A 56,183-nucleotide genomic window follows, 5' to 3' on the forward strand; every position below is an offset into this window, starting at 1 on the left:
GCGGGCGACGATGCCCATGCCGCCGAAGGCGCCGTTGCCGCTGCCGATCAGCGCGATCACCGGCACACCCGCTGCACGCGCGTCCAGGGTGGCGCGCATGATCTCGGAAATGGCGATGAGCCCTGCATTGGCTTCGTGCAGGCGCACACCACCGGTGTCCAGCAGCAGAAGCACGCCTTCGGGATGTGTTTCGACTGCGCGGCGCAGCAGCCCGGTCAGTTTGGCACCGTGCACTTCGCCCACCCCGCCGCCCATGAATTCACCCTGCTGCGCGGCCAGCAGCACGCGTCGGCCACGCAGCGTGGCTTCGCCGACAACGATGCCGTCGTCGAACGCCGCGGGCTGGTCGAGCTGTGCCAGGTGCGGGCTTATCATCCGCCGCGCCGGGCCGAGGAATTCCCTGAAGGAACCGGCATCGACCAGGCTGGCGATACGCTCGCGCGCATCGGCTTCGTAGTAGCTGTAGCGCTGCGTCCGGTTCATCGTGGATCTCCAGCACGCAGGGTTTCCACGGCCTGGTCCAGGCGTAGGCTGACTACCGCCGGGGTCGCACCGGCATCGTTGATCGAGATGCGTACATCGCGCAGCGGATGACGCTGTGCGAAGTCGCTGATCACCGCTTGCCACACGCTGCCGAAGCCCTTCGCGGCGGTGATGATGCGCACCGTCATCGCGCCGTCCAGTGCGGCCGGCTCCAGCAGGATTTCCAGGTTGCCCGAGGCCAGCACGCCGACCAGCACCGCATCGCGCGGAAACTGCACCGCAGTGTGCCCTTCGAATCGATAGTCGAGGGTTTCCATGCTCAGCCCCTTACCAGTTGCGGAAGCGCTTGGGCGGGTCGTACAGGCCGCCGGACCAGCGCACCAGGTCCTTCACCGAACGCGCCGCCAGCAGTTCACGGCTGGCATCGCGCACGGAGATGCCGAGGTCATCGGGACGGCGGATCACGCCGCGGTCGCGCAGGTTCTCCACCATCGCGCGGTCGCGCCCCATGCCCACGGCGGTATAGCCGGCCACGCCACGGATCGCCTGTTCGCGCTCCTCAGGGGTGCGGCACAGCAGCAGGTTGGCAATGCCTTCCTCGGTCAGCACATGGCTGACGTCGTCGCCGTAGATCATCACCGGCGGCAGCGGCATGTTCGCGCGTTCGGCCAGGTCCCAGGCATCGAGGCGCTCGACGAAGGCCGGCGCCATGTGCTCGCGGAAGGTTTCCACCATCTGCACCACCAGCTTGCGCCCACGCGGCATCTCACCCGGGCGCGCGGCCTGCTGGCCGGCCTTGATCCAGGCCTCGCTGGCATGGCGCCGGCCGCGTGCGTCCGAGCCCATGTTCGGTGCGCCACCGAAGCCGGCAATGCGGTCGCGGGTGGCGGTGGAGCTGTTGCCCTGCAGGTCGATCTGCAATGTGGAACCGATGAACATGTCGCAGGCATACAGGCCGGCGGTCTGCGAGAAGGCGCGGTTGGAACGCATCGAGCCATCGGCGCCGGTGAAGAACACATCGCCTCGCGCGGCGATGTACTTCTCCATGCCTAGTTCCGAACCGAACGAATGCACCGATCTGACGAAGCCCGATTCGATTGCCGGAATCAGTGCCGGGTGGGGGTTCAACGCCCAGTGCTGGCAGATCTTTCCCTTCAGGCCGAGCGATTCGGCGTAGGTGGGGAGCAGCAGTTCGATGGCCGCCGTGTCGAAGCCGATGCCATGGTTGAGGCGGTTCACGCCGTACTCGGCGTAGATGCCCTTGATCGCCATCATCGCCATCAACACCTGGATCTCGGAGATCTGCGCCGGGTCGCGGGTGAACAGCGGTTCGATATGGTTCGGCCTCGGCGCCTGCACCACGAAGTTGACCCAGTCAGCGGGAATGTCGACGCGGGGGAGGGTGTCGACGATCTCGTTGACCTGGGCGATGACGATGCCGCCACCGAAGGCGGTGGCTTCGACGATCACCGGCGTGTCTTCGGTGTTCGGCCCGGTGTACAGGTTGCCGTGCCGGTCTGCGGCCTGCGCGGCGACCAGGGCCACGCGCGGGGTCAGGTCGATGAAGTAGCGGCCGAACAGTTCCAGGTAGGTGTGGATGGCACCGATCTGGATGCGCCCTTCAGCCACCAGGTTGGCCAACCGCACTGACTGCGGGCCGGAGAACGAGAAGTCCAGCTTCGACGCGATGCCACGCTCGAATACATCCAGGTGCGACGGCAGCGACAGCACCGACTGCACCATGTGCAGGTCGTGCACGCGGGCCGGGTCAAGATCGGCCAGGGCCTGGGCGAGGAAATCGGCCTGCTTCTGGTTGTTGCCCTCCAGGCAGACCTTGTCGCCTGGCTCCAGCAGTGCATGCAGCAGCTCGCCTACGTCGCCGGCGGCGACCTCGCGTCCCCGGGCCCACGGCGCGGCACGTTCCAGGCGGGCCTGGCGGCTGCGTTCCAACGTATCCCAGCTCGGGTTCATCGACCGGCTTCCGATTGGTGTCGATGTAATTACGACATAATTACGAAGGGCGCCGCAACCTGCAGTGCAGCAAAAGGAAGGGCCCGCGCGGAGGCGGGCCCATTCAGGTATGCCGCGACGGTGGGTCGTGGCGGAGGGCGTGCCGATCAACGGTCGGCACCCACCAGGCACCCACCGGTTCGCGGGTTGCTCAGAACGTCCAGCGCAGGCTGGCCGACACGAAGCGCGGTTCGCCGTAGTTGTTGTAGTCCAGATTCGCCCAGTAGGTCTTGTCCAGTGCGTTGCGCACGCTCAGCGTTGCGGTCCAGCTGTCGCTGATGCGGTAGTTGGCATTGAACTGCACCAGCATGTAGGCCGGCTGGTTCACCGTCACCGTGCCGCCCAGCGGGTAGGCGATGTTGTAGCCCTGCACCTTGCTCTGCCATTGCACGCCACCGCCAACGCTCAGGCGTTCCAGCGCACCGCGCAGCTGCAGCTGGGTGTTGAGCTGCAACAGATCCTTTGGCGGGTTGGCGTACAGCAGGTCGGTAGCCGCGCGGGTGACCTTGACGTGGGTGTAGCCGGCATTGACCGTCCAGCCCGGCAGGATCTCGCCGTTGACGTCCACTTCCCAGCCGCGTGCCTTGGTGCCGTTGACGCCGATGTAGGCGGAGGTGCCATCGCTCAGCGAACCTTCCGGCACGCCCATGTCGCGCACGGCGTAGTTGTCCTGCTTGGCCTCGAACACGGCGGCGTTGGCGGTCAGGCGGCCGTCCAGCCACTGGGTCTTGATGCCCGCTTCCAGGTTCGAACCCTGCACCGGTGCCAGCAGGTTCTCGTTGCGGTCCTTGAAGTTCTGCGGGTTGAAGATCTCGGTGTAGCTGGCATAGGCCGACACGTTCGGGGTGATGTCGTAGACCAGGCCCACGTAGGGAGTGACTTCATCGCTCACCTTGTACGCGCCGCTGGTGCCGGTGTAGGTGCCAGCGGCGTTGTAGGAGCGGGTGAGGGTTTCCCAGCGGCTCAGGCGTGCGCCGGCAATCAGCGACAGCGGATCGGCCAGGCGCAGGCGGGTGGCCAGGTAGACGCCACTCTGCGTGGTCTTGGCCACGCGGCGCGCGCCGGTGCGGCGGTAGGTCACCTCGGAGATGTCGCCGTTCCAGTTGTACACGTTGGGAATGTAGTAGCAGCGCTCGCCGCCGCAGCGCGCCCAGTCGCTCGGGAAGTTCAGTGCCAGGGTATTCGTCGTGCCTTCCAGGTCCGACCACTGTGCACCGAGGGTCACATCGTGGTCACGGCCGAACAGATCGAAACTGCCGGTCAGGTAGGCATCGACATTGCGGCGGGTGTCCTTCGAATCACCGGCGGCCGCGCGCAGGTAGATGCCCGCGCCGGTCACCGGGTCCGGGTTGCCGGTGCCGTACAGGCGCACGTTCTGCACGTTGCCACGGGTATAGGCGGTGTTGATCTTCAACAGCCAGTTGTCGCCGAAACGCTGTTCCAGGTTGGCGAAGGCGGTGTTGCTCTCGCGCTTCCAGTAGCTCCACTTCGGCGACAGGTTGGTCGAGCGCGGCAGGTGCGCGAAATGGCCCTGGTTGTCGAAGAACGGCACGGTGCCCCAGGTCGAGCCGGTGGGGTTGTTGTCCTGGCTCTGGTAACCGAGGGTGATCGTGGTGCTGTCGGTGACGTCGCCTTCCAGCACCGCCATGCCGGCCATCTTGTTCTCGTCGTAGCGGTCGTAATACAGGCCACGATCGGTGTAGGCGGCGACCACGCGGCTGCGGAAGCGGCCGTCGGCGGTCAGCGGCGCGGTCACGTCGGCCTCCATGCGACGGTAGTCCCAACTGCCGGCGCTGACCGCGAACGACGCATCGAATTCCTTGCCCGGGCGCTTGCGCAGCAGGTTGACCGTGGCCGACGGGACGCCGGCGCCGCTGAGCAGGCCGTTGGCGCCGCGGATCACTTCGATACGGTCGTAGAAGGCGGTGTCGTACTCCTGGTTGGTGGAGCCGCTGTAGGTGGGAATGCCATCGACCTGGAAGTCGGTGATGGCGAAGCCGCGCGCGTAGTACAGCGGGCGCTGCGTGTCATAGAAGGACACGCTGACGCCGGTCACGTTGCGCATCACATCGTTGATGCTGAACAGCGATTCGTCCTGCAGGCGCTGCAGGCTGATCGCGGTGGCCGACTGCGGGGTTTCCTGCAGGGTGATCGGCAGGCGCGTGGTACTGGCCGGCGGCGCCGACTGTTCGGCACGCACGCTCACCCGGTCCAGGGTCTTGGCGTCGGCTGCGCCATCAGTGGCGGCGAACGCGCTGGGCGTGGCCAGCAGGGTCAACGACGAAAGCAGGGCGGCCGGCAGCAGCGCGCGGCGGGGCAGGCGGTTATCGAAGGTCAGGCACATGGTGGGCTCGAAGCGTGGAGGCGGGGAGGGGCGGCAACAGTCGTCCAGCACCCGGGGCGGCGGCTTCGGGCACGGTCAGGTCCGTCTGGGGCGAGGCGCGGTCACTGCGCAGGACGCAAATGTAAATAATTCTTAACAACATTACAATTAGCGTCATTGTGCGCAGGGTTCCCGGCACGGGGCATCGCTTTCTGTAGAGCCGAGCGATGCTCGGCTGCTTTTTGCCGGAGCCGAGCACGGGCTCGGCTCTACAGGCGTAGCCTGCACAAACGCAAACGGCCACCCGAAGGTGGCCGTCCGTCTGCATCGAAAGCAAACTGCGGGCTTACAGCGCCTGCAGTTCCTCGTTGGCGTTGCGCTTTTCCTTGGCCGGCGCCGGAACCGCCGCCGGAGCGGGCGATGCCGCGTTCGCGTCCACCGGCACCTCCAGGTAGGGCAGCTGCAGGGTCTGGCTGGTCAGTGTGCGGATCTCGTTGACCAGCGCGGCGCTGTCGTTGAGCTTGCGCCCGTACGACGGCACGATCTCGCGCAGGCGGGTTTCCCAGCCGGCCTTCATCTGCTCCGGGAAGGCCTTGGCCATCAGGTCAAGCATGATCGGCGGCGAGGTCGACGCGCCCGGCGACGCGCCGAGCAGGGCGGCGAGGGTGTGGTCCTTGTCGGTCACGATCTCGGTACCGAACTGCAGCACCGGGCCCTTCAGCGGATCGCGCTTGATGATCTGCACGCGCTGGCCGGCGGTGACCAGCTTCCAGTCACCCGGCTTGGCATTGGGGAAGTACTTGACCAGTTCGGCCTGGCGGTCGGCATCGTTCAGGCGCGCCTGTCCCATCAGGTACTGCACCAGGTCCAGGTTGTCCTTGCCCACTTCCAGCATCGGGCCAACGTTGTTGTGGGTGACCGAGGAATACAGGTCCCACCACGAGCCGTGCTTGAGGAACTTGGTGCTGTACAGCGCGAACGGCCCGAACAGGACCACCGGCTTGCCGTCCAGCTTGCGCGCATCCAGGTGCGGCACCGACATCGGCGGCGAGCCGGTCTCGGCCATGCCGTAAGCCTTCACCCCATGGCGCGAGGTCACGTCCTGGCCCTGGAAGGCGAGGAACTGGCCGCCGACCGGGAAGCCGGCGTAGTCCTTCGATTCCGGAATGCCGGACATCTGCAGCAGCTTCAGTGCAGCGCCACCGGCACCGATGAACACGAAGCGGGCGTGGGTGGTGGACTCGGTACCGGCCTTGAGGTCCTTCACCGTCACGTTCCAGCTCTTGTCGGCGTTCTGCCGCAGCGCGCTCACTTCGTGGTTGAGGTGCAGGCTGAAGTTCGGGCTGCGCTGCAGGCCGGCGGTCAGCTGGCGGGTGATCACGCCGAAGTTGACGTCGGTGCCCAGCGGCATCCAGGTCGCGGCAACCTTCTGCTTCGGGTCACGGCCTTCCATCAGCAGCGGGGCCCACTGCTTGATCTGGGCCGGATCCTCGGAGTACTGCATGCCGTAGAACAGCGGATTCTTCACCAGGGCCTGCTGGCGCTTGTGCAGGTAGGCGATGTTGTCATCGCCCCAGACGAAGCTCATGTGCGGGGTCGGGTTGATGAAGTCGCTGGGCTGGCCCAGCCGGCCTTCCTTCACCTGGTGCGACCAGAACTGGCGCGAGACCTCGAACGATTCGGCGATGCCGACCGCGCGCTTGGTCTCGATGCTGCCGTCGGGCAGTTCCGGGGTGTAGTTCAGTTCGGCGAAGGCCGAGTGGCCGGTGCCGGCGTTGTTCCAGCCGTCGGAGCTTTCACCGGCGACGCCGTCGAGGCGTTCGTAGACCTGGATGTTCCAGTCCGGCTGCAGTTCCTGCAGGTAGGTGGCCAGGGTGATGCTCATGATGCCGGCGCCGACCAGCACCACATCGACGGGCTTGTCGTTGCTGGCGGCGGGCACCGAGCGCTGGGTCAGCGGCCAGTACAGGAACAGCGCGGCGGCCAGCAACAGCAGCACGAGCAGGGCGAGAAGAGCCTTGCCAAATTTCTTCATGGGGGCGGGATCGTTGGCGGAGGGGAAGGGGTCAGGATGCGCGTGGGGCAGGGAAAGGGCGTGAAGAAACAACGCCTTGCAACATCCTGGCGCGATTCTAACTGTTTCCGGTCCTTTTTTGATGCAACGCAGCATCCGGCCTTTCGCGGCACCGTCACCCATAGCGCCAGGTCATGCCTGGCGACGCCTTCAATCAGACCAGCTCCAGAATCTCGTCTCCGGCGTCGTCGATCTCGCCGGTCGGGCGCCAGCCCAGGCGGCGGTAGAAGCCGTGCGAGCGCGATCGCGGGTCGGCCGAGCAGGCCAGGAACAGCCGCCGGTGGCCGGCATCGCGGGTCAGGCTCACCACGTCCTGCAGCAGTTGGCGGCCGATGCCGCGGCCTTCGTAGTCCGGCAGCAGGGCCAGCACCAGTACTTCGCCGCTGTCGCGGTCGGCGAAGCAGTAACCGGCCATGCGCTCGCCGTCCCAGGCGACGCGGCCGATCGAATCGCCCTGGGCGATGCCGGCTGCCCAGCTGCCCTCGGTGATGCCCAGCTCTGCCAACTGCGCGGCGCTGAAGGCGTTTTCGCGGGTGCGCCCCCGCAGGTCGATGCAGGCGGCGGCATCTTCGGGGCGCGCATCGCGGACGAATACAGGCATGCAGGGCCTCCTTGCATTGATCGGCCGACCAGTATCCGCATCACGCATGGACCCGGCGTGGAGGGTTGATGGAGATTGGATGGAGCAAAAAGGGGACGGAGGGGATTAAGTCGTCTTTGCCCGATGTGTCGCTTGGGCCTTATACGACTTAATCCCCTCCGTCCCCTTTTCAGCGCTTGCGCCGGATCAGTGCCGAGGAGGCCTCCAGCACCGCGCGGGTCAGCAAGGCCATGGTCTGCACGTCGCCCTTCCAATGCTGCCAGTACAGCGGCACGTCTTCCCATGCGCGCTGCCGTACGTAGACCAGGCGGCCCGCGTCCAGGTGCCGCTTGACCAGCGGCAACGGATTCATCGTCCAGCCCATGCCGCCGAGGTTGGCCTGCACGAAGGCGCGCGTGGACGGAATCCACCAGGTCGGCGCGGTGCTGGGCAGGTCGTCGCCGGCCATGCGCCGGGCGAAGCGCGACTGCATGTCGTCCTTGCGGTTGAACACCAGCACCGGGGCCTGCGCCAGCGCCTGCGCGGTCACGCCCTTGGCGAAATGACGCTCGCGGAACTCGGGGGTACAGGTGGCGGCGTAGCGGATGCTGCCCAGCGCATGGATCTGGCAGCCCTGCACCGGCTCGTCCAGGGTGGTCACCGCGCCCAGCACCGTGCCCTGGCGCAGCAGCTCCACGGTGTGGTCCTGGTCTTCCACGCGCAGGTCCAGCGTGGTGCCGGTGGTCTGCGCGAACTGGTAGGCCGCCTGCGGGAACCAGGTTTCCAGGCTGTCGTGGTTCACCGCCACCGGGATGCTGGCCTGTGGCAGATCCTCGTCGGCCAGGCCCATGCGGTGCAGCGCATCGTGTTCAAGCAGGGCCGTCTGCTCGGCCAGCTGCACCAGCAGCTGCCCCTCGGCGGTGGCGGTGGCCGGGGTGCCGCGCTTGACCAGCAGCCGGCCGATCCGGTCCTCCAGCGCTTTGACCCGCTGCGAGATGGCCGAGGGCGTGACATTCAGCGACTGCGCGGCGCGGTCGAAGCTGCCTTCGCGGATCACCGCGGCCAGGGCGCGCAGCTGGGCATGATCGATGCGCATCGAATTAAGCTCCGCTAATGTTGGTTTAGGAAGTTTAGCTCGTCTTTTCCATGTTGCGGCGCGACAATGGCGCTCGTTCCGGTGCTGTCCGCCTTCGCGAGGCACCGTCCCCCAAAGCAAGTAAAGGCAGTGAATCCCATGTTCTCGGTCATCTCCGCCAGCACCGGCCTCGGTGCCTGGTTCTCTGGTGCAGCTACCGGCATCGGCCTGTTCGCCGTGGTCGGCGCCCAGAGCGCCTTCATCCTGCGCCAGGGCATCCTGCGCAAGCACATCGTGCCGGTGGTCGCCACCTGTGCGGCCATCGATGCGATCTTCATCTTTGCCAGCGTGGCCGGCCTGCGCACGCTCACTTCGGCGCTGCCGTGGCTGACCACCGCCGTGCTGTGGACCGGTGTGGCGTTCCTGGCCTGGTACGCGATGAAGTCGGCACGCCGTGCGATCGCCGGTGGCGGCGGCATGGGCGAGGCCGACAGCGATGACGGCAGCCGCCGCGCGGTGCTGATGGCCGCGGTCGGTTTCTCGCTGATCAACCCGCACTTCTGGCTGGACATGATGGTGATCGGTTCGATCGCCGAGAACTTCGGCAACGCCCGCATGGCCTTCGCTGCCGGCGTGGTCACCGCCAGCTGCCTGTGGCTGACCGCGCAGGGCCTCGGCGCGCGCCTGTTGGCGCCGCTGTTCACCAAGCCCAGCACCTGGCGCGTGCTCGACGGCACCATCGCGGTGATCCTCAGCATCCTGGCCCTCACGTTGGCGGTGCGCGGGGTCCACTGACCCGGCGCTCGCCCCCCGAACCCACGTCCTGACTCTCTCTCCAAGGTAGTGGTAACGACGGCACCGGCAACGGTGCCGTCGTTTTTTGTGGGCCACTGGCGGGCCGGGCACTGGCCTGCCTAGAATCGGCCAGCCGGGACAAGGGGTCCAGGCAGGGGAGAGATGGATGCACAAGCGCTGGCTGGCCGCCCTCATCGTGGCGGGACTATGGGGTGGAACCGCTGCTGCGGTCGATCTGGGCGCCTATGTGCGAGCGGACAAGTTCGGCGATGTCATGCTTTCTCCCGGAGGCGACTATCTCGCCGCGACCGTGCCTGCGGACGGCTTCACCGCTGTGATCATCCTCCGTACGGACGACAACACGCCGGTGGGCAATCTGCGCCCACCCCTCAATTCGCATGTCTTCAACATGCACTGGGTCAACAACGATCAGGTGATGTTCGGTCTGGCGCAGAAGTTCGGCACCCGCGATGCGCCCTGGGCCACCGGCGAGCTGCTGACACTGGATGCGCGCACCGGGCGACCGGAACTACTGGTGGGCTACCGCGATCTTGGCCTGCGCGTGCGGCCCAAGTACCGGACGTCGGCTGCTGCGTTCCTCAGTGACGCGCTGCCCGGCGATGATGCCCACGTGGTCATCGCGGTAGGCGGATCGCGGCTGGATGCCAACGGCTATGCGGCCCAGCTGGAACTGGCAAGCGGCAAGCAGCGGCTGCTGGCCCGCGCGCCCATGCCGGGTGCCTCCTATGTGGTGGATGCCCGAGGCGACGTGCGTTTTGTACAGGGCGCCGGAACCGACAATGTCCATCGGCTCTACCACCGCAACGGTGGTGATTGGGTGCTGGTCAATGATGAGAAACGCAGTGGCCGCAGCGAGGCGTCGCTGGGCTTTTCCGCCGACGGCCAGCTGGCCTACCTGCTCAGCGAGCAGGCCAGCGGCCCCGATGCCATCGTCAGCTGGAACCCGGCCACGCAGGAGCGCAAGGTCGTGCTGCGCGACGAGGTCGTCGATCCGGCGCGACTGATCCACCGCCCGGGCAGCACTGTGCCGGTCGGCGCGCTGTTCCTGGGAAACACGCCGCATACCCGGTTCTTCGACGAAAGCTCGGACGAGGCACGGTTGTACCGCAGCCTGGAGGCGGCCTTCCCCGGGCATGCAGTATTCATCACCTCCAGTACCCGCGACGGTCGCCGGCTGCTGGTGGAAACCGGGTCCGGTTCCAATCCGGGCGAGTTCTACCTCTACGACCGCGACCGCAACCAGGCGCGCTTCCTGATGGCGCGCAGCGAATGGATTGATCCGGAGACCACTGCGTCGGTGCGGCCGGTCCTGCTGAAGGCGCGTGACGGGCTGGAGCTCCATGGATTCCTGACAGTCCCGCATGGCAGCACTGGCCGTGACCTGCCGATGGTGGTGGTGCCGCATGGTGGGCCGATCGGGATATTCGACAACGGCAGTTTCGACCACGAGAACCAGTTGCTGGCCGCTGCCGGCTACGCCGTGCTGCAGATCAATTTCCGCGGCTCGGGCAACTACGGCCGTGCGCACAGCCGGGCAGCACTCAAACAGTGGGGGCGCGCGATGCAGGACGACGTGACCGACGCCACGCGCTGGGCGATCAGCGAAGGCATCGCCGATGCCCGGCGCATCTGCATCTACGGTGCCAGCTACGGCGCCTACTCGGCGATGATGGGCGCCGCGCGCGAACCGGGGCTGTACCAGTGCGCGGCCGGCTATGTGGGCGTCTACGACCTGCCGCTGATGTTTACTGGCGGCGATATCCAGGACCGCGATTCCGGAATGAGCTACCTGCGCGAGTGGCTGGGTGATCCGGCCACGCTGGGCGCGGTCTCGCCGGTCAACCTGGCCGAGCGGATCAAGGTGCCTGTGTTCCTGGCGGCCGGGGGTCAGGACAAGCGCGCCCCGATCCAGCACACCGAACGCATGGAAGCGGCGCTCAAGCGTGCCGGTACGCCGGTGGAAAGCCTGTACTACAAGACCGAAGGGCACGGCTTCTATACCCAGGCCCATCGCAGCGAGTACTACGGCAAGCTGCTGGCGTTCCTGTCGCGCAGCCTGGGTGGCAAGACCGCCACGACTGCGGCTGCGGACGGCAAGGGCAGGGCGCCGTAACGCAAAGGGCGGCGGATGATTCATCCGCCGCCCCGGTTCCTGCCTGTGCGTGGGGTTACTTCACCCCGTGCATCATCTTCTTCAACAGTGGTGCGGCAATGAAAGCGGCCAGCGCACAGCCCAGGCCGATCCACATCAGCAGCCAGAACAGGTGCGCATAGGCACCGGCGGCGGCCACCATGTCCAGCGATTCGCCTTCCGGCACCTCGATCGCGGCCAGCTTGCCGAACAGCGCGGCCAGCGTTTCCGAGAACGCGGTGGCCAGGAACCAGGTGCCCATCATCAGGCTCATCACCCGCGGCACGGCCAGCTGGGTCACTGCGGAAAGGCCGACCGGCGACAGGCACATCTCGCCACTGGCCAGCAGGAAGTAGGCCAGCACCAGCCACCACACGCTGGCCATCTCGCCGGTAGCGCCCACCTGCTGCGCGGCCAGTGCCAGCGGCACGAACGACAGTGCGCCGATCACCAGGCCCCAGGCTGATTTGACCGGCTTGCCCGGTTCCCAGCCGCGGCGGTCCATCCACGTCCACAGTGCGGCGAAGGCCGGTGCCAGCAGCACCAGGAACAGGCCGCCGAGATAGGTCAGCGAGCCGGCGGTCTGCGGAATCACCAGGCAGTCGCGCACCAGCAGCACCAGCATCAGCACGACGATGGCGGCGAAGAACGTGCGCGGCGCAGCCGAACCCGGACGACGCTCGGACAACCGCGCGCTGACCACGAAGCCCAGCGGTGCCAGCAGCAGTGAGAGGATCGACCACGGCAGCGGCGTACCGCCGGTGATCACCAGCGAGGGCACGATGTCCTTGGTCAGCAGCCGGTCGGTGAAGGTCACCCACGAGCCGTAGGACTGCTCGTACATGGTGAAGAACACCAGCGCCATGAAGATCAGCACCATCAGCGCGATCATCTGCTGGCGCTGTACCGGCGTGCACTTGCTGCCGGTGAACCAGGCGAACCAGACCAGCACGCCGCCCAGCACCACCACCATCAACATCAGTGCCAGGCTGATTTCACCGCCCAGCGCGAACGCGCCGTTGCCGGCCGCCCACATCAGCCACGCCACCGGCAACACACCGAGCACTGCGCACAGATAGATGAGCCATTCGCGCGGCAGGCCCAGCACCTTCTGCTTCAACGCCGCCGGTTGCGGCGGCTCGGCGTGGCCCTGCAGGTACTTCTGGCCCCACAGGAACATGGCCAGGCCGGCCAGCATGCCGATGCCGGCCGCACCGAAACCGTACTTCCAGCCGTAGGCCTCGCCGAGGAAGCCGCACACCAGCGATGAGAACAGCGCGCCCAGGTTGATGCCGGCGTAGAACAGCGAGAAACCCGAATCGCGGCGCGGATCGTCCTTGGCGTACAGCTTGCCGACAATGGTGGAGATGTTCGGTTTCAGGAAACCGACGCCCATGATGATCAGCGCCAGCGACAGGTAGGTCACCGCCAGTGCCGAGGTGTCGCGCACCACTTCGCCGTTCACCCGGTACGCAGCGTGGCCTTCGAAGGCCATGCCGAGGTGGCCGAGTACCAGCAGGATGCCGCCGAACAGCACGGCCCGGCGCATGCCCAGCCAGCGGTCGGCCAGCATGCCGCCGAATACAGGGATGCAGTACACCAGGCCACCGTAGGCGCCGAGCAGGTCCAGGCCGGCCTTGTCGCCGAACAGGTGGTACTTGGTCAGGTACAGCAGCAACAGCGCCTTCATGCCGTAGAAGGAGAAGCGCTCCCACATTTCGGTGAAGAAGCAGACATAGACGCCTTTGGGGTGGCCCAGGAAGTCGTCGGAAGCGATAGCGGTGGAATTCATCGCGGAATTATAGGCCTGTGGCCCGATCCGCTTTCAGTAGATCCACGCCATGCGTGGATTGCCGGACTGGCCTGGGCGATCACAGGTACCGCAACCACGGCAGGTCACGCCTTCGCGCCTTGAACCGCGCGAATGCCCGGGTCGGCGGGTACAGCACCACCGCCAGCGCACAGGCCACCAGCAGCAGGCCGCTGACCGAATCCAGGGCATACAACTCGCCATGGGTCGGCCCCCAGGCCGCCAGCGCGCCCAGGTACAGCGCCTTCAACACATACAGGTGCAGCAGGTAGAAGAACATCGGCGCGGCGCCGATATCGGCCAGCGGGCGCAGCGCACGCGCCAGTGGCGGCCATTCGTAGAGGCGCAGCAGCAACAACCCCACGCCCAGGGTCAGCAGCAGGAACTGCAATGACGGCGGGTACTTGGTGATGTTGAGGATGCTCAGCCAGGTGCGCAGTGCTGTGGTCTGGTACTGCCAAGGAGCATCCCCGTACTCGTTGGCGAACCGCAGTAAGGCGAACAGGGCCAGCGCGCCGACGCCTGCCCACAGCAGCCAGTGATGGCGCTGCGCCGGCGCGCGCTCGCGGGCGAACCAGGGCCCCATCAGATAACCCAGGGCGATCACCCCGATCCACGGCAGCACCGGATAGGAGGTGCGCAGGCGCAGTGCGCCGGCCTCGATCCAGTCGCGCTGGTGCAGCACTTTCCACAGCACCGCCAGCAGGCCATCGCCTTGCACCCGCAAGCCGTCGAACAGGTTGTGCCCGGCCACCACCGCGATTGCCAGCACCAGCAGGGCCGGGCGTGGCAGCCAAAGCAGCCCGGCCAGCGCGATCATGCTCAGCCCGATGGCCCAGATCACCTGCAGGTACAGGGTTTCCGGCGGCAGCTGGAAGGTCCAGGCGAAATTCACCAGGGTCAGTTCCAGCACGACCAGGAACAGCCCGCGCTTGAGCAGGAACGCGGCCGTGGCCCGGCGCGGATCCGCCTGGCGCTGGCCGTACAGCCAGGCCGACAGGCCGGTCAACAGGACGAACACGGGTGCGCACAGGTGGGCCAGCAGACGGCAGGCGAACAGCGCGGGGGAGACCGTCGCCGCGTCCATCGGGTCGCTCACCTGGTGCTGCAGGAAGAAGGTCTCGCGCACGTGGTCGAGCAACATCAACAGCATCACGGTGCCGCGCAGCTGGTCGATGGAGGCCAGGCGGGTAGTGGGGGAAGGGGCCACGTGCGAGGTTCGGTCGGCGTGACAGGATATAACATTACAATTGCGTCTTTCCAGCGCGTGCTGGGCGGTTCCGACGAGCGCGCGCGTCGGCTCAGGGCAGGCAAACCGAGGGGCTCCAGCCCAGCGCCTCGTCGTAGTGGACCTGGATCGCTCGCAGGCTCCCGTCGGGGTTGGCCTTCAAGCAGAATCGGGCGCTGTGGTGTTGCGTGGCGCCGGTCCTGGAGGCCGACAGCGAAACGTCGTACAGGCGTCCGGGCTGCAGCGGCATCGCCGTCTGCCTTGAAATGGCGTTGGCTGGCAGTTCTCCGTAGACCACGCAGGCTCCGGGCGGAAGTGGGATTGATGCGGGATGGGCAAAGTAGAACGACCATTGCCGCCGCAGCGGTGGAGTAATTGCGTCATGCACCTCCACACCAAACACCTCCGGAGTTTTACCGATACGCTTGCGCTCCTTCCTGGGTAGTCCGAAACAAGGTTTGCCGGCGTTGTCGGTGATCTCGACTGCGCCAATGCGGCTCCAGGCAGATGCGTAATCGCAAAGCGGCATCAGGCAGGTCAGGGCCACGACAGCCACGACCGGTGATTTGATCGGGCGGATCCGCAGTGGGTTGTTCATCGGGCGGCTCAGCGTCATCGGTTCAGATCATGAACACGATGCACGGGGCGTTGAGGCACTTCAAACGATGATGGCTGGAATGCTGCAGTACTGGCTCGCCTGGCCCCTGCAGGACATGAGACCGCGAGGCCCGGCAGCCCTCGGGCATGTGCCCCATGCGCTTGATGCGTTGGCCGAGTTTGGCCAGAAGCGACTATCTCACTGCCGACCTGGCCGCAACCCTCCCGAACCGCACTGGACTTGCTGCCTCCTGAACGCTAGCGTGCAAGGGATTTTTTGCCAGCAGGGGCTTCCATGAACCACGACGCTGCGCCCAAGCAGCTCACCTTCCGCGCTGTGGCCCTGGCCATCGTGCTGGCGGTGGTGCTGTCGGCCGCAAACGCCTACCTCGGTCTGTTCGCAGGCCTGACCATCGCCACCGCCATTCCCGCCGCGGTGATTTCCATGGGCGTGCTGCGCCTGCTGGGCGGTGGCTCCATCCTTGAAAACAACATCGTGCAGACCGGCGCTTCGGCCGGTTCGTCGATCGCCGCCGGTGTGATCTTCACCATCCCGGCGCTGGTGATCATGGGCTACTGGCCGGACTTCAAGTACTGGTGGGTGCTCGGCATCGCCGGCCTCGGCGGCCTGCTGGGCGTGTTGTTCTCGGTGCCGCTGCGTCGTTCGATGATCGTCGAAGACCCGCTTCCGTTCCCGGAAGGCAAGGCTGCGGCCGAAGTGCTCAAGGCCGGTGAGAATCCGGGCCCGGGCCTGAAGATCCTCGGCCTGTCGGCGGTGATCGGTGCCTTCGTCAAGCTGGCCGCGGAAAGCGGCATGCGCCTGATCCCGGATGCCTGGGCCACTTCGGCCTACGTCGGCAGCTCCAAGGTCACCGCCTTCATCGGTACCAACCTGTCGCCGGCACTGCTGGGCGTGGGCTACATCGTCGGCCTCAACGTCGGCATCGTGGTGGTGTCCGGTTCGATCCTGACCTGGCACATCGCCATTCCGATCTACCAGGCGTTCTTCATGAACACCGATCCGGCACTGGCCGCGTCGGTTGCCGCGGCTTCGTCCACCGAGGCGGCGTTCGCCATCTGGGGCGCGAAGATGCGCTACCTGGGTGTCGGCGCGATGCTGATCGGTGGCATCTGGACCCTGATCTCGCTGCGCAAGTCGCTGCTCAACGGCGTCAAGAGCGGCTTTGCCGCCGCCCGCAAGAGCGGTGGCCCGGTGCTGGCGCACACCGAGCGCGACCTGCCGATGAAGTGGATGCTGGTGGCCTTGGTGGTCTTCGTGCTGCCGCTGCTGGCCCTGTACCAGGCCATCGTCGGCCAGTGGCACGTGTCGATCCCGATGACCCTCATCATGATCGTCGCCGGCTTCCTGTTCGTTTCGGTCTCGGCCTACCTGGCCGGCCTGATCGGTTCGTCCAACAACCCGGTGTCGGGCATCACCATCTCCACCATCCTGTTCGCCTCGGCCGTGCTGGTCGTGCTGCTGGGCGCCGACGGCCTGAAGCCGGTCGGTGCCGGCGGCGCGCCGCTGGGCGCCGTGGCCGCCATCATGATCGGCGCGGTGGTGTGCTGCGCCGCTGCGGTTGGTGGTGACAACCTGCAGGACCTCAAGGCCGGCTACATCGTCGGCGCCACCCCGTGGAAGCAGCAGCTGATGCTGGGCATCGGTGCCTTCTCGTGTGCGCTGATCATGGCCCCGGTGCTGAACCTGCTGGCCACCGCCTACGGCATCGGCGTGAAGTCCGAGCTGCACCCGAACGCGCTGGCCGCACCGCAGGCCAACCTGATGGCCTCGGTGGCCAAGGGCCTGTTCGGTGGTGAACTGCCGTGGACCTTCATCGGCATCGGTGCCGTGGTCGGTGCCGCCATCATCGCCTTCGACAGCTGGCTGAAGGCGCGCAACGCCCGCTTCCGCGTGCCGGTGCTGGCCGCCGCCATCGGCATCTACCTTCCGCTGGAACTGATGGTGCCGATCTTCCTCGGCGGCCTGATCGCCCACCTGGTCGAGCGCTTCCACAAGGTGCGCGCCGATGACGAAGAAGGCCGCGACCGCGTGCACAAGCCGGGCGTGCTGTTCGCCGCCGGCCTGATCACCGGCGAAGCGCTGATGGGCATCGCCATCGCGATTCCGATCGTGGTCAGCAGCCGCGCCGACGTGCTGGCCGTGCCGTTCCACCTGCCGGGCGCGCAGTGGATCGGCCTGGCCGTGCTGTTCCTGGTCGGCTGGCTGATCTACCGCACCGGCAAGTACGCCAAGGCGTAAGGGGGCTCTGCCCCTGGGTTCAACGGGTAGTGCCGGCCGCTGGCCGGCAATCCCGGAATCCCGTGATACCCCTGGTTGCCGGCCAGCGGCCGGCACTACCGCAGACCCCGCTTCGGCGGGGTTTGCTGTTTCTGGCGATTGTCCGTCTGCAGCCATGACCGATGGCCTTGGCAGCCCCGGCCGCACGGGCCTACCATCGGTTTTTTGCCGTCCTGCGGAGACCCCGATGAAACTGCGTCATGCCCTGCTGCCACTGAGCCTGCTGGCCGCCCTGCCCAGCGTCGCCGCTGCCCGTGGCCTGGAAGTCCGCGACATGGTGGCCATGGACCGCGTCTCCGCGCCGGTGCTGACCGCTGACGGTGGCACCGTGGTGTTCGCCAAGCGCAGCGTCGATGCCAACCTGAAGGCCTCCACCGCGCTGTTCGCGCGCAGCCTGCGCACCCGCGATGCAGCGCCGCCGAAGCAGATCACCCCGGCCGGCTGGAACGTCAATTCCGCTTCGCTGTCGGCCGATGGCCAGACCGTGTATTTCCTCAGTGCCAGGAACGGCAGCCAGCAGCTGTACGCGCAGCCGATCAGCGGCGGTGCTCCGCGCCAGCTGACCGATTTCCCGGTCGACGTGGACAGCTACCACGTGTCGCCGCAGGACGACCGCGTGCTGTTCAGCGCCGGCGTGTTCCAGGACTGTGCCTCGGACCTGGCCTGCACCGAGAAGAAACTGAAGGAAAAGAAGGACGCCAAGGCCAGCGGCCAGGTGTGGGATTCGCTGTTCGTGCGCCACTGGGACACCTGGAACGACGGTCGCCGCAACACCCTGTTCGTCGCTCCGCTGCCGACGGCCAAGGCCGGTGCGGTCAAGGGCGCGTCGGCGCTGAGCGCGACCATCGATGGTGATGCGCCGTCCAAGCCGTTCGGCGGCAATGATGACTTCGCGTGGTCGCCGGACGGCGCCAGCGTGGTGGCCAGCATCCGCGTGGCCGGCAAGCAGGAGCCGTGGTCGACCAACTTCGACCTGTACCGCTTCGACGCCGCCGGCAAGCAGGCACCGGTCAACCTGACCGCCTCCAACCCGGCCTGGGATGCCGGCCCTGTGTTCAGTGCGGACGGCAAGACCCTGTTCTACCGTGCGATGAAGCGCCCGGGCTTCGAGGCCGACCGCTTCGGCCTGATGGCGATGGACCTGGCCAGCGGCAAGACCCGCGAAATTGCGCCGCAGTGGGATCGCTCGGCGGGCGGCATCACCCTGTCCGCCGATGGTGCCAGCATCTACACCACGGCCGATGACCTTGGCGAACACCCGCTGTTCCAGATCGACGTGGCCAGCGGCAAGGCCACCAAGCTGATCGGCGACGGCAGCGTGACCTCGGTGGATGTGGCCGGCAACAGCGTGGCGATCACCCGCAACAGCCTGAAGAGCAACGACCAGGTGCTGGTCGGCCTGCTGCCGGCTGCGGGCGAGGCCATCGGCGAACTGCGCGCGCTGACCCCGGCCGCTGGTGAGGTGCTGAAGGAGGTCAGCTTCGGCGACTACGAGCAGTTCGAGTTCAAGGGCTGGAACAACGACACCGTGCATGGCTATGTGGTCAAGCCGCACAACTACCAGGAAGGCAAGTCCTACCCGGTCGCGTTCCTGATCCACGGTGGCCCGCAGGGCAGCTTCGGCAATGGCTGGAGCTACCGTTGGAATCCGCAGACCTACGCGGGCCAGGGCTACGCCGTGGTGATGATCGACTTCCACGGTTCCACAGGCTACGGACAGGCCTTCACCGATGCGATCAGCCAGCACTGGGGCGACCGCCCGCTGGAAGACCTGCAGAAGGGCTGGGACGCGGCGCTGAAGAAGTACTCCTTCCTCAACGGTGACAAGGCCTGTGCGCTGGGCGCCAGCTACGGCGGCTTCATGGTCAACTGGATCGCCGGCAACTGGAACAGCCCGTTCAAGTGCCTGGTCAACCACGACGGCGTGTTCGACCAGCGCATGATGGGCTACGCCACCGAAGAGCTGTGGTTCACCGAGTGGGAGCAGGGCGGCACGCCGTACCAGAAGGCCGCGAACTACGAAAAGTTCAACCCGGTCAACCACGTGGCGGACTGGAAGAAGCCGATCCTGGTCATCCACGGCCAGCAGGACTTCCGCATTCCGGTCGAGCAGGGCCTGGCCGCGTTCACCGCTGCCCAGCGTCAGGGCATCGAATCGAAGTTCCTGTACTTCCCGGATGAAAACCACTGGGTGCTGAAGCCGAACAACAGCATCCTGTGGCATGACACCGTCAATGCCTGGCTGAAGCAGCACATCGGCAACTGATGACTGCAGCGCCGCCCTTCGGGGCGGCGCTTTTGTTTCGCCATCTGCTTTACCGGTGGGGGCCGACCGTTGGTCGGCACACCCTCATGATCCGCCGCCAACAGCAGCCGGCCAGCGGCCGGCTCTACCCAGAGCACCTGCATGATCCAGAACGACATCGTCGTCTTCGGTTTGATCGCCGCCACCCTTGGCGCCGTGTTCTGGACCGCCTCGCGCGAGCAGGGCCTGTGGAAGCGCTTCTACACGTTCGTGCCGGCGCTGCTGCTGTGCTACCTGATTCCCGGCATCTACAACACCGTCGGCCTGATCGATGGGCAGAACACCAAGCTCTACAACCCGATCGCACGCGACATGCTGCTGCCGGCAGCGCTGATCCTGCTGACCCTGGCGGTGGACATCAAGGGCATCCTGCGGCTCGGCCCGAAGCTGGTGCTGATGTACCTGGGCGCCTCGGCCAGCATCATGCTCGGTGCGGTGGTGGCGTTCCTGGCGATGCGCGCGCTGCATCCGGAAACCGTGGCCGGTGACACCTGGGCCGGCATGGCCGCATTGGCAGGCAGCTGGATCGGTGGCGGTGCCAACATGCTGGCAATGCGCGAAGTATTCGACGTCAATGCGACCACGTTCGGCCAGTTCGCGGTGGTCGATGTCGGTGTCGGCTACGTGTGGATGGCGGCACTGATCTTCCTGGCGGGGCGGGCAGCGAAGATCGACGCGCGCAGTGGCGCCGATACTTCGGCCATCGATGAACTGAAGGAGCGCATCGCGCGCTTCCAGGCCGAACACGAGCGCATTCCCAGCCTCACCGACCTGATGCTGATCGTGGCGGTGGCCTTCGGCGGCGTGGGCCTCTCGCACGCCATCGGCGCGCCGCTGGCAGCATGGTTCAAGGCCAACGTCAGCTGGGCCTCGCAGTTCAGCCTGGACGCGCCGTTCGTGTGGGTGGTGGTGCTGTCGACCACGCTGGGCCTGAGCCTGAGCTTCACCCGTGCGCGCACGCTGGAAGGCGCGGGCGCATCGCGCCTGGGCTCGCTGCTGCTGTACTTCCTGATCGCCTGCATCGGCATGCAGATGGATCTGCTGGCGCTGCTGGACCGCCCGTGGCTGTTCCTGCTCGGCCTGATCTGGATTGCCGTGCACATCGTGCTGCTGTGGTGCCTGGGCAAGCTGCTGAAGGTGCCGTTCTTCTATTTCGCCATCGGTTCGCAGTCGAACATCGGTGGACCGGCCTCGGCGCCGGTGGTGGCCGCGGCGTTCCATCCGGCACTGGCGCCGGTGGGCGTGCTGCTGGGCACGATGGGCTACGCCACCGGCACGTACCTGGCTTACATCGTCGGCATCACCCTGCGCGCGCTGGCAGGGCAGGGATGATGGGGTAGTGCCGGCCGCTGGCCGGCAACCAGGTAATGCTTCACGGGTTCATGAGGTTGCCGGCCAGCGGCCGGCACTACCGATGCGTTACGCCACCGGCAACCCACGTTCGATCAACCACGCCTTCGCGTCTTCGGCGTCCTGCTCGAACCGCGCCGAGTGAAAAGAGGGGCGCCGCAAGGTCCGGCGCGTCGCCACGCGCCCGCGGCCTTACGCCACCGGCAACCCGCGTTCGACCAGCCACGCCTTCGCGTCTTCGGCGTCCTGCTCGAACCACGCCTGTGTCGACCCCAGCCGATACGTGTACCCCCAGGCATCCATGTCGGCCATCAACCGCGCACTGCCGACACCAGGCAAACGCCCGGCCAGCACGATCTGCAGGTAGCAGGTGGCATCTTCCTCGGCCACCGAATCGGTGGCGTCGGTGTGCACCTGCGCGCGCCGCTCCGGCGGCAGTACGATCAGGTGGCAGGCTTCATGCAGCATCGAATGCACCGGGGTGTCATCGCGCACATAGACATTGCTGGCGATGATGCCCGCCTCGGGCTCGCCCCAGTAGCTGCCGGGAATCGGTTCGCCTGCGGCCACGTGGTGCAGGCGAAGGCCATGCGCGGCGAGCAGGCACTGCGCGTCGGCGAAGGCGATGTCGCCCACGCAGGTGATGTCCACGGCGGTTGTCGTATCGGTCATGCAGGTCACGCGGCCCCGCCCATGCAGGCACGGGCGGGGCGGGGCATCAGGGTTTGTCCGGGCCTTCAGGCAGCGCCACGGAGATGTCCAGCACATCGTGCTGGCCATCCTTCACCAGGTCGACCTTGACCGCATCGACGTCGATGTTCACGTACTTCTTGATCACTTCCAGCAGCTCGCGCTGCAGCAGCGGCAGGTAGTCCGGGCCACCGCGGTGGCTGCGTTCCTGCGCAATGATGATCTGCAGGCGGTTCTTTGCGGTTTCGGCGGTGGTCTTCTTCGCTTTGAGGAAATCGAACAGGCCCATGCTTACCCTCCGAACAGCTTGCTGAAGAAGCCCTTCTTCTCGACGCTGGTGAAGCGCATCGGGCGATCTTCGCCGAGGATGCGCGCGACGGCGTCGTCATACGCCTGGCCGGCAGCGGATTCGACATCCAGGATCACCGGTTCGCCCTTGTTGGAGGCATTGAGCACGTCGCCCGATTCGGGGATCACGCCGATGGCCTTCAGCCCCAGCACTTCCTCGACGTCGGCGATGCTGAGCATCTCGCCGGTTTCCACGCGCAGCGGGGTGTAGCGGGTCAGCAGCAGGAAGGCAGGCACGTTCTGGCCGGATTCGGCCTTGTGGGTCTTCGAGTCCAGCAGCCCGATGATGCGGTCGGAGTCGCGCACCGAGGACACTTCCGGGTTCACCACCACCACGGCGCGGTCGGCGAAGTACATCGCCAGGAATGCTCCCTTCTCGATGCCGGCCGGCGAGTCGCAGATGATGTAATCGAAGCCATCGGCGGCCAGGTCCTTCAGGACCTTGCCCACGCCTTCCTGGGTCAGTGCGTCCTTGTCGCGGGTCTGCGAGGCGGCCAACACGTACAGGTTGTCGAAGCGCTTGTCCTTGATCAGGGCCTGCTTGAGGGTGGCTTCGCCATGCACGACGTTGACGAAGTCGTACACCACGCGGCGTTCGCACCCCATGATCAGGTCGAGGTTGCGCAGGCCGACGTCGAAGTCGATCACCGCCACCTTCTTGCCGCGCCGCGCCAGGCCACAGGCCAGGCTCGCGCTGGAAGTGGTCTTGCCCACGCCGCCCTTGCCGGAGGTGACTACGATGATTTCAGCCAAAGGACTTCTCCTGGTTCTGCATTAGTTTGGGGCTGCGTCAGTCCAGCGCAGCGATCTTGATCTGGTCCTGTTCCAGCCACACCTGCACGGCCTTGCCGCGCAGGTTGTCCGGAACATCGTCCAGTACCTTGTAGTGGCCTGCAATGGCCACCAGTTCCGCATGGAAATCACGGCAGAAGATGCGTGCCGCGGTGTTGCCCTGGGCCCCTGCCAGCGCGCGGCCGCGCAGGGTGCCGTAGATATGGATGCTGCCATCGGCGATGACCTCGGCGCCGGCGCCGACGGTGGCCATCACGGTCAGGTCGCAGTTCTCCGCGTACAGCTGCTGGCCCGAACGCACGTTGCCCAGCTGCATGCGGCCCGGCTGCGGCGCGGCTGCATCGGCGATCTTGGCTACCGGTGCGGCCGGGGCTGGCTTCGGTTCGGCACGCGCGGCGCGGCGCGGTTCCGGTGCGGGCGGCGGCGGGGCCGTTTCGGCCTCGGCACGTTCGTACTGGGCGCGGAACTTGGCCAGCAGCGGCAGGCCGAGCTGCTGCGAGAGCAGGTCGACCGCGCTGGTGCCATAGGCCAGCGCCACCGGCAGCACGCCGGCGCTGCGCAGGCCATCGACCAGCGCCTGTGCAGTGGCCACGTCCGGAACCTGGCTCAGGCCGCCGAAATCGAGGATCACCGCCGCGCGGCCGAACAGCTTCGGCGCACGGGTCACGCGCTCGCGCATTTCCTGCACGAGGCGTTCGACATCAAGGGTACGGATGCGAAGGTTGGCGATGCCCACCTGGCCGATCTTCAGTTCACCGGCCTGTTCGTAATCGAAATTCACCGCCACGCTCAGGTCCCCGTCGGCCGCTGTGCCTGCGCCGGCAGCTGCCGGGCGCGTGTCCATGCCACATCCGGCAGCTTGCCGCCGTAGGTCTCCTGGACCCACGGGTAGCTGCACAGTTCCTTGGCCAGCATGCTGGCACGCACATCGACCTGGGCCATGGTGTTCTGGCCCAGCTCGCGGAAGCCGAAGCTGCCGTGGAAGAGCAGGGCGGCATCGGCGCCGTGGTCGAGGAAGACTTCGCAGGTCATCTGCGGGTAGCGCAGCTCGGCAAAGCTCTGCGCGTCGGCATAGAACGCACGGCCGACGCCACCGCCGCGGCGGCGGCTGGCGACCACGATGCGGTCGATGTAGAAGAAGGGGGTGTCCAGCTGCTGCTTGAACCAGGCGAAGTTGCTGCTGTCGTGCTGGCTGTCGCTGCCGAAGCCGATCAGGAAGCCGGCCAGGTTGCCGTCGCGCTCGGCGACGCGGAAATACTCAGCGGTTTCATAGAACAGGCGCAGACGGGCCGCATCCAGGGGAAGGATGGCCAGGCCAGCGTTGTTGTTCAAAGCCAGGACGGAATCGAGCTCGTGCTCGCGCACGTCGCGGATGACAATCGACATTGTGACTCCGTGGGGTAACGCGGTTGGTCCATCAAGGGACCCTGCGCACGATTATTGCATGCCCGGGGTGGGCTGCGGCATGAACAGGCGACCGGGCAGGCATGACTTCCGTGGGGTGCGGTGTGCAGGCCGGGCCCGTAGAGTGCTGGCATGTTGGGAGTCCTCAGCCATACCCGCGTCCTTCGCCTGGCCGGCCTGTTCACCTGGGTCATGGTCGGTCTGCCCCTGGCGTACTCGCAGTTCGAGAACCTGCACAGCCGCGGTGACATGGGTGGCTGGGCGGTCCTGCTGTTCGTCGCCTACCTGTCCTTCGGCACCTCCTATTACTGGCTGACCCGCATCCTGCGCAGCGACAGCCCCACCAGCTGGCTGGACCGCGGCCTGCTGCTGCTGCTGACGATTTCGGCGCTGGGCGTCAGCTTCCTCAGCGGCTCGGGCCTGGGCAGCATCCTGATGATGGTGGCCGCCGGGGTCATCCCGTGGATGCTGTCGGTGCGGCTGGGCGTGCTGTGGCTGCTGGTCAGCCAACTGGCGGTGGCCCCGGTCTACTACTTGCTGCTGCGCTTCCCGTTGTTCGAAGCGGTGATGCAGTCGCTGCTGTACGGCGGCTTTTCCATGTTCATCTTCGTGACCAGCCTGGTTGCCCGGCAGCAGACCGAGGCGCGCGACGAACAGCGCCGGCTCAATTCAGAGTTGCGTGCCACCCGCGCCTTGCTTGCCGAGAGTGCCCGCGTCAATGAGCGCACCCGCATCTCGCGCGAGCTGCATGACCTGCTGGGCCACCAGCTGACCGCGCTGACCCTGAACCTGGAGGTGGCCGGGCACCTGGCCGAAGGGCAGGCGCTGGAGCACGTGAAGCGCTCCCATACCTTGGCCAAACTGCTGCTGGGCAACGTGCGCGAGGTGGTCAGCCAGCTGCGCGAGACCGGCGCGATCGACCTGGCCGCGGCGCTGCGCCCGCTGACCGAGAACGTGCCCTCGCTGGACATCCAGCTGGAGATCGAGGATCCGCTGAACGTGGAGGACCCCCAGCGGGCCCACGTCCTGCTGCGCTGTACCCAGGAGATCATCACCAACGCGGTGCGCCACGCCGGTGCGCGCCACCTGTGGATCAAGGTGTACCGTGAAGCCCCGGACCGGGTGGTGGTGGAGGCCCGCGACGACGGTGTCGGCGCGGACATGGTCAATGTGGGCAATGGCTTGCGCGGCATGCGCGAGCGCCTGCAACAATGTGGTGGCCAGCTGCAGATCGAGACCCGTCCCGGTGAAGGCTTCCGCCTGCGGGCAACGGTGCCGGCAACGGTGCTGGTGGCCGCCCTTACCAAGGTTCCTGAAGGAGTACGTTGATGATTCGCGTCTGCCTGGTCGATGACCAAACCCTGGTGCGGCAGGGAATCCGCTCCCTGCTGGCGCTCGACGATGGCATCGAGGTAGTGGCCGAGGCCGGCGATGGCCGGCAGGCGGTCGAGCTGATCCCGCAGGTGCGCCCCGACGTGGTCCTGATGGACATGCGCATGCCGGTGATGTCCGGACTGGAAGCGCTGCAGGTGCTGTCGCGGCAGGAACAGCTGCCGCCGACCATCATCCTCACCACCTTCGATGACGATCAGCTGGTGCTGGCTGGCCTCAAGGCCGGTGCCAAGGGTTACCTGCTCAAGGATGTGACCCTGGCACAGCTGGTCGGTGCCATCCGTACCGTGGCCGAAGGGGGTTCGCTGGTACAGCCGGCGGTGACCCAGCGCCTGTTGTCGGGCCTGGAGCACATGCGCAACGAGTTCGTCAGCCTGGACCGCCCGGACCCGCTGACCGACCGCGAGACCGAGATCCTGCGGCTGATGGCCAGCGGCTTCTCCAACAAGGAGATCGCCAACTCGCTGGGCGTGGCCGAGGGCACCATCAAGAACCACGTGTCCAACATCCTCTCCAAGCTGGGTGTGCGCGACCGTACGCGCGCGGTACTGAAGGCGTTCGAACTCCAGCTGGTCTGAGGAAAATCGTTTCGGTACAAAGACTTGGGTGGTGGCAGGGGGTTCCGGCCAAGGTGCCCCCCTACTTGCCGGGTAGCGGTATGCGTTACCCTTCGAATTCTTTGTCCATACAAATACGCAGCCGGCAGGGAAACCGGTGCGCCAATCCCGATAAACAATGCCCGCGAAGCCTGCTAGGATTGGCGCTTCGCTTCAATCAACCCGGCCGTGGGATCGGCCCCGGAGACTCTCTGAATGACCCGTATTATCGAGTTCCTGATCGCCTTGGGGATCGTGGCTGGCCTGTTCGTCATCATTGGCGTATGTCTGCCGGGCGAGCGTCACATCACCGAAAGCATCGAGACCAACCGCAAGATGACGATCGTGTACGACACGGTCAGCAGCCTGCGCCGCTTCAAGGACTGGAACCCGCTGGTACTGCGCGATCCCGCCGTTGAACTGAAGCTGTCCGGCCCGGCCTCCGGCAAGGGTGCCACCCTGGACTTCACCTCCAAGGACCTGGGCACCGGCTCCTGGAAGATCACCGACGCCGAAGAGAACAAGCGCGTTGCGATCGCCATCGAAGACGCCACCAAGGGTCACGACAAGGTCACCACCTTCACCCTGGAGCCGACCGGCAAGGGTGGCCGCAACGTGAAGATCACCCAGGACTACTCGGTGAAGTACGGCTTCGACCTGTTCGGCCGTTATGCAGGCCTGTATGTCAGCCGCCAGATCGGCGACGACATCAAGATGGGCCTGTCGCGCATGGCCAACATGCTGGCCACCGTCCCGAACGTCGACTACCGCACGCCGGAAGCCCCGCTGACCGATCTGGCCATCGTCGATGTGCCGGCTGAGGATCTGCTGGTCGTCAACGCCGGTAACGTGGACCGCGGTCAGGACACGATCACCAAGTCCATCAAGGACAACCAGGAGTGGATCAAGCGCGTGATGGAGGCCAATGGCCTTGAAGCCGCCGGTCCGTTCCGCATCATCACCACCGACTTCGGCCAGGAGAAGTACGCCTTCGACATCGCCCAGCCGGTGAAGAAGAAGGGTGCTGAAGGTGCCACCGCTGAGGCCCTGACCGTCAAGATCGACGGTGGCGCTCCGGTGAAGTACGTGCACGTGGCTCCGCACCGCTCGGCACATGCGGCCTACACCGGCCACATGGCGGGTCTGGACGTTGCCCGCAACGGCCTGCGCGCCTGGGCTGTGACCTCCGGCAACGAAGTGATCGACCGTCCGTACGAAACCTGGAAGGATGGCATCGACAAGTCGTTCACCCCGGAAGGTACCTACGACATCTACTGGGCCGTCAAGTAAGCCTCGGCTGACCCATGTAGTGTTGGACACGAAAACGCGCCGCTCATTGCGGCGCGTTTTTTTTCATCTGGCGCCCGGAAAGGGCGCTGTGCAAGGAGCCCCCATGTTCAACCTGGAACGTCGCGCACGTAAGCCTTCCCTGCTGGCCTGCCTTGGTGCGCTGCTGGCGGCGGCATCGATCGGCCTGTCCGCCTACGCATCGCACGGTGTGGCTGACCCGCTTTCACAGCAGCACCTGAACATGGCGGCACTGTATGCGTTCGCGCATGGCGCGGTGCTGGTGGCGCTTGGCCCGCGTGCGCAGGGGGCGACCGCGCACCTGGCGCTGTACGTGCTGCTGCTGGGCGTGTTGCTGTTTTCCGGCAGCCTGGTGGGCGGTGCCTTGTGGCAGTGGCCGACGCGGATGGCGCCGATCGGGGGCACCAGCATGATGGCCGGATGGGTGTTGCTGGCGATCAATGCGTTGAGGCGGTGACGGTCGCAGGGCTGTCGCTCCGATCCATGCCGATGCGATCGTGATGGTTCATGGGCGTTACTTTTCTTTTCGCGCGAAAAGAAAAGTAACCAAAAGAAACGCGCCGCCGGCCGCGAGCCGGCGCTGCGCACCGGTCCCCTGCGCTCCTCGGCCCGTCGAGGGGCGGTGCGGGAACTCGCTGCGCTCAGACACCCGCACCTCTTCGCCCTCGCCGGACCTGCGGTGCTCGGCTCGCTTGAAGGCGGACCCAACAGCCGCGCGCTGATCCGTTGTAGAGGCTTCGAGCGAAGCGACCGGCTTCTGTCTTTGCCTTCTTGTTCCATCCCGCGGCTATGCGCTGACCGCTCCAGGCTTTCGCCATGAGGGGCTCAGCCGTTGGCCGGTCTCCAGCACCAGTGCCACGGTTCGTAGACGATGCCGTGCGGGTTGTCGCGCGGGTAACTCAGATGGAAGCCGTGCCCGCCGGCATGCGCCTGCAGCCACGCGAACGCATCGGTGGCGTCGAACGACTCTTCGGCCGGGGCGTCGCCCGGTGTGCCGATGTCCAGCGCGTGGCCGCTGTGGTGTTCGCTGAAACCCGGTGCGGCATTCACCTTCAGGATCTCTGCCACGCTCAAGCCGCGCGCCAGCTTCCGTTCGAAGATGCCCAACTGGTAGGCATGGCTGCGGAAGCCGGAGATGGCATCCAGCGCAATTCCATCCCGTGCCGCGTGCAGTCGCATCCGTCGCCAGCCCTGCGCGGCGCCACGGCGCAGCCACAATGGACGTGCAAAGCGGTCGCGACCGGCGAAGTGCAGCAGGCACGGCTCGGATTCCAGCGGCAGGCCGCTGTCGTCGGCATAGCGCTGTCCATCCAGGCCAAGCTGCTGCAGGCGCTGCTGCAACCCGGCCAGCGGCAGCCACTGATCTTCCAGTCCGGCGCCGAAGGGCCGTGCAGCCGCGGCATCCAGCAGTGCCAGTGCTTCCTCGACCCCGGGTTCGCGCGGCAGGCGCGGCACCATGGGGTGCACACCCTGCGCCAGTACCACCGCCAGATAGCGGCCATCACGCTTGCGCCGCAGCACCCACTGCGCCTGCGACAGCAGGCGTGCATCCAGGTTGCTGCGTGCGCGCAACAGGTGGGCGGGCCACAGCTCGATGGCCTCGGTATTGATCAGCAGGGGGGCGCGTCGTTGCATCGCCGCAGCTTACTGCCGTGGCGCCGACGCGGCCACCTTGCGCAGCGCATCGAGCAGCGCCTGCGGCCGGTCCACACTGAGCAGCAGCGTGCTGCCATCACTGACCGGCAGGGCGAGCACCCGCGCACGGTCGGTGACCAGGGCGAAGCCCTTGCCGCCTCCCTGCAGGCGAAAGTGGCCCGAGTAGAAGCCCGGCATTGAATAGCCATTGGTTTTGACACGGATGCCATAGCGGCGGTCACGCTGCAGGTCGACCACCTCGGCCTGGTCCAGCCGCAACTGCGCCACCGGCACCCGCCGCCGGTACATCGTTGAACGGACGTCCAGCACATCGCCGGCCAGTTCCACCCGGCGGCGGAAGAAGGCCGTGCCCAGTCCAATGCCCAGCAGGGCAATCACCAGCAGGCTCCATGCCGCACTGCCGCCCATCCGGAACCAGGGCGGCGACAGCGTTACTTCGATCCAGGGTGCGCTCGCCGGTGCCTTGTACAGCTGTGCATACAGGCAGGCCACGAAGGCAGCCAGCAGCGGCAGCACGATCCAGAGCACGCGCAGCGGCGAGCTCTCTGCCACGTCAAAGGGTTTCGGGTCGCTGCCGCCCATGGTTCAGGCCTCCTTCTTGAACACCAGCATCGCCGGGCGCATCGGCGCCGGGATGATGATGTTGACCAGTTCCCAGCCCAGTTGGCCCTGGCGGCTGAGTTCGGCCTGGATGTCCTCGGGCTTGAGTACACCCATCATGGACGTCTTGACCTCGATGGTCTGGTAGCTCCAGCGCTTGCTCATTCCTTGTCCTCCGGCGATGGCGTGGGTTTCGGCAGGCGTCCTGCCTTGCGCAGGGCGTCGCGCAGTACGTATTCGATCTGCGCGTTGAGGCTGCGCAGCTCGTCGTCAGCCCAGCGCTGTGCCGCGGCCAGGACCTCGGCATTGATGCGCAGCGGATAGGCCTTCTTCTCACTCATGAAAACTCCTGGCGGGGCGGTGGGGCGCCCCGTTGCGAGGATGGCTCAGTAAAGCGAACCGGCGTTGACGATCGGTTGGGTGCCGCGGTCCGAGCACAGCACGGTCAGCAGGTTGCTGACCATGTGCGCCTTGCGTTCCTCGTCCAGTTCAACCACGCCATTCTTCTGCAGTTCGGCCAGGGCCATTTCGACCATGCCGACTGCACCGGCCACGATGCGCGTGCGAGCGGCGATCACCGCGTTGGCCTGCTGACGCTGCAGCATGGCCTGGGCAATTTCAGCGGCGTAGGCCAGGTGGCTGATGCGTGCGTCGATCACCTGCACGCCGGCGTCGGCCAGACGCTCGGCCAGCTCGTTCTTCAGGTGCTGGGAGATCTCGCTGGCGTGGCTGCGCAGGGCCAGCTGGCCATCCTCGTGCTGGTCGTAGGGATAGCTGGTGGCCATCGCGCGCAGCGCGGATTCGGACTGGATGTGCACGAAGCTCTCGTAGTCGTCCACGTTGTAGACCGCTTCGGAGGCGTCGACCACCTGCCAGACGATCACTGCGGCGATCTCGATGGGGCTGCCGTCCAGCTCGTTGACCTTCAGCTTGCCGCTCTCGAAGTTGCGCACGCGCTGGCTGACCCGGCGCTTGGCGAAGAAGGGGTTGTTCCAGCGCAGGCCGTTGTCCTTGACCGTGCCCACGTACTTGCCGAACAGGCTCAGCACCGCCGCCTGGTTGGGCTGGATGGTGTACAGGCCGGCCAGGATGAACACGCCCAGCACCACCAGCAGGGCGCCCAGCAGCATCAGCAGCAGGTTGGGCGAGCCGGCACTGGCCTTGGCTGCCACTCCCAGTACGAACAGGGCGGCGCCAGCGAGGGCGACGAGCAGGGCGCCGGCCAGCGTGCCGAGGCCGTTGAGGGAAGACAGCGACTTCTCTTTCATGGCGGTACGTCCTTGAGGGTTCGGAGTGAAGATATCAAAGTGATATCACTTGTCGGCTACCGTTCGTCGGATGCCGTGGCCGGGGCGGTCGGCCAGCTAGAATGCCCACCCGCCTTCACATCGCTGCTGGAACCGCCATGGCCAAGCTTGGAACTCCGTTGTCCCCCTCCGCCACCCGCGTGCTACTGCTGGGCTCGGGCGAACTCGGCAAGGAGGTGGCCATCGAGCTGCAGCGGCTGGGCGTGGAAGTGATCGCCGCCGATCGCTATGCCGATGCGCCGGCCATGCAGGTCGCGCACCGCTCGCACGTGATCGACATGCTCGATGCGATGGCGCTGCGCGCGCTGATCGCCCAGGAGCAGCCGCACCTGGTGGTGCCGGAGATCGAGGCCATCCACACCGAAACCCTGGTCCAGCTGGAACAGGAGCAGGGCCTGCGGGTGATTCCGACCGCGCGTGCCGCACGCCTGACCATGGACCGCGAGGGCATCCGCCGCCTCGCCGCCGAGACCCTGGGCCTGCCGACCTCGCCGTACCGCTTCGTTGATACCGAGGCCGAGTACCGTGCTGCCGTGGCCGCCATCGGCCTGCCGTGCGTGGTCAAGCCGGTGATGTCGTCCTCGGGCAAGGGCCAGAGCACCCTGCGCAGCGAGGCGGACATCGCCCCGGCGTGGGAGTACGCACAGACCGGTGGCCGCGCTGGCGCCGGCCGCTGCATCGTCGAAGGCTTCATCGACTTCGATTACGAGATCACCCTGCTGACCGTGCGCCATGCCGGTGGCACCTCGTTCTGCGCGCCGATCGGCCATCTGCAGAAGGACGGCGACTACCGCGAAAGCTGGCAGCCGCAGCCGATGTCGAGCGCGGCACTGGCGCGTGCCGAAGAGATTTCGCGCGCGATCACCGACGACCTCGGCGGCTGGGGCCTGTTCGGCGTGGAGCTGTTCGTGAAGGGCGACGAAGTGTGGTTCAGCGAAGTGTCGCCGCGCCCGCACGACACTGGCCTGGTGACGCTGGTATCGCAGGAACTGAGCGAGTTCGCGCTGCACGCGCGCGCCATCCTCGGCCTGCCGATTCCAGTGATCCGCCAGAGCGGCCCGTCGGCCTCGTGCGCGCTGCTGGCGCACGGCGAGGGCGTGCCGTACTTCAACAACGTCGCTGCCGCGCTGCAGGTGCCGGACACCGCCGTGCGCCTGTTCGGCAAGCCGAGCGTGCATGGCCACCGCCGCGTGGGCGTGACCCTGGCGCGCGCGGCAACCATCGACGAAGCACGCGCCATCGCGCGTGATGCCGCCGACGCCATCGGCGTCGAACTGCGCCCGTAAACCAAAAAAGGGGACGGAGGGGATTAAGTCGTTTGTGGCACAAACGACTTAATCCCCTCCGTCCCCTTTTTCCACCGTGCAGTCGACGAACAGTCGACTCTACCCAGTCGACGCTACCGCACGTCCACCCACACCAGGTGGTGGTCGCTGCCGTCGGCGATCTTCGCTTCCGGGCTCTCATTGGCCGGCCAGAAGATGCCGCTGCCCACGTACTCGAAACCGGTCGAGGGCAGCACGTAGTCCAGGCGCATCGTGCCGGACTTCGGGCCGAAATCGCCGGTGGCGTGGAACGGTGCGCCCTTGCGCTCGATGCCCTTGGCCGCATAGGCCAGGCTGGTCTGCTCGCCGCCGACGCTGCGTGGGGTGGGGTAGCGCAGCACGCGGGCGTTCTCGATCAGCTCGACGATCGCCTCATGGCGGCCATCGCCATCGACCGGGTCATTGTTAAGGTCGCCGAGGATCACGAAGCGCGCGTCCTGCGCCAAGCCGCCGCACTGGCCCTTGTCGTCGCACAGCCACGGCTTGTCACCCTTGGACAGGTATTCCTGCCACAGGCGCAGTTCGTCGTGGTTGCGCGCCGCGTTGCGCTTCTCCGGACCGTCGAACACCGGCGGGGTCGGATGCGAGACCAGCGCATGCACCACGCCGGCCGGGGTCTTCACCGGCACGTCCCAATGCGACTTCGACGACAGGCGCAGCTGCGACCACACGTGGTCGTTGTAGAAGCTCTGGCCGGTACGTGGATCGACCGGGCGGATCGCGCCGGGCATCGCGCTCCACTTCAACAGCTGGAAGCTGCGCACCTTGGCTTCGTCGATCGGATAGCGCGACAGCACCAGCATGCCGTACTGGCCCGGGTGCAGGCCGTAGCCCCACGCGTCATTGCCACGGCTGCGGCCTTCGCCACCGACCACGCCGTTGTTGTCCAGGTCCAGCCCGCTGGGCACGCCGGTATTGACCGGTGCCAGGTAACGGTAGGCGAAGTGCAGCGGCTTGCCGCCGCCAGGCTGGGCCACTTCCAGGTAGCGCTTCTGGAACAGGTCGGCGGCGCGATGGGCGTCGTCGAAGTCGAACTCATTCAGCAGCACCAGGTCCGGGCGCACCTGCTGCAGCACCGCGGCGATCTTGCGCGCGTGCTCGCTGTCGCCTTCCAGCTCCTTGATCAGGCCGCCGGCGTCATCGGAGTACAGCGAGGTGTTGTAGGTGGCCAGGCGCAGCGCAGCGGACGGCTTTTCGGTCATCGCAGGGGACGTGGCGAAGGCGGGGGCCGTGGCGCCGCAGAGCAGGGCCAGGGCGAGGATCAGGGGATGGCGGCGGGTCATGTTCATGGGCCGTATTGTGCACCCGGCCCGGTGTCAGCGGTTTGTCAGCGCCCGTCCAGATCGTTGTCGAAATCGTGCCAGCGGCGGCCATCGTAGGCTTCCAGCGGATGGAAGCGACGCTTGTAGTCCATCTTCTGGTGGCCGCGGATCCAGTAGCCCAGATACACGTGCGGCAGCCCCTCGCGGCGCGCCCATTCGATCTGCTGCAGGATCGCGAAGGTGCCCAGCCCGCGCGCGGCGTGGTCCGGGTCGAAGAAGGTGTAGACCGCCGACAGGCCGTGCTCGGTGACGTCGGTCACCGCCACCCCCAGCAGCTGGCTGGGCTGGCCGTCGTGGCCGGGCAGGCGCATTTCCATGAAGCGGGTGTGCGACCAGCTGCCGATCAGGAACTGCTCGAACTCGTGCGGTCCATGGTCGTCCATGCCGCCGTTGGCGTGGCGGTGGGTGAGGTAGCGGTGGTACAGCGCGAACAGGTCGTCGCGGGCGGTGGCGGCGGTGATCCGCACCTCCAGGTCGGCATTGCGGGCGGCACACCGGCGCTGGCTGCGGTCCGGGGCGAAGCGCGCCACCGGGATGCGCACGGCCACGCAGGCCTGGCAGTGCGCGCAATGCGGCCGGTAGACCAGGTCGCCGCTGCGGCGGAAGCCCCAGCTCAGTGCCAGCGGATAGAGCGCACCGAGGCGGCGGTCGTTCGGGTCCAGCACCAGGTCGCGTGCCACCCGGTCCGACCAGTACCCGCAGGGGTGCTCGCCGGTCTGGAAAAGTCGCAGTTCGTCGTCTCTGTCGCCATGTATCGCCATGGGCACAGCATAGCCCCAGGTTGTCGCAGTGGCGGCGACTGTCCGGCGGATGAATGGAATCGGCAGTAGCGTCAACCGACGTCGCGCCCGGGCGTTGTTGTCCCCCGAGGGTGAAGTGATCACCCCGACGCTGTTCCCATCCCCAGGAGTGACCTCATGATCCGTACCCCCCTGCTGCTGGCCCTGCTGCTGGGCACCTCCGCTTCCGGTATCGCGCTCGCGGCCGACACCCCGACCACGCCCGCGCCGCGCCCGGCCAGGCTGGACACCAACGGCGACGGCGTCATCGACCGCAGCGAGGCCGCCGCCAACCCGCGCCTGGCCGCGAAGTTCGACGAGCTGGACAAGAACAAGGACGGCAAGCTCTCGCGCGATGAGCTGCCGCGCTGGCAGCATGGGCGACGTGGCCACGGCGGTGAGCGCTGGGCCAGGCTGGACGTCAACAAGGACGGCCGCATCAGCCGCGAGGAAGCCAAGGCCGATCCGCGCCTGGCCGCGCGCTTCGACCAGCTTGATCTGAGCAAGGACGGCTACCTGGACAAGGCCGACCGCGAGCTGCGCATGAAGCAGCATCGTGATGCCTGGTTCGCTGCCGCCGACACCAACAAGGACGGCCAGCTGAGCAAGGCCGAGTTCGACGCCGCCAAGGGCCCGATGCACGGTGGCCCGCGCCATGGCGGTCCGCGTGATGGCGCTGCGCCGAAGCCGCAGCGCTGAGGTTCAACGCAGTGAATGACGACAACGCCGGCGTACTGCCGGCGTTGTCCGTTACACGTTTCCGTTGCGCATCAGCGCATATACCACCAGGCCGATCACGAATACGTTCGCCCCGATGATGCCGGTGCGCCCGTACACGGATTCGTATTTCCAGTTGGTTCCGCTGCGGCCGCGCCGCGCTGAATCGCGCGCGATCATGGGTGCCATCACGCGCTGCAGCGGCACCAGGCACTGGTAGTTCACCGTACCCAGGCCGATGACGAGAATCGCAAGTTGCAGCCAGATTGGCACCTGCAGCATCAGCGAGATCAGCAGGCTGGTGCAGACGACCATCGCGGTGAACGTATTGAGGTGCACGAAGCGCCGCACTGCTGTTCGTTCCTGCTGGGTGTCTGCGAAGCGCAGCAGGAAGCGGCCACCCAGATGGCTGCCGATGATGCCGCCGACGACGCCACCGGCAACGGTGGCCCAGTCGCTGGCGGGAATCAGGTGCAGCTGGCTGGCGGCGGCCGTCAGTGAACCCATGGCAGCCCCGCCTGCGGCACTGACGCCGCCCAGGCCCAGCTTGCTGCCGCCCACGCCGACACCGGTGCCGAGCAGGATCGCTGCGCTGGCCGTGCCGGGCGCGGCCACCAGTACCATCGAAGCCACCGCCGTGGCGAATGCGGCGCTCGGCGCGCTGCTGCGCGCGAACTCACCGAAGCGCTGCAGCAGGCCGTCGCGCACCAGGGCACGTGCACGTGACAGGCGCTTGCGCACGGCAGCATCGCTGAGCCCGAGCAGGTCGGCGACCTGTTGCGAGCGCTGCCCTTCGCGGTAGTACAGCAGCAGGACTTCGCGGCTGTCGGCCGGCAACGCGGAGATGATGTCCTCGGCGGCGATCTCTTCTTCCACCCGCTGCAGCCGGTCGGCCGCGCCCGGTGAAGGGTCGGCGGCCATGCCCATCGCCACCTCGGCGGCCTCGCCGGTCAGCGGCCGGCCACGTTGTGCACGCAGCCAATCGCGGGCCAGGTTGCGGGTGATCTGCCGAAGCCAGGGCAGGAAACTGGTCGAACTGCGCAGCTGGTGCAGCTGCTGCCAGCCCTTGACGAAAGCCTCCTGCGCGATGTCCTCGCTGGCTTGGCGGTCGCGGGTGATGGCCAGCGCGATGGCGGTGACCGTGTTCTGGCAGGCCAGCACGATGCGGCCATAGGCGTGCTGGCAACCGCTGGCGGCGGCCGGCAGTTCGCGTTCCAGGGTCTGGTCGATCGATGCGGCGAACGTCGTCATGGCGGCGGCTCTCCTGCTGGGATTGTGTCCCATGACGGAGCCGCGCGCCCAATGTGACCGACTTTCTGTGCGGTAGTGCCGGCCGCTGGCCGGCATCCTCATGACAAAAAAGGGGACGGAGGGGATTAAGTCGTTTGTGCCTCAAACGACTTAATCCCCTCCGTCCCCTTTTTGTGGCTGCCGGACGGCGGCCGGCACTACCCGTGCGTCATTTTGAGGGCTGGATGCGGACCCGGACTTCTTCTTCCTCTTCCGGCGCGGCCTGCGGTGCCGGCTGTGCCTGCTGCGGCTGGGCCTGCGGGGCAGGGGCCGGTGCGACCGGTGCCGGGGCACCACGATGGCGCAGGCCGATCACCAGCGCCACGCCGGCGATCACCACCAGCAGGGCGATGCGGATGCGCCAGGCCCAGCTGCGGCCGCCGCTGCCCGGTTCCGGCGCGTCGCGGAAGGCGAACTCGGCGGTCGGGTGGTCGCGACGGGTGGTGTCGAGCAGGCGCGCCTCGCGCAGGATTTCACGCGCGCGCGGCTGGTCGTCGGCGCGTACGATCCACACCGCTGGATAGGCGTTGGCGTTGCCCAGGTCGGTATAGCTGAACTGACCGCGGCGGCGGGTCTTGTACGAGCGCCCGTTGGTCACCTTGACGTCGATGCCATGCTCGCGCAGGAGCTCGGCCACGCCTTCGACAGTTTCCACGCGCTGGCTGCTGAAGATCTGGCGCATGGGGTTACTCCTTGGCTGGCACGGCAGCGGCCGCGGCCTGGTCGGGAACGACGCGGATCAGGCCTTCCTGCGCGGTGCTGGCCACCAGCACGCCATTGCGGGTGAAGAACTGGCCGCGGGCCAGGCCGCGCGAATCCTGCGCGCTGGGGCTGTCCAGCGAATACAGCAGCCAGTCGTCGGCGCGGAACGGGCGGTGGAACCAGATCGCGTGGTCGAGCGAGGCCATCTGCACGTGCGGGTGGTAGTAGCTGATACCGTGCGGGAAGGTCGCCGTGCCCAGCAGGTGGAAGTCGGAGGCGTAGGCCAGCAGCGCCTGGTGCAGCTCCGGCGCATCGCCCACCGGTTCGCTCAGGCGCAGCCATACCTGGTGGTAGGGCGGGCGCTTGGGTGGGTTCAGTTCGTCGCGCGGGTACACGTGGCGGAACTCGAACGGGCCACCGCGCGACAGCCAGCGCTGCACCTTGATCGGCAGGCGTTCGAGCACTTCCGCCGGCAGCGGACGATTCGGCTCGATGTCTTCCGGCTGCGGCACTTCGGGCATCTTGTGCTGGTGCTCGGCGCCGGTCTCGGCCTGCTGGAACGAGGCCGCGCAGAAGAAGATCACCTTGCCGTGCTGGATCGCGGTGACCCGGCGCACCGAGAAGCTGCCGCCATCGCGGGTGCGGTCCACGTCGTAGACGATCGGGTGGTCGATGTTGCCGGCGCGCAGGAAGTAGGCGTGCAGCGAGTGCACGTGGCGGCCGTTGTCGACCGTGGCCTGCGCCGCGGCCAGCGCCTGGCCCAGCACCTGCCCGCCGAACACGTACTTGGTGCCGATGTCGCGGCTCTGCCCGCGGAACAGGTTGTCCTCCAGCCGCTCCAGCGTGAGCAGGTCGATCAGCTCGGAGACGACGGGTTCGGGCGTGTCGTTCAAGGGGGGCGGCCACAGCAGTGAAGAGGCCCCGATTATACCGGTGCAGGCCAGCCCATCATCGGTAGTGCCGGCCGCTGGCCGGCAGCCTCAGGCGTCCCGGAAGGATTGCCTGGTTGCCGGCCAGCGGCCGGCACTACCGTTTACTTGCCGAGCCGGGCTACCAGGGCCTGCAGCGCGTTCTGTGCATCCGGGGCGAACCAGGCCTCGACGAAGCGGTCCAGCTGGATCAGGTCCGGGTGCAGCGCCTCATGCAGGTCGGCACGGGCAATCGCGCGGGTCAGCAGCATCGGCTGGCGCGGCTGCTTGAGCAGGTTCTGCAGCCAGGCAATGGCGCGTGCCACCACCAGGTCTCCCTCGGCCAGCTCATCCACCAGGCCGATCTGCAGCGCCTGTTCGGCCGGCACCAGCGAACCGGTGGTCAGCAGCACGCCGGCGCGGTGCACGCCCACCGCGCGGCGCAGCAGGCGCTGGATGCCCTCCGGCGCAATCAGGCCCACCTGCACCTCGTTCAGGCCGATGGCATACGGCCGCGACGGATCGGCGCTGCGCGCCATCACCCGGTAGTCGCAGCACAGGGCCAGCACGCAGCCACCCGCCGGGGCGTGGCCGGTGATCGCCGCGACCACCGGAATGCGGCTCTCGGCCAGCGTGCGCACGGCGCCAAAGAAGGCGTTCCAGGTGTCCAACAACTTGTGCTTGTCATCGCCATGCGAGAGCAGGTGCGGCACGTCCATGCCGCCGGTGAAGACGCGCTCGCTGCCCGACAGCACGATGCCATGCGCGTCTTCGGCCATGGCCAGCTCGATGGCATGGATCAACTGCCGGCACAGTTCGGTGTCCAGTGCGTTGACCGGCGGCCGTGCCAGGCGCAGTTCGCGGATGGGGCCATGGTTGATCACCTCGATGAGCGTCGTCATGCTGCGGTCTCGTTGCGAAGAAGGAACCTGGGCGATGATAACCAAACCATTCGTTGGCGTACTGTGGGTCCTGTGTGCGACCGCAGCATCGGCCTCGGCCGCCGAACCGGCGTGCGTCACGGTGGAGCAGGGCTGGGCGCGGTTGCCTCCGAATCCGGCAATGCCGATGACCGCCGGCTACGGCGTCATCCACAACGGCTGCAGCAAGGCGATGGCGATCACCGGCGCGACCAGCAGCAGCTTCGGTGATGTGTCGCTGCACGAGACCACGATTGTCGACGGGGTCAGCCGGATGCGCGCGATCGAGCGCCTGCCGCTGGCAGCCGGCGCGCGTGCCGAGCTCAAACCCGGTGGCCTGCACCTGATGCTGATGCAGGGCAAGGGTGCGTTGAAGGAAGGGCAGGTGCTGCCGCTGCGGCTGCAGCTGGAAGGTGGTAGCGAAGCGAGTGCGACGTTGACCGTGCGCAAGGCCGCGCCGTAGCGGGATGGCAGTGCCGGCCAGCGGCCGGCACTACCAAACAGGCTTACGACCAGTCGTAAGAGAACAGCACCGTGCGGCTGACCGGCTCGTACAGCATCACGATCGCGTCGGCACCGGTGGCGCACCAGTTGTAGCCGGCTACGTCGGCCACGGCGAAGAATTTGTTGCCATTGCGGGTGATGATCACCGTTTCGGCATCGTCCGCAGCGTTGGGGTCATCGGCCGCCTCGGTGAAGCCCAGTTCGAAGGCTGCGGGAATCTCCGCGGTCTCGGTCCAGTTGCCGAAACCAATGGGGCCACCCAGCGTATCCAGATAATCGCGCTCGCTGGCCTCACCCTTGCCGTAGCGCGAGTAGCAGGCGAGACGACCGTGCGTGGCATGGTAGTCGCGGGCCTTGGCGTAGCTCTCGCGCATCTGCGCGATGTGTTCCTGTGCGTCCTTGTCCTGTACCGCATCGCCGATGAAATAGCCCTCGTTGCCGAGGAAGCGCATCTGGTTGCCGGCGGTCAGTTCGAAGGCGATCCAGTTGGTGCCGGTGAAATCGTTGTGGTGGTCTTCGGTGGTCTCGCCGATGCAGCCGTCGTACGGCTCGATCGGGCACAGCATCGTTGCCACCTGGCCAGCCAGTTCCGGGCGCAGCACGCCCAGGTCGATCTTCAGCAGCGGCAGCAGGTGCTGGCCGAGCCAGGCCTGGTCGGCGGGAAAGACGTCGGTGGGGAAGGGGACCATGCCGGGCAGCAGGTCGCGCAGTTCGGTCTTGTGGATCATGTCAGTCCTTTGATCAGTGTCGGTCGTGCCGGCCGCTGGCCGGCAACCTCATTGCAGCCAAAGCGTGCCGACCAAGGTCGGCACCCACCAGGGCGCGTCAGGTAGAGGCGCTGCGGATCGCCTCCGGCAGCGGTGCGCTCTTGCCGGTCTGGGTATCCATCCAGACCACCACCACGTTGCCATCGGAATACAGCTTCGAATCGTCCTGCTGATCGACGATGCGGTGGCCGATGGTCACGCTGCTGTTGCCCAGGCGCTCGACGAACAGTTCGACCACGATGTCGTTGGGCCACACGATCGGCAGCCGGTAATTGACGTTGGTCGCGGCCACCACCGGTGCGATGCGGTCGGTCATCGATACGCCGTCCACGCCCAGCATCCAGCGCACGCGCGCTTCCTCCAGGTAGGAAATGTACTTGGCGTTGTTGACGTGGCCCATGCTGTCCATGTCACGCCAGCGCACGCTGATCGGGATGCGGGCCAGGATCTTGTGTTCGCTGCTCATCAGGCGTCCTTCTTCTTGGTCGTGCTCTTGCTGGCCTTGCCGGTGCTCTTGGTAGCCACCGCCTTCTTCGCCACCTTGGCCGGCTTCTCAGGCTTCACCTTGCGCGGCGGGCGGGCATCGGGCTTGTTGGCCACGGCGGCCGGCTGTTCCGGGCGCGCGCTGGTGGATGGCAGCATGCGGGCCAGGAACTGGCCGGTGTACGACTGCGGGCAGGCCGCCACGTCTTCCGGCGTGCCGGTGACCAGGATGGTGCCACCGCGATGCCCGCCTTCCGGGCCCAGATCGACGATCCAGTCGGCGGTCTTGATCACGTCCAGGTTGTGCTCGATCACCACCACCGTGTTGCCCTCGTCGCGCAGCTTGTGCAGCACGCCCAGCAGCGCTTCGATGTCGTGGAAGTGCAGGCCGGTGGTCGGCTCGTCGAGGATGTACAGGGTGCGGCCGGTATCGCGGCGCGACAGTTCCTTGGACAGCTTCACGCGCTGCGCTTCACCACCAGACAGCGTGGTCGCGCTCTGGCCCAGCTTGATGTAGCTCAGGCCGACGTCGACCAGCGTTTCCAGCTTGCGCGCGATCGACGGCACCGGCTCGAACAGCTTCAGCGCATCCTCGACGGTCATTTCCAGCACGTCGTTGATGTTGAAGCCCTTGTACAGGATCTCCAGCGTTTCGCGGTTGTAGCGCTTGCCATGGCAGACATCGCACGGCACGTACACGTCCGGCAGGAAGTGCATCTCGACCTTGATCAGGCCGTCGCCCTGGCAGGCTTCGCAGCGGCCGCCGCGCACGTTGAAGCTGAAGCGGCCCGGCGAATAGCCACGCGCGCGCGCTTCAGGCACCTGTGCGAACAGTTCGCGCAGTGGAGTGAACAGGCCGGTGTAAGTGGCCGGGTTGGAACGCGGGGTGCGGCCGATCGGCGACTGGTCGATGTCCACCACCTTGTCGAACAGGTCCAGGCCATCGATCTCCTTGTACGGGGCGATCGGGTGCGAGGAACCGTTGATCTCGTTGGCGGCCAGCGAGAACAGGGTGTCGTTGATCAGGGTCGACTTGCCCGAGCCGGACACGCCGGTCACGCAGGTCAGCAGGCCCGACGGAATCGCCAGGTCCACGCCCTTCAGGTTGTTGCCGCTGGCCCCGCGCAGGTGCAGGGTCATCTTCGGATTCGGTTTGTGCCGGCGCGCCGGAATCTCGATCGCGCGCTTGCCGGACAGGTACTGGCCGGTCAGCGAGCGCGGTGCCTCCAGGATGTCCTGCAGGGTGCCTTGGCCGACGATCTCGCCGCCATGAACGCCCGCGCCCGGGCCGATGTCCAGCACATAGTCGGCCAGGCGGATCGCATCCTCGTCATGCTCCACCACGATCACCGTGTTGCCGAGGTCGCGCAGGCGGGTGAGGGTGCCGAGCAGGCGTTCGTTGTCGCGCTGGTGCAGGCCGATGGACGGCTCGTCGAGCACGTACATCACGCCGACCAGGCCGGCGCCGATCTGGCTGGCCAGGCGGATGCGCTGCGCCTCGCCACCGGACAGGGTGTCGGCCTTGCGCTCCAGGGTCAGGTAATCCAGGCCCACATCGACCAGGAAGCCGAGGCGTTCGCCGATTTCCTTGACGATCTTCGCGGCGATTTCGCCACGCCAGCCCGGCAGGCTCAGTTCGCTGAAGAACTTCAGCGCCTCGTCGATCGGCAGCACCACCAGGTCCGGCAGCGGGCGGTCGGCCACGAACACGTTGCGAGCCGCCTTGTTCAGGCGCGCGCCGTGGCATTCCGGGCACGGCTGCTCGCTGATGTACTTGGACAGTTCTTCGCGCACCGCCGGCGACTCGGTTTCCTTGTAGCGGCGTTCGAGGTTGGGAATGATGCCCTCGAAGCGGTGCTTGCGCTGGGTGCGGCCACCGGCTTCGGTGAAGTAGGTGAAGGTGATCGCTTCGTCGCCGCTGCCGTACAGCACGGCCTGCTGCACCTTGGCCGGCAGCGAGTTCCACGCCGCGTCGACGTCGAACCGGTAGTGCTTGGCCAGCGAGGCGATCAGCTGGAAGTAATAGGCGTTGCGACGATCCCAGCCGCGCACCGCACCGGCGGCCAGCGACAGTTCGGGATGCACCACCACGCGCGAGGGGTCGAAGAACTCGGCCATGCCCAGGCCATCGCAGCCGGGGCAGGCGCCCATCGGTGCGTTGAACGAGAACAGGCGCGGTTCCAGCTCCGGCAGCGAGTAATCGCAGACCGGGCAGGAATACTTGGAGGAGAACAGCGTCGGCGCGGTTCCGGTGTTGTCCAGGCTCTGCACCGAGGCCATGCCGTCGCCCAGCTTCAGCGCGGTCTCGAAGCTCTCGGCCAGGCGCTGCTTGATGTCCTCGCGCGGGCGGAAGCGGTCGATCACCGCCTCGATGGTGTGCTTCTGGCGCAGTGCCAGCGGCGGCACCGCGTCGATTTCATGCAGCTCGCCGTCCACGCGCACACGGACGAAGCCCTGCGCACGCAGCTGGTCGAACACCTGCGCATGCTCGCCCTTGCGGTCGCGGATGACCGGCGCCAGCAGCATGTAGCGCTGTTCCGGGTCCAGCGTCAGCACCTGGTCGACCATCTGGCTGACCGTCTGCGCTTCCAGCGGATAGCCGTGGTCCGGGCAGCGCGGGGTGCCGACGCGGGCGTACAGCAGGCGCAGGTAGTCGTAGATCTCGGTGATCGTGCCGACGGTCGAACGCGGGTTGTGCGAGGTCGACTTCTGCTCGATCGAGATGGCCGGGGACAGGCCTTCGATGTGGTCCAGGTCCGGCTTTTCCATCACGCTCAGGAACTGGCGCGCATAGGCCGACAACGACTCGACATAGCGGCGCTGGCCTTCTGCATAGATGGTGTCGAACGCCAGCGAGGACTTGCCCGAGCCGGACAGGCCGGTGATCACGATCAGCTTGTCGCGGGGCAGGTCGAGGTCGAGGTTCTTCAGGTTGTGCGTCCGCGCGCCGCGGATGCGGATGAAATCCATCGCCATGGGGGATCCGGTTGTGGGGGCGTTGGCTGGGTGCCGGGCCAGCAGGGAACGGCAATCGGTCAGCCTACCGAGGTGACCAGATGGGGGCAATGGGCGACATTGCCAGCCCGGTGTCTCACCTTGTGAGACAGGCCGTCAGCCAGGGGTCAGATCCCTGGCTGACGGCGTGAAAAGGGTTCTGACCCCTTTCCGGTGCCGTCTCCTTCGACGTTCAGGGGTTGACTTGACCCGCGCCCGCTGATCTGCGTAAAATTCCGCTCCTGTCCGCCCTCGATGGCGGCAGCTCAGACCACAATAACTACAGAGGAAGGCCTGGTCATGTACGCAGTACTGGTCACCGGCGGTAAGCAATACCGCGTGGCGCAGGGCGAAAAGCTCCGCATTGAAAAGCTCGAAGTCGAAGTCGGCAGCGAGATCAAGTTTGACAACATCCTGATGCTGGGTGACAGCGACGGCGTGAAGCTGGGCGATGCGCTGAAGGGCGCTGCCGTCACCGCCAAGGTCCTGTCCCAGGGTCGTGCTGACAAGGTCCGGATCATCAAGTTCCGTCGCCGCAAGCACCACATGAAGCGTCAGGGTCACCGTCAGTACTACACCGAAATCGAGATCACCGGCATCGCCGGCTAAGCATCAGGAGAAGCAGTCATGGCACATAAAAAGGGCGTAGGCTCCTCGCGCAACGGTCGCGACTCCAACCCGAAGTACCTGGGCGTCAAGATCTTCGGCGGCCAGGCCATCGAAGCCGGCAACATCATCGTGCGTCAGCGCGGCACCCAGTTCCACCCGGGCACCGGCGTTGGCCTGGGCCGTGACCACACCCTGTTCGCCCTCGTGGACGGCAAGGTGGAGTTCTCGGTCAAGGGCGCCAAGAAGCGTCGCACCGTCAGCATCGTCTCGGCTGACGCCTGATCCAGGCATCGCCGGCGCCCGTGCCTCGGCATGGGGGTGCTGCATGAAGAGCCCCGCTTCGGCGGGGCTTTTCGTTAGAGTTGAAGCAAGACCGGCCAGGCCGGGCTGCCGGCCATCGGCAGGCATAACATTCAAGGTGGCGGCCGGCAGGCCGCGCCCATCGCAGGCATCGAAACAATGAAACTGGTAGACGAAGCAGAAATCGAAGTGTTCGCCGGCAACGGCGGCAACGGCTGCATTGGCTTCCGTCGCGAGAAGTTCATTCCGCTCGGCGGCCCGGACGGCGGCGACGGCGGTGCGGGCGGCAGCGTGTACATCCGCGCCGACGAAAACCTGAATACCCTGGTCGACTTCCGCCATGACCGCATCTTCAAGGCGCAGCGTGGCGAGAACGGCATGGGCCGCCAGGCCTACGGCAAGGGCGGCGAAGACCTGACCATCACCGTGCCGGTCGGCACCGTAGTGATCAACGTTGCCACCGATGAAGTCATCGGCGACCTGACCCAGCACGGCGACCGCCTGCTGGTGGCCAAGGGCGGCCGCGGTGGCCTGGGCAACATGCACTTCAAGAGCTCGACCAACCGCTCGCCGCGCCAGGCGCTGCCGGGCGAGCCGGGTGAGGAGCGCACGCTGAAGCTGGAGCTGAAGCTGCTGGCCGACGTCGGCCTGCTGGGCTTCCCCAACGCCGGCAAGAGCACCCTGATCCGTGCCGTTTCGGCGGCGACGCCGAAGGTGGCCGATTACCCGTTCACCACGCTGTACCCGAACCTGGGTGTGGTGAAGGTGGAAAACTACCGCAGCTTCGTGATTGCCGACATCCCGGGCCTGATCGAAGGCGCGGCCGACGGTGCCGGCCTGGGTGCGCAGTTCCTGCGCCACCTGCAGCGCACCCGCCTGCTGCTGCACCTGGTGGACATCTCGCCGATGGAGGGTGGGGTGGAAGGCATTTCTCCGGTCGAGCAGGTACGCGCCATCGAGCGCGAGCTGGAAAAGCACGATCCGGAACTGCTGCAGAAGCCGCGCTGGCTGGTGCTGAACAAGGCTGACCTGATGTTCGAGGATGAAGCGAAGGCTGCGGCCGAGCAGATCGTCGCCGAGCTGGGCTGGAAGGAGCCGTGGTTCCTGGTCTCCGCGCTGGGTCGCGAAGGCACCTTCCCGATCATGAGCCGGATCATGGCCTTCTTCGATCGCCAGAAGGAAGAAGAGCAGGAAGCCCGCGACGCGCGTTAATGCTGTTGTGGTTCCATGCGAAAAACCCGGCTTCGGCCGGGTTTTTTTTTTTCCCCGGTAGTGCCGGGCGCTGGCCGGCATTCCTCGGGGTTGCCGGCCAGCGGCCGGCACTACCGGATCGCGCGGACCCCGTGGATCGCTGGCAACAAAAAACCCGGCCGGGGCCGGGTTCTTGTCTGCTGCCCGGCCCCTAAGGGCAGGGCGGCAACGCCGGATCAGGCGGCCTTGAGGGCCTTGATGCGGTCGTTCAGGCGGCTCTTGTGGCGAGCAGCCTTGTTCTTGTGGATCAGGCCACGCGCGCTGAAGCGATCCAGGATCGGCTGGGCAACGGCGAAGGCGGCTTCGGCGCCGGCGGCATCGTTGGCGTCCAGCGCCTTGATCACTTTCTTGACAGCGGTGCGCAGCATCGAGCGCTGAGCCACGTTGCGCGCGTTGCGCACGACGGTCTGCTTGGCGCGCTTCTTGGCGGACTTGATATTGGCCACGGTGGTGGTTTCCTGAAAAAATCGGTGTTATGGGAACAGCAAGCTAGCTAGTATGATGGCGTAAGAAATGCACGTCAAGTCGATTGTCAAGAGGGACGCTGAGTGAGTTCACCCAAGTTGTTGCGGGGCCTGCTGTCGTTCAGCAGCATGACCATGGTCTCGCGCGTTCTCGGACTTGTCCGGGACTTCGTGGTGACCACCACGTTCGGCACCAACGCCATCACTGATGCTTTCTGGGTCGCCTTCAGGGTACCCAATTTCCTGCGGCGTTTGTTCGCCGAAGGCTCTTTCGCCACCGCTTTCGTGCCCGTGTTCACGGAAGTGAAGGAGACCCGCAGCCACGCCGAGCTGCGTGAACTGATGGCCCGCACCGCCGGCACCCTGGGCGGGGTGCTGATGCTGGTCACTGCGCTGGCGCTGATCTTCGCGCCGCAGCTGGCCTCGGTCTTCTCCAGTGGCGTTGATACCGATCCGGTCAAGCAGGGCCTGCTGGTCGACCTGTTCCGCCTGACCTTCCCGTTCCTGTTGTTCGTGTCGCTGACCGCCCTGGCCGGCGGCGCGCTGAACAGCTTCCAGCGCTTCGCCATGCCGGCGCTGACCCCGGTCATCCTCAACCTGTGCATGATCGCCGGCGCGCTGTGGCTGGCCCCGCGGCTGGGCGGCACCCCGGAAAAGCAGATCCTGGCGCTGGGCTGGGCGGTACTGGCTGCCGGCATCCTGCAGCTGCTGTTCCAGCTGCCCTCGCTGAAGGGCATCAACCTGCTGACCCTGCCGCGCTGGGGCTGGAGCCATCCGGGCGTGCGCAAGGTGATGACGCTGATGGTGCCGACCCTGTTCGGCTCCTCGGTGGCGCAGATCAACCTGCTGCTGGACACCGTCATCGCGGCCAAGCTGACCGATGGCTCGCAGTCCTGGCTGTCGCTGGCCGACCGCTTCCTGGAGCTGCCGCTGGGCGTGTTCGGCGTGGCGCTGGGCACGGTGATCCTGCCGGCGCTGGCCCGTCACCACGTCAGCACCGACCGCGAAGGCTTCTCGCGCTCGCTGGACTGGGGCCTGCGCATGACCCTGCTGATCTCGGTGCCGGCCATGCTGGGCCTGCTGCTGCTGGCCGAACCGCTGATCGCGACCATCTTCCAGCACGGCCAGTTCAGTGCCTTCGATACCCGCATGACCGCGCTGTCGGTGTACGGCCTGAGTTTCGGCCTGCCGGCGTTCGCCCTGCTGAAGGTGGTGTTGCCAGCGTTCTACGCACGCCAGGACACCAAGACCCCGGTGCGCGCGGGTGTGGCCGCGCTGGTGGCCAACATGGTGTTCAACTTCGCCCTGCTGGCGGTGCTGTACCAGGTCATGGTGCCGGACGAGCTGAAGGCGCAGGGCGTGATGGCGGCCATCGGCAAGCAGCCGGGCCTGCATCTGGCGCTGGGCATTGCCAGTGCACTGTCCAGTTACCTGAACCTGGGCCTGCTGTGGTACTGGCTGGGCAAGACCGACGTCTACCAGCGCCGGCCGGGCTGGGGCGGCTATCTGCTGCGACTGCTGCTGGCCTGTGCGGCCATGGTTGGTGTGCTGCTGGCCCTGCTGCACTGGCTGCCAGGCTTCTCGGCGATGAGCGTGTGGGAGCGGATCGGCAGCCTGTCGCTGCTGGTCGGCGGTGGCGGTGCCACCTACGCGGTAGCCATGCTGGCGATGGGCTTCCGCCCGCGCGATCTGCGTGGGCATTGATCGCGGCTTGTGGCGGCTATACTTCAGGGTTACACCATTGAAGCGGCGGCCCCGGTCGGGCCGGAACGAGAGTTGATGAGCAGGCTGTTCAGAAGCGTCGAGGGCGGGGGGTTGTTCCCCAACGGAAGCGTGGTCTGTATCGGTGCATTCGACGGCCTCCACCTGGGCCATCGTGCGCTGGTCCGCCACGCGGTTGCCCGCGCGCGCGCCTTGGGCGTGGCCGCCGTGGCCGTGGCGTTCGAGCCGCTGCCGCGTGAGTTCTTCGCCCAGGGCACACCGCCGCCGCGGCTGACCCTGGCGCGCAGCAAGGTCGAGATCCTGCGCGAGCTCGGTGTCGATGCGGTCGGCCTGCTGCGATTCGACGCGGCGATGGCAGCGATGCCGGCCGAGGCCTTCGTGCGCCAGTTGCTGGTCAAGCGCCTGAGTGCGCGTGAGGTCTGGATCGGCCCGGAGTTCTGCTTCGGCAACCGCCGCCGTGGCGACCTGGCTCTGCTGCAGAAAATGGGTGCCGAACTGGGTTTCACTGCGGGCGAAATTGAAGCGGTCGACCTGCATGGCGAACGCATTTCCAGCACCCGCATCCGCCAGCTGCTGCAGCAGGGCGACTTCGCCCGTGCCAACGACCTGCTGGGCCGTCCTTACGCGATCAGCGGCCGGGTGGTGCGCGGGCGCCAGCTCGGCCGTACGCTGGGGTTCCCCACCGCCAACCTGCGGTTCCCGAAGACCCCGGCGCTGTCGGGCATCTACGCGACCTGGGTGCATGGCGTGTTCGACCAGCCGTGGCCGTCGGTGTCCAGCTTCGGCACCCGCCCGACGGTGGAGGGCGTGGAGCCGCTGCTGGAAGCCCACCTGTTCGATTTCCAGGGCGACCTGTACGGGCGCCACATCGATGTGGAGTTCGTCGCCAAGCTGCGCGACGAAGAGAAATTCAATGATCTGGCGGCGTTGACCGACCAGATGCACCGCGACGCCGAACAGGCGCGCGCCATCCTTTCCGAACATAGATTGCGAGCCACTGCGTGAGCCAGGACTACAAGACCACCCTGAACCTGCCAGCCACCGAATTCCCGATGCGCGGCGATCTGCCCAAGCGCGAGCCGGGCATTCTGGCGCGGTGGGAAGAGCAGGGGCTCTACCAGCAGCTGCGCGACAACGCCGCCGGCCGCCCGCTGTTCGTGCTGCACGATGGCCCGCCGTACGCCAACGGCCGCATCCACCTGGGCCACGCGGTCAACAAGATCCTGAAGGACATCATCGTCAAGTCGCGCTACCTGGCCGGCTTCGATGCGCCCTACGTGCCGGGCTGGGACTGCCATGGCCTGCCGATCGAGATCGCGGTGGAAAAGAAGTGGGGCAAGGTCGGCACCAAGCTCGACGCCGTTGAATTCCGCCAGAAGTGCCGCGAGTTCGCCGAAGAGCAGATCAACATCCAGCGCGTGGACTTCAAGCGCCTGGGCGTGACCGGTGACTGGGACAACCCGTACAAGACCCTGAGCTTCGACTTCGAAGCCAACGAGATCCGTGCGCTGTCCAAGGTCGTGGCCAACGGCCACCTGGTGCGTGGTGCCAAGCCGGTGTACTGGTGCTTCGACTGTGGCTCGGCGCTGGCCGAGGCCGAGATCGAGTACCAGGAAAAGGAATCGCCGGCGATCGACGTGGCCTACGCCGCACGCGATGCGCAGGCCATCGGCCAGGCGTTCGGCGTGAGCGTGCCGGCCGACGTGGACGTGGCCGTACCGATCTGGACCACCACCCCGTGGACGCTGCCGGCCTCGCTGGCGGTGTCGCTGGGCGCGGAGATCACCTACGTGCTGGCCGAAGGCCCGGCGCACCACGGCAAGCGCCGTTGGCTGGTGCTGGCTGCGGCGTTGGCCGAGCGCGCGCTGCAGCGCTATGGCGTCGAAAACGTGGTGCTGCACGGTGAAACCACCGGTGCGGCGCTGGAGAACCAGCTGCTGGCGCACCCGTTCTACCCGGAGCGCGAGATCCTGGTGCTCAACGGCGACCACGTCTCCGACGAGGACGGTACCGGTGCGGTGCACACCGCCCCCGGCCACGGCCAGGAAGACTTCGTGGTCAGCCAGAAGTACGGCCTGCTGGACAAGTACAACGCCGGCCAGGTGACCCCGATCGACGGCCGTGGCGTGTACCTGGAATCGACCCCGCCGGCCGGTGACGTGGTGCTGGCTGGCCAGCACCTGTGGAAGGCGCAGGAGGCCATCGTCGGCGTGCTGCGCGACAACGGTTCGCTGCTGGCGTTCCATCCGATCCGCCACAGCTACCCGCACTGCTGGCGCCACAAGACGCCGGTGGTGTTCCGCGCCACCCCGCAGTGGTTCATTTCGATGGACAAGGCCAACCTGCGCAACGATGCGCTGGCCGCCATCGACACCGTCGGCTGGTTCCCGACCTGGGGCAAGGCGCGCATCCAGAGCATGGTCGACGGTCGCCCGGACTGGACCATCTCGCGCCAGCGCACCTGGGGCGTGCCGATCGCACTGTTCACCCACCGGCAGACCGGCGAGATCCATCCACGTTCGGTGGAGCTGATGCAGCAGGTCGCCGACCGCGTCGAAGCCGAGGGCATTGACGTGTGGTACTCGCTGGATGCCGCCGAACTGCTGGGCGCTGAAGCCGCCGACTACGAAAAGGTCACCGACATCCTCGACGTCTGGTTCGATTCGGGCGTGACCCATGAAGGCGTGCTCGCCGCGCGTGGCTTCGGCAAGCCGGCCGACCTGTACCTGGAAGGTTCCGACCAGCACCGCGGCTGGTTCCAGTCCTCGCTGCTGACCGGCGTGGCGATCGACAAGCGCGCCCCGTACAAGCAGTGCCTGACCCACGGCTTCACCGTGGACGAGCACGGCCGCAAGATGTCCAAGTCGCTGGGCAACGGCATCGAGCCGCAGGACATCATGAACAAGCTGGGCGCGGACATCCTGCGCCTGTGGATCGCCTCGGCCGACTACAGCAACGAGATGTCGCTGTCGCAGGAGATCCTCAAGCGTAATGCCGATGCCTACCGCCGCCTGCGCAACACCGCACGCTTCCTGCTCGGCAACCTGGACGGTTTCGATCCGGCCCAGCACCTGCGTCCGCTCGACCAGATGGTCGCGCTGGACCGCTGGATCGTGCATCGCGCGTGGGAGCTGCAGGAGAAGATCAAGGCGGCCTACGACGGCTACAACATGGCCGAGATCGTGCAGCTGCTGCTGAACTTCTGCAGCGTGGACCTGGGCTCGCTGTACCTGGACGTGACCAAGGATCGCCTGTACACGATGCCGACCGATTCGCACGGTCGCCGTTCGGCACAGAGCGCGATGTACCACATCGCCGAAGCGTTCACCCGCTGGGTGGCGCCGATCCTGACCTTCACCGCCGACGAGCTGTGGGGCTACCTGCCGGGCGAGCATGCCGGCCATGTGCTGTTCACCACCTGGTACGACGGCCTGGCGCCGCTGCCGGCCGATGCCCAGCTCAACGCCACCGACTTCGACCAGCTGCTGGCTGTGCGCGAGCAGGTGGCCAAGGTGCTCGAGCCGATGCGTGCCAACGGCGCCATCGGTGCCGCGCTGGAAGCGGAGATCACCATTGCCGCCAACGAGGAGCAGGCCGCGAAGTGGCAGCCGCTGGCCGATGAACTGCGCTTCCTGTTCATCAGTGGCGACGTGCAGGTGCGCCCGGCGACCACCGACGAGGTGTTCGTCAGCGCCCAGCCGACCACCAAGGCCAAGTGCGTGCGCTGCTGGCACCACCGCGCCGACGTCGGCAGCAACGCTGACCATCCGGAACTGTGCGGCCGTTGCGTGAGCAACGTGACCGGCGCCGGCGAAGTGCGGAGCTGGTTCTGATGGCCGCGCCCCGTCCGCATCCGAACGCCCTGGTCTGGCTGCTGCTGTCGGCGGCCATCATCGGCCTGGACCAGTGGTCCAAGGCCTGGGTGCTGTCGAGCCTGCCGGAGTTCCAGCCGGTGGTGGTCATCGACGGCTTCTGGAACTGGTACCGCACCTACAACACCGGCGCCGCGTTCAGTTTCCTGAGCGACGCCGGTGGCTGGCAGAAGTACTTCTTCACCGCGCTGGCGATCGCCATCAGCGGCCTGATGGCGTGGTGGCTGCGCGGCACCGCGCGCGGCAACTGGAAGGCCGCGGTGCCGTATGCGCTCATCATCGGCGGCGCCATCGGCAACGTGATCGACCGCCAGGTGCACGGCCACGTGGTCGACTTCATCCAGTGGTACGTGGGCAGCTACACCTGGCCCTCGTTCAACATCGCCGACTCGGCCATCGTGGTGGGTGCCATCGGCATCGCCCTGTTTGGCCTGTTCGACGGCAAGTCCGCCAAAAAGGCGGATAATGCCAATCCGAAGCCGTAAGCCGGCCGCTGCCGGGAGATTGAACTGATGGATGTGCTGCTCGCCAACCCGCGTGGTTTCTGTGCCGGTGTCGATCGTGCGATCGAGATCGTCAAGCGCGCGATCGAAACGCTGGGCGCGCCCATCTATGTTCGCCATGAAGTGGTGCACAACCGCTTCGTGGTCGATGACCTGAAGCAGCGCGGGGCGATCTTCGTCGAGGAACTCGACGAAGTGCCGGACAACAACACGGTGATCTTCAGCGCCCATGGCGTGTCCCAGGCCGTGCGCCAGGAAGCCGAGCGCCGTGGCCTGAAGGTGTTCGACGCCACCTGCCCGCTGGTGACCAAGGTCCACTTCGAAGTCGCCCGCCACTGCCGTGCCGGCCGTGACGTGGTGCTGATCGGCCACGCCGGTCACCCGGAGGTGGAAGGCACCATGGGCCAGTGGAACCGCGAAGCCGGCACCGGCCAGATCTACCTCGTGGAAGACGTGGAGCAGGTTGCCACGCTGCAGATCAACCAGCCGGAAAACTTCGCCTACACCACCCAGACCACGCTGTCGGTGGATGACACGCGCGGCATCATCGATGCGCTGCGCGAGCGTTTCCCGGCGATGCAGGGCCCGAAGAACGACGACATCTGCTACGCCACGCAGAACCGCCAGGATGCCGTGCGGGATCTGGCCAAGCGCTGCGACCTGGTGCTGGTGGTCGGTTCGCCGAACAGCTCCAACTCCAACCGCTTGAGCGAGCTGGCCCGCCGTGAGGGCGTGGAGTCGTACCTGATCGACGGCGCGCACGAGATCGACCCGGCATGGGTGGCAGGCAAGCAGCACATCGGCGTGACCGCCGGCGCCTCTGCACCGCAGGTGCTGGTCGATGGCGTGCTGGCGCGCCTGGCCGAACTGGGCGCCACCGGCGTGGGCGAGCTGGACGGCGAACCGGAATCGATGGTGTTCGCGCTGCCGAAGGAACTGCGCCTGCGCCTGGTCGACTGACCGGGAAGCGCCTCATACACGCATGGCGTGGATCTACTGGAACTGCTCTGGTGGGTGCGAACTGGCACACGGTGGGTGCAAACCAGCACAAGGTGGGTGCGAGCCGGCACAAGGTGGGTACGAACCTTGGTTCGCACGCTTTTTCGCACGCAAGGATGGGCGGCCCGCCCATGACCTTTGGCCATGGGGCAGGGCACTTTACAGGCCTAGCATCGGAAGATTCTCCGTTGTTGGAACCTGCCCGATGAAGACCCGAGCCTTGGCGATGTCGTTGCTGTTCGCGCTGGCGGCCACGCCTGCACTGGCACAGACCTCGCCACCGGCGAACGCGGTGGCCCCCGGCCTGCTGCGCATCGATGTCGACGCGCGCGATCTGGCCCGGCGCATCTTCAAGGTGACCGCTACGGTGCCGGCCAAGCCCGGCCCGATGACCCTGCTGTACCCGCAGTGGATTCCCGGCAACCATTCACCCACCGGCCCGATCGACAAGCTGGCCGGCCTGCGCGTGACCGCCAACGGCACGCCGCTGGCCTGGCAGCGTGACCAGTTCAACGTCTATGCGTTCAAGGTGAACGTGCCCGAGGGCGTGAGCGAGATCGTCGCCCACTTCGACTTCCTGTCCTCGCAGGGCGGCAGCCAGGGCCGGGTGGTGATGACCCCGGAAATGCTCAACCTGCAGTGGAACGCCAATTCGCTGTATCCGGCCGGCGTCGATGCGCGCAACCTGCAGGCGCAGGCCAGCGTGACCCTGCCCAGGGGCTGGTCGTTCGCAACCGCGCTGGAAACCGCGCGGCGCGACGGTGACACCGTGGTGTTCAAGCCGATTTCCTATGACCATCTGGTCGATTCGCCGTTGTTCGCCGGCGAGCACTACCAGCGCATCGATCTCGATCCGGGCGCGAAGGTGCCGGTGCACCTCAACGTGTTCGCCGACGAGGCCAAGTCGTTGAAGCCCACCGACGCGCAGATCACCCTGCACCGCGCGTTGGTGCAGCAGGCCTACAAGCTCTACGGTGCGCGCCACTACAACCACTATGAGTTCCTGCTGGCGCTGACCGACCGTCTCGGCGGCATCGGCCTGGAGCATCACCGCTCCAGCGAGAACAGCGCCGATCCGGGCTATTTCACCGAGTGGGACAGCAACGCGTGGATGCGCGACCTGCTGCCGCACGAGTACACCCATTCCTGGAACGGCAAGTACCGTCGCGGCGCCGACCTGGCCACCGCCAACTTCAACGTGCCGATGGGCGACAGCCTGCTGTGGGTGTACGAGGGCCAGACCCAGTTCTGGGGCCAGGTGCTGGCGGCGCGTTCGGGGCTGTGGTCGACCGCGCAGGCGCGCGACATGCTGGCCAATGTGGCCGCGACCTACGACCGTGGCCGACCGGGCCTGGCCTGGCGGCCGCTGCAGGACACCACCAACGACCCGACCATCGCCCAGCGCCGCACGTTGCCCTACCGCAACTACCAGATGAGCGAGGACTACTACTCCGGCGGTCAGATGCTGTGGCTGGAAGTGGAGGGCAAGCTGCGCGAACTGAGCGGCAACCGCCGCAGCCTGGACGACTTCGCGCGTGCGTTCTTCGGCGTCGGCAATGGCGACTGGGATGTCAACCCGTACACCTTCGATGATGTGGTCGCGACCTTGAACGGCATCGCGCCGTACGACTGGGCGACGTTCCTGCGCGGGCGCCTGGACGGCCACGGTTCGTTGACCGGCGGCCTGGAGCTGGCAGGCTGGAAGCTGGTCTACCGCGATACGCCGAACGACGCCTACAAGGCACAGGAAAAACGCGCCAAGGCGGCACTGCTCGCCTATTCGCTGGGCGCGACCGTGCTCGACAGCGGTACGGTCGGCGATGTGATCTGGGACAGCCCGGCGTTCAACGCCGGTCTTGCACCGGGCATGAAGGTAATCGCGGTTGGCGGCCGTGAGTACAGCAGCCAGCGCTTGAAGGACGCGGTGGCTGCGGCAGCGAAGGACAAGGCGCCGATCGTGCTGCTGGTGAAGCAGTTCGACCGCATCGAAACGATGAGCATCGCCTACCACGGTGGCCTGCAGTACCCGGTGCTGGAGCGTATCGCCGGCAAGCCTGACCGCCTCGCAGAATTGTGGAAGGCGCGATGAAGCCGCGCGCCCGCGATGGCGTGATCCTGCTGATGGCGATCCTGGCCATCGTCGGCACGTTCCTGCACGGTGACGGGCGCTGGCTGCATTGGCTGGCGAAGCCGGCGACCACGCTGCTGATCGCGGCCATCGCCTGGCGGGTGCGTGATCCTGCGCAGCCGACCTACCGGCGCGCGGTGCTGGCCGGCATGCTGCTGTCGTGCGTGGGTGACATCGCGCTGATGCTGCCGATGGACGCGTTCGTACCGGGGCTGGTGGCGTTCCTGCTGGCGCACCTCTGCTACATCGTGGCCTTTCGCGATGGCCTGCGTGCCGGACGCGGCCTGCTCGCCGCCAGCGTCCTGCTGGCGGCCTTTGCCGTACTCAATGTGCTTGGCCTGTGGCCGCACCTGCCGGTGCCGATGCGTGTGCCGGTGCTGGCATACGTGGTGGTGCTGGCATCGATGGCAGCGCTGGCCCTGGCACGGCAGTGGCGCAGCCCGCAGCCCG

Annotated in this window: 52 protein-coding genes (2 of these 52 running past the window's edge); 22 read left to right on the forward strand and 30 right to left on the reverse strand. The window is 66.6% G+C overall.

Annotated features, from left to right (window positions below; all coding sequences use genetic code 11):
- From AC5P9P_RS01715 to AC5P9P_RS01745, 7 genes are all read right to left on the reverse strand, one after another.
- Positions 1-483: the 5' portion of a biotin-independent malonate decarboxylase subunit beta gene (locus AC5P9P_RS01715; RefSeq protein WP_495232579.1), read on the reverse strand. It extends 426 nt beyond the left edge of the window; the window shows 483 of its 909 coding nt (coding positions 1-483); it begins with the start codon at positions 481-483; its stop codon lies off the left edge, out of view.
- On the reverse strand, positions 480-800 hold the full coding sequence (gene mdcC / locus AC5P9P_RS01720; RefSeq protein ID WP_014646339.1) for a malonate decarboxylase acyl carrier protein: 321 nt from the start codon (positions 798-800) through the stop codon (positions 480-482). The genes AC5P9P_RS01715 and mdcC overlap by 4 nt, the downstream gene beginning before the upstream one ends.
- Before the next feature lie 10 nt (positions 801-810).
- Positions 811-2,454, reverse strand: coding sequence for a malonate decarboxylase subunit alpha (gene mdcA, locus AC5P9P_RS01725; protein ID WP_495232580.1), 1,644 nt, complete (start codon positions 2,452-2,454; stop codon positions 811-813).
- A 190-nt stretch (positions 2,455-2,644) separates the two neighbouring features.
- Positions 2,645-4,837, reverse strand: a complete 2,193-nt coding sequence (locus AC5P9P_RS01730) for a TonB-dependent siderophore receptor (RefSeq protein ID WP_495232581.1) — start codon at positions 4,835-4,837, stop codon at positions 2,645-2,647.
- Positions 4,838-5,162: 325 nt separating this feature from the next.
- Positions 5,163-6,851, reverse strand: coding sequence for a malate dehydrogenase (quinone) (gene mqo / locus AC5P9P_RS01735; RefSeq protein WP_164133393.1), 1,689 nt, complete (start codon positions 6,849-6,851; stop codon positions 5,163-5,165).
- A 193-nt stretch (positions 6,852-7,044) separates the two neighbouring features.
- Positions 7,045-7,491, reverse strand: a complete 447-nt coding sequence (locus tag AC5P9P_RS01740) for a GNAT family N-acetyltransferase (RefSeq protein WP_495232582.1) — start codon at positions 7,489-7,491, stop codon at positions 7,045-7,047.
- Between the two features lie 169 nt (positions 7,492-7,660).
- Positions 7,661-8,566 (reverse strand): LysR family transcriptional regulator ArgP, encoded by a 906-nt coding sequence (locus AC5P9P_RS01745; protein ID WP_005408522.1) that lies wholly within the window; start codon positions 8,564-8,566, stop codon positions 7,661-7,663.
- A gap of 138 nt (positions 8,567-8,704) precedes the next feature.
- Between AC5P9P_RS01745 and AC5P9P_RS01750 the strand changes: the two genes are divergently transcribed.
- Positions 8,705-9,340: a LysE/ArgO family amino acid transporter gene (locus AC5P9P_RS01750; protein ID WP_005408523.1), complete on the forward strand. Its 636-nt coding sequence runs from the start codon at positions 8,705-8,707 to the stop codon at positions 9,338-9,340.
- 166 nt (positions 9,341-9,506) lie between these two features.
- The gene (locus AC5P9P_RS01755) at positions 9,507-11,474 is read left to right on the forward strand and encodes an alpha/beta hydrolase family protein (protein WP_495232583.1); all 1,968 of its coding nucleotides are present in this window, start codon (positions 9,507-9,509) and stop codon (positions 11,472-11,474) included.
- Positions 11,475-11,529: 55 nt separating this feature from the next.
- Here the strand turns inward: AC5P9P_RS01755 and AC5P9P_RS01760 are convergent, their stop codons facing one another.
- The 3 genes from AC5P9P_RS01760 to AC5P9P_RS01770 all read right to left on the reverse strand — a co-directional run bounded on the left by AC5P9P_RS01760 (position 11,530) and on the right by AC5P9P_RS01770 (position 15,146).
- On the reverse strand, positions 11,530-13,284 hold the full coding sequence (locus AC5P9P_RS01760) for a peptide MFS transporter (protein WP_033833344.1): 1,755 nt from the start codon (positions 13,282-13,284) through the stop codon (positions 11,530-11,532).
- Positions 13,285-13,363: 79 nt separating this feature from the next.
- Positions 13,364-14,512 carry an acetyltransferase domain-containing protein gene (locus tag AC5P9P_RS01765; RefSeq protein ID WP_033833345.1) on the reverse strand — a complete coding sequence of 383 codons (1,149 nt, stop codon included), beginning with the start codon at positions 14,510-14,512 and terminating at the stop codon, positions 13,364-13,366.
- Between the two features lie 91 nt (positions 14,513-14,603).
- On the reverse strand, positions 14,604-15,146 hold the full coding sequence (locus AC5P9P_RS01770; protein ID WP_231522631.1) for a hypothetical protein: 543 nt from the start codon (positions 15,144-15,146) through the stop codon (positions 14,604-14,606).
- A gap of 276 nt (positions 15,147-15,422) precedes the next feature.
- Here AC5P9P_RS01770 and AC5P9P_RS01775 point away from each other — a divergent pair, with 276 nt between their 5' ends.
- From AC5P9P_RS01775 to AC5P9P_RS01785, 3 genes are all read left to right on the forward strand, one after another.
- Positions 15,423-17,387, forward strand: coding sequence for an OPT family oligopeptide transporter (locus AC5P9P_RS01775; RefSeq protein WP_005408528.1), 1,965 nt, complete (start codon positions 15,423-15,425; stop codon positions 17,385-17,387).
- Positions 17,388-17,613: 226 nt separating this feature from the next.
- Positions 17,614-19,692 (forward strand): alpha/beta hydrolase family protein, encoded by a 2,079-nt coding sequence (locus AC5P9P_RS01780; protein ID WP_049430360.1) that lies wholly within the window; start codon positions 17,614-17,616, stop codon positions 19,690-19,692.
- 141 nt (positions 19,693-19,833) lie between these two features.
- The gene (locus AC5P9P_RS01785; RefSeq protein ID WP_111108425.1) at positions 19,834-21,063 is read left to right on the forward strand and encodes a DUF819 family protein; all 1,230 of its coding nucleotides are present in this window, start codon (positions 19,834-19,836) and stop codon (positions 21,061-21,063) included.
- 210 nt (positions 21,064-21,273) lie between these two features.
- Here AC5P9P_RS01785 and AC5P9P_RS01790 read toward each other — a convergent pair whose 3' ends face one another.
- Genes AC5P9P_RS01790 through AC5P9P_RS01810 form a run of 5 tightly spaced genes read right to left on the reverse strand, consistent with a single transcriptional unit; the run spans position 21,274 to position 24,297 of the window.
- Positions 21,274-21,753 (reverse strand): hypothetical protein, encoded by a 480-nt coding sequence (locus tag AC5P9P_RS01790; RefSeq protein WP_044569652.1) that lies wholly within the window; start codon positions 21,751-21,753, stop codon positions 21,274-21,276.
- A gap of 46 nt (positions 21,754-21,799) precedes the next feature.
- Positions 21,800-22,060 (reverse strand): cell division topological specificity factor MinE, encoded by a 261-nt coding sequence (gene minE, locus AC5P9P_RS01795; RefSeq protein WP_005408532.1) that lies wholly within the window; start codon positions 22,058-22,060, stop codon positions 21,800-21,802.
- A 2-nt stretch (positions 22,061-22,062) separates the two neighbouring features.
- Complete coding sequence (gene minD, locus AC5P9P_RS01800) at positions 22,063-22,872, reverse strand: septum site-determining protein MinD (protein ID WP_005408533.1); 810 nt, start codon at positions 22,870-22,872, stop codon at positions 22,063-22,065.
- 37 nt (positions 22,873-22,909) lie between these two features.
- Positions 22,910-23,755: a septum site-determining protein MinC gene (gene minC / locus AC5P9P_RS01805; RefSeq protein ID WP_049403214.1), complete on the reverse strand. Its 846-nt coding sequence runs from the start codon at positions 23,753-23,755 to the stop codon at positions 22,910-22,912.
- Positions 23,701-24,297 (reverse strand): GNAT family N-acetyltransferase, encoded by a 597-nt coding sequence (locus AC5P9P_RS01810; RefSeq protein WP_005408535.1) that lies wholly within the window; start codon positions 24,295-24,297, stop codon positions 23,701-23,703. Before AC5P9P_RS01810 ends, minC begins: the two co-directional genes overlap by 55 nt.
- Before the next feature lie 150 nt (positions 24,298-24,447).
- On the opposite strand from AC5P9P_RS01810, the gene AC5P9P_RS01815 reads away from it, so the two are divergent.
- From AC5P9P_RS01815 to AC5P9P_RS01830, 4 genes are all read left to right on the forward strand, one after another.
- Positions 24,448-25,644 (forward strand): sensor histidine kinase, encoded by a 1,197-nt coding sequence (locus AC5P9P_RS01815; protein WP_005408536.1) that lies wholly within the window; start codon positions 24,448-24,450, stop codon positions 25,642-25,644.
- Positions 25,644-26,285, forward strand: a complete 642-nt coding sequence (locus tag AC5P9P_RS01820) for a response regulator (protein ID WP_005408537.1) — start codon at positions 25,644-25,646, stop codon at positions 26,283-26,285. Before AC5P9P_RS01815 ends, AC5P9P_RS01820 begins: the two co-directional genes overlap by 1 nt.
- Positions 26,286-26,519: 234 nt before the next feature.
- Positions 26,520-27,593, forward strand: a complete 1,074-nt coding sequence (locus tag AC5P9P_RS01825) for a polyketide cyclase (protein ID WP_005408538.1) — start codon at positions 26,520-26,522, stop codon at positions 27,591-27,593.
- 103 nt (positions 27,594-27,696) lie between these two features.
- Complete coding sequence (locus AC5P9P_RS01830; protein ID WP_033833348.1) at positions 27,697-28,068, forward strand: DUF423 domain-containing protein; 372 nt, start codon at positions 27,697-27,699, stop codon at positions 28,066-28,068.
- A gap of 368 nt (positions 28,069-28,436) precedes the next feature.
- On the opposite strand, the gene AC5P9P_RS01835 is transcribed toward AC5P9P_RS01830, so the two are convergent.
- Genes AC5P9P_RS01835 through AC5P9P_RS01855 form a run of 5 tightly spaced genes read right to left on the reverse strand, consistent with a single transcriptional unit; the run spans position 28,437 to position 31,135 of the window.
- Positions 28,437-29,246: a M15 family metallopeptidase gene (locus tag AC5P9P_RS01835; RefSeq protein ID WP_033833349.1), complete on the reverse strand. Its 810-nt coding sequence runs from the start codon at positions 29,244-29,246 to the stop codon at positions 28,437-28,439.
- 9 nt (positions 29,247-29,255) lie between these two features.
- Positions 29,256-29,849 carry a PH domain-containing protein gene (locus tag AC5P9P_RS01840; protein WP_024956285.1) on the reverse strand — a complete coding sequence of 198 codons (594 nt, stop codon included), beginning with the start codon at positions 29,847-29,849 and terminating at the stop codon, positions 29,256-29,258.
- A gap of 3 nt (positions 29,850-29,852) precedes the next feature.
- Complete coding sequence (locus AC5P9P_RS01845) at positions 29,853-30,032, reverse strand: DUF4177 domain-containing protein (protein WP_005412614.1); 180 nt, start codon at positions 30,030-30,032, stop codon at positions 29,853-29,855.
- The gene (locus AC5P9P_RS01850; protein ID WP_005408543.1) at positions 30,029-30,208 is read right to left on the reverse strand and encodes a type II toxin-antitoxin system antitoxin; all 180 of its coding nucleotides are present in this window, start codon (positions 30,206-30,208) and stop codon (positions 30,029-30,031) included. The genes AC5P9P_RS01845 and AC5P9P_RS01850 overlap by 4 nt, the downstream gene beginning before the upstream one ends.
- A gap of 45 nt (positions 30,209-30,253) precedes the next feature.
- Entirely contained in the window at positions 30,254-31,135 is an 882-nt protein-coding gene (locus AC5P9P_RS01855; protein WP_111173097.1) for an SPFH domain-containing protein, read from the reverse strand.
- A 137-nt stretch (positions 31,136-31,272) separates the two neighbouring features.
- On the opposite strand from AC5P9P_RS01855, the gene purT reads away from it, so the two are divergent.
- The gene (gene purT, locus AC5P9P_RS01860) at positions 31,273-32,460 is read left to right on the forward strand and encodes a formate-dependent phosphoribosylglycinamide formyltransferase (protein WP_049431763.1); all 1,188 of its coding nucleotides are present in this window, start codon (positions 31,273-31,275) and stop codon (positions 32,458-32,460) included.
- 113 nt (positions 32,461-32,573) lie between these two features.
- Here the strand turns inward: purT and AC5P9P_RS01865 are convergent, their stop codons facing one another.
- Both AC5P9P_RS01865 and AC5P9P_RS01870 read right to left on the reverse strand, forming a co-directional pair.
- Complete coding sequence (locus AC5P9P_RS01865) at positions 32,574-33,788, reverse strand: endonuclease/exonuclease/phosphatase family protein (RefSeq protein ID WP_005412618.1); 1,215 nt, start codon at positions 33,786-33,788, stop codon at positions 32,574-32,576.
- 38 nt (positions 33,789-33,826) lie between these two features.
- Positions 33,827-34,582: an arginyltransferase gene (locus tag AC5P9P_RS01870; RefSeq protein ID WP_005408547.1), complete on the reverse strand. Its 756-nt coding sequence runs from the start codon at positions 34,580-34,582 to the stop codon at positions 33,827-33,829.
- A 156-nt stretch (positions 34,583-34,738) separates the two neighbouring features.
- Between AC5P9P_RS01870 and AC5P9P_RS01875 the strand changes: the two genes are divergently transcribed.
- Positions 34,739-35,299: an EF-hand domain-containing protein gene (locus AC5P9P_RS01875; RefSeq protein ID WP_049431760.1), complete on the forward strand. Its 561-nt coding sequence runs from the start codon at positions 34,739-34,741 to the stop codon at positions 35,297-35,299.
- Between the two features lie 51 nt (positions 35,300-35,350).
- Here the strand turns inward: AC5P9P_RS01875 and AC5P9P_RS01880 are convergent, their stop codons facing one another.
- The 4 genes from AC5P9P_RS01880 to AC5P9P_RS01895 all read right to left on the reverse strand — a co-directional run bounded on the left by AC5P9P_RS01880 (position 35,351) and on the right by AC5P9P_RS01895 (position 39,119).
- Positions 35,351-36,568 carry an RNA polymerase sigma factor gene (locus AC5P9P_RS01880; RefSeq protein ID WP_049431758.1) on the reverse strand — a complete coding sequence of 406 codons (1,218 nt, stop codon included), beginning with the start codon at positions 36,566-36,568 and terminating at the stop codon, positions 35,351-35,353.
- A gap of 208 nt (positions 36,569-36,776) precedes the next feature.
- Positions 36,777-37,289 carry a pathogenicity-like protein gene (locus AC5P9P_RS01885; protein ID WP_049404707.1) on the reverse strand — a complete coding sequence of 171 codons (513 nt, stop codon included), beginning with the start codon at positions 37,287-37,289 and terminating at the stop codon, positions 36,777-36,779.
- Between the two features lie 4 nt (positions 37,290-37,293).
- Positions 37,294-38,202, reverse strand: a complete 909-nt coding sequence (gene tesB / locus AC5P9P_RS01890) for an acyl-CoA thioesterase II (RefSeq protein WP_005412623.1) — start codon at positions 38,200-38,202, stop codon at positions 37,294-37,296.
- A gap of 140 nt (positions 38,203-38,342) precedes the next feature.
- Positions 38,343-39,119: an enoyl-CoA hydratase/isomerase family protein gene (locus AC5P9P_RS01895; RefSeq protein ID WP_012479449.1), complete on the reverse strand. Its 777-nt coding sequence runs from the start codon at positions 39,117-39,119 to the stop codon at positions 38,343-38,345.
- Positions 39,120-39,153: 34 nt separating this feature from the next.
- On the opposite strand from AC5P9P_RS01895, the gene AC5P9P_RS01900 reads away from it, so the two are divergent.
- A complete protein-coding gene (locus AC5P9P_RS01900; protein WP_033833357.1) occupies positions 39,154-39,600 on the forward strand; it encodes a copper chaperone PCu(A)C in 447 nt (148 codons plus the stop codon).
- 43 nt (positions 39,601-39,643) lie between these two features.
- On the opposite strand, the gene AC5P9P_RS01905 is transcribed toward AC5P9P_RS01900, so the two are convergent.
- The 3 genes from AC5P9P_RS01905 to uvrA all read right to left on the reverse strand — a co-directional run bounded on the left by AC5P9P_RS01905 (position 39,644) and on the right by uvrA (position 43,867).
- The gene (locus tag AC5P9P_RS01905; RefSeq protein ID WP_033833358.1) at positions 39,644-40,369 is read right to left on the reverse strand and encodes a hypothetical protein; all 726 of its coding nucleotides are present in this window, start codon (positions 40,367-40,369) and stop codon (positions 39,644-39,646) included.
- 97 nt (positions 40,370-40,466) lie between these two features.
- Positions 40,467-40,874 (reverse strand): acyl-CoA thioesterase, encoded by a 408-nt coding sequence (locus AC5P9P_RS01910; RefSeq protein WP_033833359.1) that lies wholly within the window; start codon positions 40,872-40,874, stop codon positions 40,467-40,469.
- Entirely contained in the window at positions 40,874-43,867 is a 2,994-nt protein-coding gene (gene uvrA / locus AC5P9P_RS01915; protein WP_049454959.1) for an excinuclease ABC subunit UvrA, read from the reverse strand. The genes AC5P9P_RS01910 and uvrA overlap by 1 nt, the downstream gene beginning before the upstream one ends.
- A 318-nt stretch (positions 43,868-44,185) precedes the next feature.
- Here uvrA and rplU point away from each other — a divergent pair, with 318 nt between their 5' ends.
- The 3 genes from rplU (at position 44,186) to cgtA (ending at position 46,006) form a co-directional block, all read left to right on the forward strand.
- Positions 44,186-44,494, forward strand: a complete 309-nt coding sequence (rplU, locus tag AC5P9P_RS01920) for a 50S ribosomal protein L21 (protein ID WP_005408557.1) — start codon at positions 44,186-44,188, stop codon at positions 44,492-44,494.
- Positions 44,495-44,512: 18 nt separating this feature from the next.
- Positions 44,513-44,776, forward strand: a complete 264-nt coding sequence (gene rpmA / locus AC5P9P_RS01925) for a 50S ribosomal protein L27 (RefSeq protein WP_005408558.1) — start codon at positions 44,513-44,515, stop codon at positions 44,774-44,776.
- 177 nt (positions 44,777-44,953) lie between these two features.
- Positions 44,954-46,006, forward strand: coding sequence for an Obg family GTPase CgtA (cgtA, locus tag AC5P9P_RS01930; protein ID WP_033833360.1), 1,053 nt, complete (start codon positions 44,954-44,956; stop codon positions 46,004-46,006).
- Positions 46,007-46,221: 215 nt separating this feature from the next.
- Here cgtA and rpsT read toward each other — a convergent pair whose 3' ends face one another.
- Entirely contained in the window at positions 46,222-46,491 is a 270-nt protein-coding gene (gene rpsT, locus AC5P9P_RS01935; protein ID WP_005408560.1) for a 30S ribosomal protein S20, read from the reverse strand.
- 117 nt (positions 46,492-46,608) lie between these two features.
- Between rpsT and murJ the strand changes: the two genes are divergently transcribed.
- The 7 genes from murJ to AC5P9P_RS01970 all read left to right on the forward strand — a co-directional run.
- Complete coding sequence (gene murJ, locus AC5P9P_RS01940) at positions 46,609-48,213, forward strand: murein biosynthesis integral membrane protein MurJ (RefSeq protein ID WP_032965638.1); 1,605 nt, start codon at positions 46,609-46,611, stop codon at positions 48,211-48,213.
- Between the two features lie 75 nt (positions 48,214-48,288).
- A complete protein-coding gene (locus tag AC5P9P_RS01945; protein WP_049404718.1) occupies positions 48,289-49,236 on the forward strand; it encodes a bifunctional riboflavin kinase/FAD synthetase in 948 nt (315 codons plus the stop codon).
- The gene (gene ileS / locus AC5P9P_RS01950; RefSeq protein WP_161772104.1) at positions 49,233-52,064 is read left to right on the forward strand and encodes an isoleucine--tRNA ligase; all 2,832 of its coding nucleotides are present in this window, start codon (positions 49,233-49,235) and stop codon (positions 52,062-52,064) included. Before AC5P9P_RS01945 ends, ileS begins: the two co-directional genes overlap by 4 nt.
- Positions 52,064-52,588 (forward strand): signal peptidase II, encoded by a 525-nt coding sequence (gene lspA, locus AC5P9P_RS01955; RefSeq protein WP_005408564.1) that lies wholly within the window; start codon positions 52,064-52,066, stop codon positions 52,586-52,588. Before ileS ends, lspA begins: the two co-directional genes overlap by 1 nt.
- Positions 52,589-52,615: 27 nt before the next feature.
- Positions 52,616-53,566 (forward strand): 4-hydroxy-3-methylbut-2-enyl diphosphate reductase, encoded by a 951-nt coding sequence (gene ispH / locus AC5P9P_RS01960; protein ID WP_005408565.1) that lies wholly within the window; start codon positions 52,616-52,618, stop codon positions 53,564-53,566.
- 244 nt (positions 53,567-53,810) lie between these two features.
- Entirely contained in the window at positions 53,811-55,694 is a 1,884-nt protein-coding gene (locus AC5P9P_RS01965; RefSeq protein WP_445950070.1) for a M61 family metallopeptidase, read from the forward strand.
- Positions 55,691-56,183, forward strand: partial view of a lysoplasmalogenase gene (locus AC5P9P_RS01970; RefSeq protein WP_445950069.1) — the 5' portion only. It continues 185 nt past the right edge of the window; only the first 493 of its 678 coding nucleotides appear in the window; its start codon is at positions 55,691-55,693; its stop codon lies beyond the right edge, outside the window. The genes AC5P9P_RS01965 and AC5P9P_RS01970 overlap by 4 nt, the downstream gene beginning before the upstream one ends.

The sequence above is a fragment of the Stenotrophomonas sp. YJH_SMC_14-1 genome, from assembly GCF_059372275.1.

Coding starts and splice junctions, on each gene's coding strand:
- mdcC (WP_014646339.1), bottom strand. CDS start 800: ATGGAAACCCTCGACTATCGATTCGAAGGGCACACTGCGGTGCAGTTT.
- mdcA (WP_495232580.1), bottom strand. CDS start 2,454: ATGAACCCGAGCTGGGATACGTTGGAACGCAGCCGCCAGGCCCGCCTG.
- AC5P9P_RS01730 (WP_495232581.1), bottom strand. CDS start 4,837: ATGTGCCTGACCTTCGATAACCGCCTGCCCCGCCGCGCGCTGCTGCCG.
- mqo (WP_164133393.1), bottom strand. CDS start 6,851: ATGAAGAAATTTGGCAAGGCTCTTCTCGCCCTGCTCGTGCTGCTGTTG.
- AC5P9P_RS01740 (WP_495232582.1), bottom strand. CDS start 7,491: ATGCCTGTATTCGTCCGCGATGCGCGCCCCGAAGATGCCGCCGCCTGC.
- AC5P9P_RS01745 (WP_005408522.1), bottom strand. CDS start 8,566: ATGCGCATCGATCATGCCCAGCTGCGCGCCCTGGCCGCGGTGATCCGC.
- AC5P9P_RS01750 (WP_005408523.1), top strand. CDS start 8,705: ATGTTCTCGGTCATCTCCGCCAGCACCGGCCTCGGTGCCTGGTTCTCT.
- AC5P9P_RS01755 (WP_495232583.1), top strand. CDS start 9,507: ATGCACAAGCGCTGGCTGGCCGCCCTCATCGTGGCGGGACTATGGGGT.
- AC5P9P_RS01760 (WP_033833344.1), bottom strand. CDS start 13,284: ATGAATTCCACCGCTATCGCTTCCGACGACTTCCTGGGCCACCCCAAA.
- AC5P9P_RS01770 (WP_231522631.1), bottom strand. CDS start 15,146: ATGACGCTGAGCCGCCCGATGAACAACCCACTGCGGATCCGCCCGATC.
- AC5P9P_RS01775 (WP_005408528.1), top strand. CDS start 15,423: ATGAACCACGACGCTGCGCCCAAGCAGCTCACCTTCCGCGCTGTGGCC.
- AC5P9P_RS01780 (WP_049430360.1), top strand. CDS start 17,614: ATGAAACTGCGTCATGCCCTGCTGCCACTGAGCCTGCTGGCCGCCCTG.
- AC5P9P_RS01785 (WP_111108425.1), top strand. CDS start 19,834: ATGATCCAGAACGACATCGTCGTCTTCGGTTTGATCGCCGCCACCCTT.
- AC5P9P_RS01790 (WP_044569652.1), bottom strand. CDS start 21,753: ATGACCGATACGACAACCGCCGTGGACATCACCTGCGTGGGCGACATC.
- minE (WP_005408532.1), bottom strand. CDS start 22,060: ATGGGCCTGTTCGATTTCCTCAAAGCGAAGAAGACCACCGCCGAAACC.
- minC (WP_049403214.1), bottom strand. CDS start 23,755: ATGGACACGCGCCCGGCAGCTGCCGGCGCAGGCACAGCGGCCGACGGG.
- AC5P9P_RS01810 (WP_005408535.1), bottom strand. CDS start 24,297: ATGTCGATTGTCATCCGCGACGTGCGCGAGCACGAGCTCGATTCCGTC.
- AC5P9P_RS01815 (WP_005408536.1), top strand. CDS start 24,448: ATGTTGGGAGTCCTCAGCCATACCCGCGTCCTTCGCCTGGCCGGCCTG.
- AC5P9P_RS01820 (WP_005408537.1), top strand. CDS start 25,644: ATGATTCGCGTCTGCCTGGTCGATGACCAAACCCTGGTGCGGCAGGGA.
- AC5P9P_RS01825 (WP_005408538.1), top strand. CDS start 26,520: ATGACCCGTATTATCGAGTTCCTGATCGCCTTGGGGATCGTGGCTGGC.
- AC5P9P_RS01830 (WP_033833348.1), top strand. CDS start 27,697: ATGTTCAACCTGGAACGTCGCGCACGTAAGCCTTCCCTGCTGGCCTGC.
- AC5P9P_RS01835 (WP_033833349.1), bottom strand. CDS start 29,246: ATGCAACGACGCGCCCCCCTGCTGATCAATACCGAGGCCATCGAGCTG.
- AC5P9P_RS01840 (WP_024956285.1), bottom strand. CDS start 29,849: ATGGGCGGCAGCGACCCGAAACCCTTTGACGTGGCAGAGAGCTCGCCG.
- AC5P9P_RS01845 (WP_005412614.1), bottom strand. CDS start 30,032: ATGAGCAAGCGCTGGAGCTACCAGACCATCGAGGTCAAGACGTCCATG.
- AC5P9P_RS01850 (WP_005408543.1), bottom strand. CDS start 30,208: ATGAGTGAGAAGAAGGCCTATCCGCTGCGCATCAATGCCGAGGTCCTG.
- AC5P9P_RS01855 (WP_111173097.1), bottom strand. CDS start 31,135: ATGAAAGAGAAGTCGCTGTCTTCCCTCAACGGCCTCGGCACGCTGGCC.
- purT (WP_049431763.1), top strand. CDS start 31,273: ATGGCCAAGCTTGGAACTCCGTTGTCCCCCTCCGCCACCCGCGTGCTA.
- AC5P9P_RS01865 (WP_005412618.1), bottom strand. CDS start 33,788: ATGAACATGACCCGCCGCCATCCCCTGATCCTCGCCCTGGCCCTGCTC.
- AC5P9P_RS01870 (WP_005408547.1), bottom strand. CDS start 34,582: ATGGCGATACATGGCGACAGAGACGACGAACTGCGACTTTTCCAGACC.
- AC5P9P_RS01875 (WP_049431760.1), top strand. CDS start 34,739: ATGATCCGTACCCCCCTGCTGCTGGCCCTGCTGCTGGGCACCTCCGCT.
- AC5P9P_RS01880 (WP_049431758.1), bottom strand. CDS start 36,568: ATGACGACGTTCGCCGCATCGATCGACCAGACCCTGGAACGCGAACTG.
- AC5P9P_RS01885 (WP_049404707.1), bottom strand. CDS start 37,289: ATGCGCCAGATCTTCAGCAGCCAGCGCGTGGAAACTGTCGAAGGCGTG.
- AC5P9P_RS01895 (WP_012479449.1), bottom strand. CDS start 39,119: ATGACGACGCTCATCGAGGTGATCAACCATGGCCCCATCCGCGAACTG.
- AC5P9P_RS01900 (WP_033833357.1), top strand. CDS start 39,154: ATGATAACCAAACCATTCGTTGGCGTACTGTGGGTCCTGTGTGCGACC.
- AC5P9P_RS01905 (WP_033833358.1), bottom strand. CDS start 40,369: ATGATCCACAAGACCGAACTGCGCGACCTGCTGCCCGGCATGGTCCCC.
- AC5P9P_RS01910 (WP_033833359.1), bottom strand. CDS start 40,874: ATGAGCAGCGAACACAAGATCCTGGCCCGCATCCCGATCAGCGTGCGC.
- uvrA (WP_049454959.1), bottom strand. CDS start 43,867: ATGGCGATGGATTTCATCCGCATCCGCGGCGCGCGGACGCACAACCTG.
- rplU (WP_005408557.1), top strand. CDS start 44,186: ATGTACGCAGTACTGGTCACCGGCGGTAAGCAATACCGCGTGGCGCAG.
- rpmA (WP_005408558.1), top strand. CDS start 44,513: ATGGCACATAAAAAGGGCGTAGGCTCCTCGCGCAACGGTCGCGACTCC.
- cgtA (WP_033833360.1), top strand. CDS start 44,954: ATGAAACTGGTAGACGAAGCAGAAATCGAAGTGTTCGCCGGCAACGGC.
- AC5P9P_RS01945 (WP_049404718.1), top strand. CDS start 48,289: ATGAGCAGGCTGTTCAGAAGCGTCGAGGGCGGGGGGTTGTTCCCCAAC.
- lspA (WP_005408564.1), top strand. CDS start 52,064: ATGGCCGCGCCCCGTCCGCATCCGAACGCCCTGGTCTGGCTGCTGCTG.
- ispH (WP_005408565.1), top strand. CDS start 52,616: ATGGATGTGCTGCTCGCCAACCCGCGTGGTTTCTGTGCCGGTGTCGAT.
- AC5P9P_RS01965 (WP_445950070.1), top strand. CDS start 53,811: ATGAAGACCCGAGCCTTGGCGATGTCGTTGCTGTTCGCGCTGGCGGCC.